Here is a 52,885-nt window from a genome sequence, read left to right on the forward strand (position 1 = left end):
CCGAAACAGCGTCCACAACTCGTCCGGCACCAACCGCTCCACCAGAACCGTCATGTACGACTCAACGAGCGATCACACCATTAGAAACGACGTCTAAATCGCTGGCGGGCGCCCGGTCCTGGTTCTAGGGTCCCCGGGTGACCCCGCACCCCGCTCCGTACCCCGCCATGCCCTCATGAGCCCCACCGGCCCCACGGGCCTCGGCCGTGCCTTCATCGACGTCCGGCCCTTGCGGACCTCGCCCGTCTTCCGGCGGCTGCTGTTCGGGCGGACGGTGTCCACGCTCGGCAGCTTCATGACCATGGTCACCGTCATGTACCAGGTGTGGGACATGACCCACAGCTCGATGTGGACCGGGGCGGTGGGCGTGGCCCAGGCGGTGCCGATGGTCGGGGTCAGCCTGTTCGCGGGGGCCTGGGCCGACCGGACCGACCGGCGCCGGATGTACCTCACGGGAACCGTCGGCTCGGCGGTGTGCTCCGCGCTGCTCACCGTGCAGGCCTTCACCGGGCATGTGCACGTGGTCGTCGTCCTCGTGCTCGTCGCGGTGCAGACGTCGTTCTCCGCGCTCGGCGCTCCCGCGGCGGGCGTGTTCGTGCCGCGGCTGCTGCCCAAGGACCAGGTGGCCGCGGGCCTCGCCCTCCAGCAGGTCACCGGCCTGGCGATGATGCTGGTCGGCCCGGCCGTGGCGGGTGTGGTGCTCGGCTGGTGGGGCATCGGCGCCTGCTACCTGCTGGACACCCTCAGCTTCGGTGCGTCCTTCTACGGCGCCTTCGGCCTGCCCGCGCTCCCGCCCGACGGCGAGAAGTCACGGCCGGGGGTGCACGGCGTCCTGGACGGACTGCGCTTCCTGATCGCCCACCGGGCGGTGCGCGGCGCGCTGCTCACCGACTTCGCCGCGACCGTCCTGTCCTTCCCGGTCAGCCTCTTCCCCCTGGTCAACGCCGAGCGTTTCGGCGACGACCCGCGCACGCTGGGTCTGTTCCTGTCGGCGCTCGCGGTGGGTGGCGTGACCGCGACAGCCCTGTCGGGGCCGGTCACCCGGTTCGCCCGCCCCGGGCTCGTGATGCTGATCGGAGCGGGCGTCTGGGGCGCCGCGCTCGTCGCGTTCGGTCTCTCCACCAGCCCCTGGCTCGGCCTGGGCCTGCTCGTCGTGGCCGGCGCCGGCGACTCCGCCTCCGTGCTCGCCCGCTCCACGATCGTGCGGATCCACACCCCGGACGCGCTGCTCGGCCGGGTCACCGCGGCGGAGATGATCGTCGGCCAGGCGGGCCCCAACCTCGGCAACGTCCGTGGCGGCCTCCTCGCCGGCTGGACCTCCGGCACGGTCTCCCTCGTCACCGGCGGCCTGATGTGCCTGGCGGCGGTGGGAGCGGTGGCCGCGACGACACCGGAACTGCGGACGGAACCACCCCGACCCGCCACGCCCTGAGCAGACTCCCTGCACGGGTACAGACCCCGGCACGTCCCGAGCAGACTCCCTACAGAGGTACCGACCCCGCCACGCCCTGAGCAGACGCCCAACACCGCACCGGTACCCGCACCGACGCCTACCCCCGCACCCCATTCACCCGCCGCCGCGCCACCCGCGCCACCCGCGCCTCCCCCGGCACTCCGGCCACTCCGCCGCCGTCACGGAGTAGATCGCGGAGTCCCGCAACCGCCCGTCCTCCCCCGGCGCCCAGGACCGTGACCAGTTCCTCAGCACGCCCTCGAAGCGGGCGCCGACGCTCTCGATGGCCGCGCGGGAGCGGCTGTTGCGGGCGTCCGTCTTGAGGTCGACGCGGGCCACGCCCCACTCCTCGAAGGCGTGCCGGAAGAGCAGCAGCTTGGCCTCGGAGTTGACGCCCGTGCCCTGCGCGGAGCGCGCCAGCCAGGTGAACCCGACCTCCACCGCGTCGAGCCGGTCCTCCGCCAGCCAGGACCGCGGCTCCCAGTACGAGGTCGCGCCCACCGCCCGCCCGGTGGCGAGGGACACCTGCGCGTACGGCGCGAGCCGTCCCGTCGCCGCGCGGGCGAGCTGCGCGTCGATGTACGCCGCCACCTCGTCCGCCCGCGGCACCCACGTGAACGCGTAGGTGTCCCGGTCCTCCTCGGCCGCCACCGCGAGATCGGCCGCGTGCCGCTGCTCCAGCGGCTCCAGGCGCACCAACTCGCCCGCCAGGACCGGCCCCCGCAACTCGAAGGTCACCCGCGACTCCCCCTCATCACCGCGCCCGCGACTCCGCGAACGCCCCATGGAAACGCGGGAGAGTCTTCCCTACGGGCCTTGGGTCGTCGAACGAGATTCCGGGCGCCCGGAGTCCGGTCACCGCGCGCGGACCCGCCCGCTGCTCGTGTCGTCGGGGGCGCAGAGGGCGTACGCACTCTGCGGGAGCCGTGGTCCAAGGTCACGACCCACCCGTCTCGTTGGACCCTGCGTCACCAACTTCCGGGAATCGACGGGAAGGCGGGAACCCGGGCCGACTACGGTTCGTCCAACCCCCGAGCTGCCGGATGAGTCCCGTGGTGCGGTGTCGGCCCTCGCTGCTGGCTGCGATCGCTGACCTACCCTCTCCGCCGTGCCACGGCCGGCAGATGCCGTCATCGGCGCGCCCCCCTCCAACAGCGCCGATGGCGGCCCCTCTTCACGTACCGTGCGCACTCCCTTGACTGGCAGAAACTTCCCGGATATTGCTGACTCCTCGGAAGTTTCCTTCAAAGGATCACCTCCGGAAGGAGCGCACGTGCCCTCCAGACGCACCGTCCTCACCGCGACCATGGGCGTCACCGCGTCCCTCGCGATCGGTGGCACCGCCCATGCCGACGACAAGAAACTCCGCTCCCTGATCTCCCGTATGACCCTGCCCGAGAAGGTCGGCCAGCTCTTCGTCATGCGGGTCTACGGCCACTCCGCCACCGCCCCCGACCAGGCCGACATCGACGCCAACCTGAGCGAGATCGGCGTACGCACGGCCGCCGAGCTGATCGCCAAGTACCGGGTCGGCGGGATCATCTACTTCACCTGGGCGCACAACACCCGGGACCCGCACCAGATCGCCGGCCTCTCCAACGGCATCCAGAAGGCCTCCCTCAAGCAGCCGCGCGGACTGCCCGTGCTCGTCGCCACCGACCAGGAACACGGCATCGTGTGCCGCGTCGGGGCACCCGCCACCCTCTTCCCCGGCGCGATGGCGATCGGCGCCGGCGGCTCCCGCGCCGACGCCCGCACGCTCGGCCGGATCTCCGGCGCCGAGCTGCGCGCGATGGGCATCAACCAGGACTACTCCCCCGACGCCGACGTGAACGTCAACCCGGCCAACCCGGTCATCGGCGTCCGGTCCTTCGGCGCCGACCCGGATGCGGTGGCGGAGCTGGTCGCCGCCGAGGTGAAGGGATACCGGAGCAGCCGGGTGGCCGCGACCGCCAAGCACTTCCCGGGGCACGGCGACACCGCCGTCGACAGCCACTTCGGCTTCCCGGTCATCACGCACAGCCGCGCGCTGTGGTCGACGCTGGACGCGGTGCCCTTCCGGGCCGCGATCGACGCCCGGATCGACTCGATCATGACCGCCCACATCATGGTCCCGGCGCTCGACGACTCCGGCGACCCGGCCACCCTCTCCCACCCGATCCTCACCGGCATCCTGCGCGGGGAGCTCGGCTACGACGGGGTGGTGATCACCGACTCACTGGGCATGGAGGGCGTACGGCAGAAGTACGGGGACGACCGCGTGCCCGTGCTCGCCCTGAAGGCGGGCGTCGACCAGCTGCTCAACCCGCCCTCCCTCGACATCGCCTGGAACGCGGTGCTGAACGCCGTACGGGACGGGGAGTTGACGGAGGCGCGGCTCGACGAGTCGATCCTGCGGGTGCTGCGGCTGAAGGCGCGGCTGCGGCTGTTCGAGGAGCCGTACGTCCGGCAGGGCGACGTGGACCGGGTGGTCGGCACCCGGTCGCACCTGGCGACGGCCGACCGGATCGCGGAGCGGACGACGACCCTGCTGGTCAACGAGGGCGGGCTGCTGCCGCTGTCCCGCGGGGCGCACAAGAAGGTGCTCGTCGTCGGCGCGGATCCCGCCTCCCCCTCCGGCACCACCGGGCCGCCGACCGGCGTGCTCGCCGCCGCGCTCACCGGGCTCGGCTTCACCGCCACCGCGCTGTCCACCGGCACCGCTCCCTCCGCGGCCACGATCGCCAAGGCGGTCGCGGCGGCCAAGGACGCGGACGCGGTGGTCGTGGGCACGTACAACGTCGCGGCGGCCGACGCCCAGACGAAGCTGGTCGAGCAACTGGTGGCGACCGGGAAGCCGGTGGTCGCGGTCGCGATCAGGAATCCGTACGACGTGGCCCGGCTGCCGTCCGTGCGGGCCTGCTTGGCCGCCTACTCGTGGACCGACGTCGAACTGCGGGCCGCCGCGCGGGTGATCGCCGGCCGGGTGGCACCGCGCGGAAAGCTGCCGGTGGCGGTGCAGCAGGCGGACGATCCCACGAAGGTGCTGTACCCCGTCGGACACGGACTGTCGTACTGAGCCCTGGACGGCGGGCGTAGGGGGTGTACGCCACACAACCGGCGTACACCCACCAATCGGCCCGAAGCACCCCGTTTGTCTGGCGTGTGCCCGCTGTGGCGGGTCACGCTGGGCGGGGGTACCGGGGGGTTCACGATGCGTGAGAGAAGTTCTGTGGGGGTGGTCTGCGCACTGGTGGCACTGCTCGCTGCCCTGGTGTCGGGCTGCGACGTCCTGTCGGCGTCCGGTTCGGAGGGCGGCGACGCGAGCGCGGTGCCCACCGGGACGGTGTCGGCGACCGCGAGCCGACAGTCCGGCTACGGGGCGGTGTTCCTCGGGGTCGACGAGTGCAGCTCGTTCGGGAAGACCAGCTTCACCGAGGTGCCGTGCACCAGTGAGCGGGCGGCGGCGCGGGTGGTGGCGCGGTTCGACGGCACGGTGGGCGAGGGTCCGCTGTGCCCGGCGACCACGGACTTCGTGCTGCACATCAGCGAGCAGAGCCCGTCCTCCGACGAGGACGGCGACGGCTCGGTGCCGCAGGGGTACGCCTGCATGCGCAACCTGGAGCCGCCGCATCCCGGCGACCCGGGCGGCGGAGGCGGTCCGCGCACGATCGTCGGCGACTGCGTCTACGGCTCCGGCGACGGGCAGGTCCGCGAGACGGCGTGCGACGGCAGCGGCCGGAAGAAGCCGCAGTACAAGGTGGTGAAGGCGGTCGCGAAACGGGCACAGTGCCCGGCGGCGACGGCCCTGTACGTGCAGCTGGAGGGCGAGGAACGGGTGGGCTGCGCCCGGCCGGTGTGATCGACGGCCGGGCGCAGCCCGGGAGTTACGGGTGTGACCGGTGCGGTGCTACGGGCGCAGCGCCGGCTCGCGCTCCACGTCCCGTACGTCCAGCTTCTTGTCGAACTTCGCCAGCGGCTTGGCCTGCGCCGTGGTGGCGGCGGGGACGCCGGCCCAGGCGAGGATCCGCGCGGTGGCGAGCGCCTTCTGGTCGGCGACGAGGCCGGCTACGTTGGCGCCGTGGTTCAGGCCGGGCGCGGTGAAGACGTACGAGTCCTTCGCCCCCTTGCCTGCGGCGAACCGCTCCGCGCCCCACGGGTCGTTCTGGCCGTAGACGAAGAGCATGTGGCGGGCGTTGTGCTTGACCCACGAGTCGACGTCACGCATCGCGGACGGCTGGAACTTCATCGGGATCGAGCGCGGCACGAAGTTCCGCGGCGGCTGGTAGCCGTAGCGGATGTACTTCTTCTCGATGTACGGGAAGTGGATCGTGGGCGCGCCCAGCTGGGTGCCCGCCTGGTAGTAGTACGGCGTGTACGGCTCCAGGCCCTGGTCGGTGTAGAAGGAGAAGCCGGAGATCGTGTCGACCGAGGTCCAGATCGCGTCGTCGGTGGCGTTCTTGGCGTCGGCCGGGATGTCGGCGCAGTCGGAGAGCAGGCTGTACTGCCAGAAGCCCCAGACGTAGTCGAGCACGACGGCCTCGTAGGCCTTGTCGAGGCTGCCGACCGTGTTGAAGGTGAAGCCCTCGGCGGCGGCGTAGTCCGCGTACTTCTTCTCCAGCGACTCGCGGCGCACGAGTGCCTCGCGCTGCACGGCGTTGAGGCGGTCGCGGCACTCCTTGGTGCCGACCTTGGTGAAGAAGCGGTCGTAGGCCGAGTCCTCGTTGTTCACCACGTCGTTGGGGGCGACGTACGCGACGACGCCGTCCATGTCCTTGGGGTAGAAGCGCTCGTAGTACGTGGCGGTCATGCCGCCCTTGGAGCCGCCCGTGGAGACCCAGTTCTTGGCGTAGATCTTCTTCAGCGCCTTGAAGATGCGGTGCTGGTCGCTGGCGGCCTGCCAGATGTCCAGCTTGCTCCAGTCGGCCGGGGCCGGCCGGGACGGGGTGAAGTAGCGGTACTCCATGGAGACCTGGTTGCCGTCCACGATCTGGGTCGGCTCGCGGCGGCTGGGCGTCGTGGAGACGTTGTAACCGCCGGTGTAGAAGACCGTCGGGCGGCTGACGTCCTTGTGCAGCACGGTGATCCGCTGCTGGAAGGTGCCCTTGGACGGGTGCCGGTGGTCGACCGGCTGGGTGTAGTTCAGGACGAAGAAGCGGTAGCCGGTGTACGGCTTCTCCTCGATCAGGCTCATCCCCGGTATGGAGAGCAGCCGATCCTTGATGTCGGTCGTGCCGCCGGTCGGCTGGGCGGCGGTGGCCGCCCCGGCCGTGCTCAACGTGCCTATCAGCACGGTGAGCGCCAGCAGCCATCTGAGCGCCTTGCGCATGCACACTCCCCTGTGAGTACAGCTGTCCGCCGGAAGCTAGTCGAGCAACCGGCGTCCGCACCAGGGGAGTTCAAGAAAAGCTTGTAGGAAAGCCGCGAATCAGCAAAGAATCCAGCCCGAACTGACCGAACCCCGGCCCACCGAACCCTTGATCCACACACAGCGGTGCCCGGCGTGCACGGTGACCGGACCGGCGTGGTGGGTGTACTTCCCCTTGTCCACCACGGGCCGGTTGCCGCGCGCCTGCACACTGACCGACATGGTCCGCTTGGCGCCGCTCGCCGTCTCGGGGAAGGTGACGGCACAGACGTATCCGCTGCGCTTGTAGACGTGCACGACGCCGGTGGAGAAGGGCAGGTCCCGCACCTTGTGCCCGCCGCAGTACGCGGCGCCCTGGGCACTGGCGGGCGTGGCGAGCGCGAGCACCCCGGACGCGGTCAGCACAGCCGTGCCGAGCGCGAACCACCTCCGCATCGCACCTGTGTCCACTGTCGTCCCTCCCGTACCGCCGCCGGCCGACCCGTCGATGAGCGTACGGGTGTACGGACGCACGACGTATGTCGGATGGTTGCGCGACCGTCAGCGAACCGCCCCGACCGGCTCCTCCGGCTCGGACTGCCCGACGAAGGTCCGCCACAGCCGGGCGTACCGACCGTCCAGGGCCAGGAGTTCGTCATGCGTGCCGTCCTCGACGACCATCCCGTGGTCCATCACGACCACGCGGTCCGCACGGGCCGCCGTGGTCAGGCGGTGGGCCACGACCAGGGTGGTGCGGCGGCCGGTGAGGCGGTCGGTGGCCTGGTTGACCTGGGCTTCCGTGGCCAGGTCCAGGGCCGCCGTCGCCTCGTCCAGGAGGAGGATGTCGGGGTCGACCAGTTCGGCGCGGGCCAGGGCCATCAGCTGGCGTTGGCCCGCGGAGAGGTTGCGGCCGCGCTCGGCGACCTCGTGGAGGTAGCCGCCGTCGAGGGTCGCGATCATCTCGTGCGCGCCGACCGCGCGGGCCGCCGCCTCGACCTGGGCGTCGGTGGCGTCCGGGCGGCCGTAGGCGATGGCGTCGCGGACGGTGCCCTGGAAGAGGTACGCCTCCTGCGGGACGACGCCCAGGCGATGGCGGTACGCGGTGAGGTCGAGGGTGCGCAGATCGGCGCCGTCGACGGTCACCCGGCCGCCCGTGGGGTCGTAGAAGCGGGCCACCAGCTTCACCAGGGTCGACTTGCCTGCGCCCGTCTCGCCGACGAACGCGACCGTCTGCCCGGCCGGGATGCTCAACTCCACGCCACCGAGCGCCTCTTCGCCCTCCCCGTACGCGAAGTGCACGTCCTCGAAGGCGATCTCGCCGCGGAGCGAGAGGACGTCCAGCGGTTCGGCCGCGGCCTTCGTGGAGGTCGGCTCGCGCAGCAGCTCCTGGATGCGGCCGAGCGAGACCGAGGCCTGCTGGTAGCCGTCGAAGACCTGGGAGAGCTGCTGGACGGGGGCGAAGAACAGGTCGATGTAGAGGAGGTACGCGACCAGCGCGCCGGTGGTGAGCGTGGCGTCGTCGATGCGGCCCGCGCCCGAGATCAGCACCGCGGCGGCCGCCACCGACGACAGCAGCTGGACGAAGGGGAAGTAGATGGAGATCAGCCACTGCCCCCGCGTCCGCGCCGCCCGGTAGCTCGCGCTGCGCTCCGCGAACCGCGCCCCGCCGTCCCGCTCACGCCGGAAGGCCTGCACGATCCTGAGCCCCGACACCGACTCCTGGAGGTCGGCGTTGACCACCGACACCCGCTCACGGGCGAGTTCGTACGCCTTCACGCTCGCCCGGCGGAAGAAGAAGGTGGCAACGATCAGGGGCAGCAGCGTCGCGAAGACGACGAGTGCGAGCTGGACGTCGATCACCAGCAGCGCGCCCATGATGCCGAAGAAGGTGACGACCGAGACGAACGCCGTGACCAGACCGGTCTGCAGGAAGGTCGAGAGGGCGTCGACGTCCGTCGTCATCCTCGTCATGATCCGGCCGGTCAACTCCCGCTCGTAGTAGTCGAGTCCGAGCCGCTGGAGCTGGGCGAAGATCTTCAACCGGAGTGCGTACAGCACCCGTTCGCCGGTACGTCCGGTCATCCGGGTCTCACCGGTCTGCGCCGCCCACTGCACGGCGACGGCGGCCAGCCCGAACAGCGCGGCCGTCCAGACCGCGCCGATCGCCAGCGCGGAGACACCCTGGTCGATGCCGTGCCGGATCAGCACGGGCAGCAGCAGGCTCATCCCCGCGTCCACGGCGACCAGCCCGAGGCTGATCAGCAACGGCCGCCGGAACCCGTGCAGCAGACGCCCGAGACCGTACGACTCCTCCGCCCGCACCGCCCGCGCCTCGTCGATACCCGGCACGTCGGTCGCGGGCGGCAACGCGTCGACCTGGTCGAGGAGTTCGGGCGTGGCGGGCATCCCGGCCAGCGCGGTGTCCTTGGGCGCGCGGTCACCGGTCCACAGCCGCGGGGTCACCCCCCGCTCGGCGTCGAACTCGGCGTCCAACTCGTCGCGTACGGAGGTGTCCTCGGCCGGCACGGCAGGCAGCGCGTGGCCGGGCGAGACGCCGCCGAGTTCGTCGGGGTCGGTCAGCAGGCGGCGGTAGAGGGCCGACCGCTCCTGGAGCTCCTCGTGGGTGCCGACGTCCGCGAGGCGGCCGGCGTCGAGGACGGCGATGCGGTCGGCGAGGCCCAGGGTGGAGCGGCGGTGGGCGATGAGGAGGGTGGTGCGGCCCCGCATGACCTCCTTGAGCGCCTCGTGGATCTCGTGCTCCACGCGCGCGTCCACGGCCGAGGTCGCGTCGTCGAGGACCAGGAGCCGCGGGTCGGCGAGGATCGCGCGGGCGAGGGCGACGCGCTGCCGCTGGCCGCCGGAGAGGGTGAGGCCGTGCTCGCCGACCGTGGTGGCGTAGCCCTCGGGGAGCTCGGCGATGAAGCGGTCCGCCTGGGCGGCGCGCGCGGCGGCCTCGATCTCCTCGTCGGTCGCGTCGGGGCGGCCGTAGGCGATGTTGCTGCGGACCGTGTCGGAGAAGAGGAAGGAGTCCTCGGGAACCAGGCCGATCGCGGCGCGCAGCGAGTCGTGGGTCAGCTCGCGGACGTCGTGGCCGCCGACGAGGACGGCGCCGTGCGTGACGTCGTAGAAGCGCGGCAGGAGCAGGGAGACGGTGGACTTGCCGGAGCCGGACGAGCCGACGACCGCGAGGGTCTCGCCGGCGCGGATCTCGAAGGACAGCCCGTCGAGCACGGGGCGCTCATGGTCGTACCCGAAGGACACGTCGTCGAACTCGACGGTCGCGGGCGCGTCGGCGGGCAGTTCCTTCGTGCCGTCCTTCATGGTCGGCTCGGTGTCGATCAGCTCCAGGACGCGCTCGGTGCCGGCGCGGGCCTGCTGGCCGACGGTGAGCACCACGGCGAGCATCCGGACCGGGCCGACGAGCTGGGCGAGGTAGGTGGAGAAGGCCACGAACGTGCCGAGCGTGATGTGCCCGCGCACCGCCAGCCAGCCGCCGAGCGCCAGCATCGCGACCTGCCCGAGGGCGGGGACGGCCTGGAGGGCCGGGGTGTAGCGGCTGTTCAGCCGGATCGTCCGCAGCCGCCCCGCGAACAGCCGCCGCCCGACCTCCCGCAGCTTCCCGGTCTCCTGCTCCTCCTGCCCGAACCCCTTCACCACGCGTACGCCGCTGACGGCGCCGTCGACCACGCCGGCCACGGCGGCGGCCTGGGCCTGCGCGTACCAGGTGGCGGGGTGCAGCTTCGTCCGGCTGCGGCGGGCGATCCACCACAGGGCGGGGGCCACCGCGAGGGCGACGAGGGTGAGCGGCGGGGACAGCCAGGCCATGATCCCGAGCGAGATCACGAAGAGGAGGAGGTTCCCGATGGTCATCGGGAGCATGAAGAGCAGGCCCTGGATCAGCTGGAGGTCGCTGGTCGCGCGCCCGACGACCTGACCGGTGGACAGCTCGTCCTGCCGGCGGCCGTCGAGCCGGGTGATCGTCTCGAACATCTCCGTCCGTAGGTCGTGCTGGACGTCGAGGGCGAGGCGGCCGCCGTAGTAGCGGCGGATGTAGGTGAGGACGTAGACGACCACGGCGGCGGCGATCAGGGCGCCGGCCCAGGGGGCCATGTCCCGGCTGTGATCGCCGATCACGTCATCGATGATCACCTTGGTGACCAGGGGTACTACGGCCATCACGGCCATGCCGGCCAGTGACGAGCCGAGGGCGAGGACGACGTTCGTCGGATGGCGCCAGGCGTATCCGGCGAGTCGTTTTACCCAGCCCTGCTGTTCCTGCACGCCCTGGCCTCCGTCGGTTCTGCGTTGATCCACCGAAGGGAGACAACGCGGCTGACCGCCGATTTCATCCCGCCGCAACAACGGGTGGGTGCGGTGGGTCGGCGGCCTCGCGTGCGTCGTGGCTGGTCGCGCAGTTCCCCGCGCCCCTAGGGCGTGAGACGGACCCGGAGATAGTAGAACCGGGTCGTCTGGACCGCGTTCTGGTTGTCGTCGCTCACCAGGAGGACCTTGAGGCGGCCCTTCTCCCTGCCCGTGATCGTCATGCCCTCGATGTTGTCGAGGAGCGGGTTGGGCTGGGGCTGCTTCGCCGTGGCGCCCAGGGTGGGGCAGCCGGCGATGTCGGTGAGCAGGGTCTTCTTGATCAGGCGTACGCCGGACTGGCCCGTGAGGTTCTCGATGCCGCTCGTGTCCGTGGCGCGGCGCGGGTCGGCCAGGTAGAGGCGGACGGTGTTGCCGACGCCCGCGGTGAAGCCGCGCTCCAGGACCAGGAGGCGGCCGTCGGGGGTCGCCTGCACCTCGGGAACACCGAGGATGGCCTCGTCGGTGCGGTACGCGTACTGCGCGCCGAGCTTGAAGTGGTCGCCCTTGGTCCGGTTCCAGGTCTGGAAGCGGACGATGCCGGTGGAGTCGCCGGCGAGGGCGTACTCCATGGACGCGAGCAGGGTGTGGCCGCCGGGCAGCAGGGTCAGGCCCTCGAAGGTCTGGTTCGAGGTGGCGCGCCCTGCGGGGGCCACGAGCAGCGAGGCCGGGACCGGGAGGCGGTCGAGGATCCTGCCGTCGCGGGAGTAGCGGCGGATCGACGGCTCGGTCTCCGAGGTGATGAGGCGGGTGCCGTCCCGGTCGATGACCAGGCCCTCGGAGTCGAGCGCCGCGCCGTTCTCGTCGGCGAGCGGGACGGCCTTCTTCGGGGCGAGCGTCTTCGCGTCCAGGTCGAACAGCGAGGAACGGTCGGACAGAGCTGCCAGGGAGCCGTCGCGGTCGACCGCCAGCGCGGAGAAGTTGCCGACGAACGTGCCCTGGTAGGTGGTCTTGTCCAGGGCGTCGGAGAAGCGGTCGAGGGAGACGGCGGGCGAACAGGCGCGGCTCCCGGAGGAGTTGGCACTCCCGTAGGAGCCCGCTGAAGCCGGCCCGGCGGCGGTCAGGCAGGTGGCCGCCGCCAGGGCCGCGGTGACGGTCGTGAGTACGGTTCTCAGGCGCATGGGCGTCACCGTAGGACGGGGACAGTGACGACCGGGAGACCGTTCCGTGAAAAATCAGCTCGCGGCGAGGTCCTTGTGGATGACCTTGGCGACGCCCTGGATGGTCGTGATCCCGTAGTTCATGGTGCTGTTGCCGTGCGTCAGCACCGTGATCATGTAGTCGTGGCCGCCCCCCTTGAACGTGCCGACGCTGTGCACGCGCCAGCCGTGCGTGGCGCGTTGCAGCCAGCCGTTCTTGACGTGCACGGAGACTCCGGAGGGGGCGCCGTACGGGGTGCCCCAGCGCTGGGACGAGATGACCTGGCCCATCAACTTCTGGATGTAGTCACGGGCGTTGTCGCTCAGCACGGTGTTCTTCGCGGTGATCAGCTTGAGCAGCTTCTGCTCGTCGGTGACCGTGATCTGGGTGAGCCCCCAGTAGCCGTTCGCGCCGGGCTTGGTCTGCGTCATCTTGGCCGCGGCCAGGAAGCCCTTGATCTTCGTCATGCCCAACTGCTTCCAGAGTTTGCTGGTCGCGTCGTTGTCGGACTTGGTGATCATGGCCTTGGCGCGGGCGGCCTCGGTGTCGGTCAGATACCGGTTGTGCTTCTTGGCGTCCCACAGGAGCGTGGCGAGAACGGTCACCTTGACGACGCTCGCCGAGTCGAAGGCGCTGGAGGCGCGGAGCGAGCACGTGGTGTTGGTGGTGCGGTCGTAGAGGCCGACCGCGATGGTGCCCTTGCGGTTGGCGAGGGCGGCGGTGATGTCCTTCTTGAGCTTGGTCGCGAGCGCCGCCTTGGACGAGGTGCAGGCGACGGTCGGTGTGGCCGCGGCGGCGGGTGTGGCGACGGTGGCGGCGGCCACGCAGGCGGCCAGTGTGGCGCCGGCGATCCATCTGGCGCGTACGGATATTCGAGCTTCCCCGTTAGTCATGCCCCCTTTGACTCATCAGTTCGCACGAAAGGTTGCACGCATCTCCGTATCCGTTGGGGAAAGGCTGCACAAGGCGTTACCGAGCCCTTGGTCGATTCACAGCCGGGGGCCAGGTTCACCACAGCGCGCGCCCACCCCCCGTCACCACGATGCTCGGGTGACATCTGCCACCGATCCACACCCCCACACCGAGACCGTGTCCGAAGACCGGCCGCCGCCGACCCCGCCCGCGGCGCCCTCGGACAAAGCACCCCGCTGGTCGCTGCCCGCCCTGATCGCCGTCCTGGTACTGGCGGCGGCGCTGTACTCCTGGAATCTGTCCGGGTCCAGCCTCAACAGCTTCTACAGCGCGGCCGTCTACAGCGGCACCAAGAGCTGGGAGGCCTGGTTCTTCGGCTCGCTCGACGCGGGCAACTTCATCACGGTCGACAAACCACCGTTCGCCCTGATGGTCATGGGCCTGTCGTGCCGCATCTTCGGGTTCGGCACCTGGCAGATGATGCTGCCGGAGGTCGCCGCCGCGCTCGGCACGATCTGGATCCTGCACGCGTCCGTGAAGCGGGTCTTCGGGCACGTGGCCGCGGCGATCGCCGCGCTCGTCCTCGCGCTGACCCCGATCACGGTCGCCATCAACCGGGACAACAACCCCGACACCCTGCTCGTCCTGCTGATGGTCGGGGGCGCGGCCCTCGCCCTGCGCTCGGTGCGCACCGAGCGGCTGCTGCCGCTGATCGGCTCCGCCGTCTGCTTCGGACTCGCCTTCAACACCAAGATGCTCCAGGGCTACATCGCCCTGCCGGCCGTCTTCGCCGTGTACGTGTACGCCTCGAAGCTGGGCTGGAAGAAGAAGGTCGTCAACCTGGCCCTGGCCACGGTCGCACTGGCCGTCTCCAGCTTCTGGTGGGCCACGGCCGTGTCCCTCGTACCCGCCGACGACCGCCCCTACATCGGCGGTTCGACCGACGGCAGCGCCTGGAACCTGATCATGGGCTACAACGGCCTGGGCCGCGTCTTCGGCGGCGAGGGCAACGGCGGAGGCGGAGGCGGGGCCGGTGGGGGCGGCGGAGGCGGCACCTTCGCCGGTACCGCGGGCCTGGGCCGGATGTTCAACGACATCCTCGGCGGCCAGATCTCCTGGCTGATCCCCTTCGCGGGCATCGCGCTCGTGGCCGGCCTGGTGCTGTGCGGGCGCGCCCCGCGCACCGACCTCACGCGCGCCGCGCTGGTGCTGTGGGGCGGCTGGCTGGTGCTGCACTACCTGACCTTCGCGATGGCCGAGGGCACCATGCACCCGTACTACACGACCGCGCTCGCCCCGGGCATCGCGGCGCTCACCGGTGGCGGCGGCGTCATGCTGTGGCGCGCCTTCCGCAGCGGTGACGCCCGCTGGTCGTGGGTGCTGCCGGCCGGGCTCGCGGTCACCGGCATCTGGGCGATCGTGCTGCTGCGCCGAGCCACCGACTGGAACACCTGGCTGTGGCCGGCGGTCGGCGTGGTCATGGTCCTCGCGATCATCGGCCTGTTCGTCTTCCGCTCGGGCAACAGGGCCCGGCTGCTCTCCCTCTCCATCGCGGCGGCGATCGTGGCGGCCCTCGCGGGCCCGACGGCGTACGCGGCCTCGCCCGCCCTCTCCTCCGCGAGCGGCGGCATGGGCGGCACCAACCCGACGGCCGGCCCCTCCACCGGCGGCGGCGGTCCCGGCGGAGGCGGTGGCCGGGGCGGCTTCGGCGGCCAGCGCGGCGAACTGCCGGGCGGCACACAGCAGGGCGGCGGCCAAGCGAACGGCGCGTTCCCGGGCGGCGGCCAGGGCCAGATGACGCCGGGCGGCGGCAACGGTGAGCTGCCGCAGGGCGGCGGCGCGCCGAGCGGTGCGCCGAGCGGGGCTCCCAGCGGCGGCGGTACGGCCCAGGGCGGCGGTACGGCTCCGGGCGGCACCGGCGGCACCGGCGGTACGGGCGGTACGGCTCCCGGTGGTACCGGTACCGGCGCCGCACCCGGCGGCACGGGTGGCGCCCGGGGCGGCTTCGGCGGCGGGGGCGGGATGGGCGGGGGCGGCGCCTCCACCGAGCTCGTCTCGTACCTGGAGAAGCACCAGGACGGCGCCAAGTGGCTGCTCGCGGTGGCCAATTCACAGTCCGCGGGCCAGCTGATCCTCAGCACCGGCAAGCCCGTCATCTCCATGTGGGGCTTCACCGGCTCCGACCAGGCGATGACCCTCGCCAAGCTCAAGGAACTGGTGAAGAAGGGCGAGTTGCACTACATCCAGCTCGGTGGCGGCGGCATGGGCGGCAACAGCAGCCTGAACCAGGAGATCACCAGCTGGGTGGAGAAGAACGGGACGGCGGTGAAGGAGAGCGAGTACAGCAAGAGCGGTAGCGGTACGTCGGACTCGTCGTCCTCCAGCTCGTCGACCCAGACGGCCACGTCGACGATCTACCGTCTGGACCCGTCGGACGTGAGCTGAGTGACCGACTGAGCAAAGCGCACCCCAAAGGCCTCCCACAGGCCTCTCAACGGCCCCTGACCTCCCGGTCGGGGGCCGTTTTGGTACGTCAACTCGCGTAGACAAGGGGCAAATTGCCGGATCCGGTCATCTGATCGACATGTCCAAGTCATTTACAGGGCTGCATGCCCATGTCACGCTCCCGTCTGCCGCCTCCATTCAACCCGCGTAGATGGGACCCCCTTTATGCTGGCGACACGCATCCGCCGCTGGAAGACAGTGGCCCTGACGACGGCAGCCGTCCTGGTCGGTTTCAGCGTCCCCGCGCTGACCGCGACCCCGGCCGCGGCCACCACCACGGCGTACGACACGACGTACTACAAGAACGCGGTCGGCAAGACGGGGACGACCCTGAAGTCCTCGCTGCACACGATCATCAGCGCCAACGTCACGAAGATCTCGTACTCCGCGGTCTGGAACGCCCTCATGGCGACCGACCAGGACCCGAACAACAGCAACAACGTGATCCTGCTGTACAGCGGTGTGTCCCGAGCCAAGTCCCTCAACGGCGGTGACGTCGGCGACTGGAACCGCGAGCACACCTGGGCCAAGTCGCACGGAGACTTCGGCGAGGCGATCGGCCCCGGCACGGACCTGCACCACCTTCGTCCGGCCGACGTCCAGGTCAACAGCATCCGCGGCAACCTGGACTTCGACAACGGCGGCAGCGCGGTCACCAACGGCGGCGGCAGCACCGTCGACTCCGACTCCTTCGCGCCGCGCGCGGCGGACCGGGGCGACGTGGCCCGCATGATCCTCTACATGGCCGTGCGCTACGAGGGTGACGACGGCTTCGCCAACCTGGAGCCCAACGAGAAGGTGGGCAACGGCAGCAACCCCTACATGGGCAAGCTCTCCGTCCTCAAGGCGTGGAACGAGGCGGACCCGCCGAGCGCGTTCGAGGAGAAGCGCAACCAGGTCATCTACGACACGTACCAGCACAACCGGAACCCGTTCATCGACCACCCCGAGTGGGTCGAGGCGATCTGGTAGGCGCAACCCGCTGAGCCGCGTACCGCTCGCCTGCGGCATGCCACCAGGCGGGCGGTACGGGGCCGCGCACGAACGAGGCCGACTGCGACTGCGGCTGATCGGGATGAAGCCCGAGCCGCCGCAATGCCCCACCCTCCACCTGCACGGAGAACCACCCGCGCCACCGCCCGCTCACCGGATCCGGCCCACAGGCAAGCCCGAAACAGAGCTCGTCGTCATCGAAGGGCATCCAGTCGATGCCGCGCTCGCGCAGTCAACCGAGCAGTTCCCGCAGGGGGTTGGGCAGTCCGGGCAGACTCTCGACACTCAGAACCTGCACCCACTCAACCTGGTCAGCTGCCGGCTTGAGGCCCTTCTCCGCCTCGTATCTCGCCATCACTCCCCGCCTCCTACCCAAGCCGCACGAACCCGGGCTCGGGCACGTCCGCGAAGGCGAGGGCGAAGACCTCGCCGTCGTCGATCACCCGCGGCACCACCTCGTGGATGTCCGACTCGGCGCCCACGATGGCACTCAGGCGCTCCACGAAACGAGGGAACCGGTCGGCGTCGCCGGGCCGTGCCACTGAATCACCTTCTCTCAACCGGTGTGCCGGACGTCCGACGTGCCCTGGCCCTGCGCAGGCGTTCCACGAGCGGCACCTGTCCCGGTGGCCTCAGGATGAACTTGCGCTTCTGCTGGTCGAAGCATTCCAGGTAGCAGGACACCCGGTCGCCCACCTGGTAGTTGTCGTCATCGTCGATGTAGAGGACGTCGATGAGGCCGACCCACGACAGCCCCAGGTCCACGATGACGCCCCAGGGGAATACGGCGATGGCCTCACCCTCGACAAGGGTCCCCATGCGGCCCGTCTCTGCCTCGCTGAGTTCAACGTTGGTCATGCTTCCTCGCCGTCTTCCAGATACCAACCGTGCCCGGTCATGCGTTCCTTCAGCCGCTCCACCTGTTCAGCGGGCGGTTTCCGATGGGACTGGGCGGCGGCCGCCTGGTTGCGCACCACATGCGGGTCGAGGCCGAAAGCCGTCTCCACCACCACGCCGAGATTCCGCTCGGACAACAGGTCGGCGAGGATCACGAGCAAGGGACCGTAGTCCGCGTCGTCCTCTCGGACACCGGCGGGGAAGACCAGCCGGAGCTGATCGACGACTTCCGCCAGATGCGGTTCGAGGGCCATCAGTCCGCCGTCACCGCGGAGCGAGGCCCGGTCGGGCCGCGTCCTCGTGGCGATGGCACAGCTCCTCGACCCGGATCTCGACGAAGGCGAGTGCCTCATCGAGGTCGAGACCCTCACCATGCCGCCGGTACGGGGTGTGGACCCCGGCCGGCCACTCGCCCGTGTCCCTCTCCAGATCGAGCCGGTACTCGTTCGGCTCGGAGTCCCGGGCGAGGTCCGTCCAGGTGATGCCGTGATGGAGCGTCACCTGCGGGACGACGGTCGCCTCGTCCTCACCGCCGGAATTGCTGCCGAAGTCGTATCCCAGATAGCGGCCAAGCATGCGGTCCCCCGGCGATCGTAGTTGTCCGGAAGGGCAGGAGGAGAGACCTCGCTGCTCCTCGAGCCCGCGCAGGCGGCGTCCGACTGGACCCGTCCGTCAGTCCAGGTGCGTAGCCGCGAACATCCGCAGCACGGCCGGCAGTACGACCACCGACGGCCCCGGCGTCGCCAACGCCTTCGCCAGGTCCGTTTCCAGTGTCTCCGGGCTCGTCCGTACCCCCGGCACCCCGAACGACTCCGCCAACGCCACATAGTCCGGTCGCGTCAGTTCCGTCGCCGTCGGCTCGCCGAACGCGTCCGTCATGTACTCGCGGAGGATGCCGTAGCCCCCGTCGTCGACGATGAGCCACGTGACGTCGAGGTCGTACTGCTTGGCCGTCGCCAGCTCCGCGATGGAGTAGAGCGCACCGCCGTCTCCCGACACCGCCAGCACCGGCCGCGTCGGATCCGCCGCCGCCGCGCCCAGCGCCGCCGGGAAGCCGTAGCCGAGGCCGCCCGCGCCCTGGGCCGAGTGCAGGTGGTTGGGGCCCTTGGCGTCGAACGCGGACCACGCCCAGTACGCCAGGATCGTCATGTCCCAGAAGGACGGGGAGTCGGCCGGGAGCGCCTTGCGGACCGCGGCCAACACCTCTTGCTCCAGGGTGAGTTCCTGGGCGTCGATGCGCTCCCGTACCCGCGCCAGCACGTCCCGTACCCGGTCCCCGACCGTCGGATCCGTCCGTTCCGGCACCGTCTCCACCAGCGCCTGCAACGCGTGCCACGCGTCCGCGTGGATGCCCAACGCCGGGTGGTTCGACTCCAGTTTGCCGAGGTCCGCCTCGATCTGGATGACCCGGCCCCGCGGGGCGAACGTGTGGTAGTTCGACGACAGTTCGCCCAGGCCCGAGCCCACCACCAGCACTACGTCCGCGTCCTCAAGGAAGTCCGTCGTGTGCCGGTCCTCCAGCCAGGACTGGAGGGACAAGGGGTGGGTCCAGGGGAATGCGCCCTTGCCGCCGGGGGTCGTCACCACCGGGGCCTGGAGTTTCTCCGCCAGCTGACGGAGCTTCTTGGAGGCGTCAGCCCGTACCACCCCGCCGCCCGCGATGATCGCCGGGCGAGCCGCGCGCGACAGCAAGTCCGCCGCCACCGCCGTCAGTTCGGGGCGCGGGACCAGGTCCTCCGGCGTCGCGTCCACCGCCGTCACCACCGGGAGCGAAGTCTCGGACAGGAGTACGTCCTGGGGGATCTCCACCCACACCGGGCCGTGCGGAGCCGACAGCGCCGACTTCCAGGCCGCCGCGATCGCCGACGGGATCTGGGACTGGGCGCGGACCGTGTGGACGGACTTCACCACGCCCCTGAACGAGGCTGCCTGGTCCGGGAGTTCGTGGAGGTAGCCGTGGCGGCCGCCGCCCAGACCCGCCGTCGGGATCTGGCTGCTGATCGCGAGGACGGGCGCCGAGGCCGCCGCCGCTTCCTGGAGCGCCGCCAGTGACGTCAGCGCGCCCGGGCCCGTGGACAGGAGCAGGGGTGCCGCCTCGCCGGTGATCCGGCCGTACGCGTCCGCCGCGAACCCGGCGTTGTTCTCCACCCGCAGCCCGATGTACCGCAGGTCGGACCGGCGCAGCGCGTCGAACATGCCCAGCGCGTGCTGGCCGGGCAGGCCGAAGACCGTCGTCGCGCCGAGCCCGGCGAGGGTCTCCACGACCAGGTCGCCGCCGTTGCGCCCGGCGGGCGGGTTCAGCGCGGCGGAGATCTGCGCGGCCGTCGGGCGGAGTTCCAGGTCGTGGTCGTGCGTCACTTCGAGCGAACCTCTGCAATCTGACGGGACATGATCGTGGTCAGTTCGTACGCCGTGTGCGACGCCGCCACCGACGTGATCTCGGCGTGGTCGTACGCCGGTGCCACCTCGACGACGTCCGCCGACACCAGGTTGCAGGATGCCAGGCCGCGCAGGATCTCCAGAAGTTCGCGGGAGGTCATGCCGCCGGCCTCGGGCGTGCCGGTGCCGGGCGCGTGGGCCGGGTCGAGGCAGTCGATGTCGATGGAGATGTAGAGGGGGCGGTTCCCGATGCGCCGGCGCAGTTGGTCGGCGACCTCGTCGACGCCTCGGCGCATCACGTCCGCCGACGTCACGATCCCGAAGCCCATCTTCGCGTCGTCGGTCAGGTCCTGCTTGCCGTACAGCGGCCCACGCGTACCGACGTGCGACAGCGCCTCCGTGTCGAGGATCCCCTCCTCCACCGCCCGCCGGAACGGCGTCCCGTGCGTGTACTCCGCCCCGAAGTACGTGTCCCAGGTGTCGAGATGGGCGTCGAAGTGCAGCAGGGCCACCGGGCCGTGCTTCTTCGCCACCGACCGCAACAACGGCAGCGCGATGGTGTGGTCGCCGCCCAGGGTCATCAACCTCGCGCCCGTTCCCAGCAGTTCGTCGGCCGCCGCCTCGATCGTCTCCACGGCCTCGTTGATGTTGAACGGGTTCACGGCGATGTCACCGCCGTCCGCCACCTGCGCCAGCGCGAACGGCGACGCGTCCTGCGCCGGGTTGTAGGGCCGCAGCAGCCGGGACGCCTCGCGGATCGCGTTGCCGCCGAAGCGGGCGCCCGGCCGGTACGAGACGCCCGAGTCGAACGGCACCCCGACCACGGCGACATCGGCGCGGCCGACCTCGTCCAGGCGCGGCAGCCGGGCGAAGGTCGCGGGCCCGGCGTACCGCGGGACGCGGGAGGAGTCGACGGGACCGCGGGGCGCCTCGTTGCTGGTCATGGGAGCTGCCTTCTTTCCTACGCTTCGTCGCGTGTGTACATCTCCGTGAGGCCTTGTGGGCCTCTGTGGATCTTTGCGCGTCCGGATACGACTTTACTGGTGCGCGGCGACCGGTTCGGACGCGAGTTCGGGAGCACCGCGCCCGGCGAGCCGCTCGCGCCACGCGGCCAGCACCGCCGCGTCGGTCGCCGGTGTCGCCAGTGACACGACGACGTAGACGGCGAGGGACGACAACAGGCCGTAGTAGATGGGCTCGTTGGCGAGGATGCCGTAGCCCGCCATCAGGCCGACGACCGCGAGACCGCCGACGATCACGGCGGCGAGCGCGCCCTGCGCGGTGCCGCGCTTCCACAGCAGGCCGCCGAGGATCGGGACGAGGAGACCGCCGACGAGCAGGTTGTACGCGACCGTCAGCGCCTCGACGACGTTGTTGAGCGCGATCGCCGTGACGATCACCGCGACGCCCATGACGAGGATGAAGGCACGGTTGCCCCGGACCTCGTCGCGCTCCTCGCCGATGTCCGCGCCGTCCCGTCGGACGGCGCCCCGCAGCTTCGACCAGATGTCGTTGTTGGCGACCGTGGCGCAGGCGATCAGCGCGCCGGAGGAGGTGGACATCACCGCGGCCAGGGCGGCGGCGAGCACCAGTCCCCGTACGCCGACCGGGAGTTCGTCCTTGACGATGGTCGCGAAGGCGTCGTCCGGGCTGCCGAGGTTCGGGTACAGGACCTTGGCCGCCGTGCCGATGACGGCGCCGGCGAGGGCGTAGACGAGACAGTAGGTGCCGGCGACCGTGCCGCCCCACTTGGCCGTCCTGTCGCTGCCCGCCGTGAACACCCGCTGCCAGATGTCCTGGCCGATGAGCATGCCGAACGTATAGATCAGGACGTACGTGAAGATCGTCTCGCCGCCGATGCCCAGCGGGTCGAAGTACTCGGTCGGCAGCTTCGCCTTCATCTCGCTGAAGCCGCCCGCCTTGACGACCGCGATGGGCAGCAGGAGCAGGAGCACGCCGATCGTCTTCACCACGAACTGCACCATGTCGGTGAGGGTGATCGACCACATGCCGCCCAGCGTCGAGTACGCGACGACGATCGAGCCGCCGAGGATGATCGCGACCGTGCGGTTCATGTCGAAGAGGACGTCGAAGATCGTGGCGTAGGCGATGGTCGAGGTGACAGCGAGCATGAGGGTGTACGCCCACATGACGACGCCGGAGATCACGCCGGCCCGGCCGCCGTAGCGCAGGTCGAGCATCTCGGAGACCGTGTACACCTTGAGGCGCGCGATCCGGGCCGAGAAGAAGACCGACAGGGCCAGCAGCCCGAGGCCGATGGTGAAGACCATCCAGGCGCCGGAGAGGCCGTACTTGTAGCCCAGGCCCACCCCGCCGATGGTGGACGCGCCGCCGAGGACGATGGCGGCCATGGTGCCGGAGTACATCGCGGGCCCCAGGCGCCGGCCGGCCACAAGGAACTCGCTCTTCGACCTGGCGCGGCGCATGCCCCACCAGCCCATGGCCAGCATGCCGGCCAGATAGACGACGATCACCGCGTAGTCGACAGCCACGGAGGTCCCTCCTTCGCAGGTTCCTGGACCAAAGGTTTTCTCGAGCGAGAGGCCTTCTCGGCCAGAGGTTTCCTCGACCATAGGTGGCCGGAAAGTGGCTGCGAAGTGTACGTTTCATCCATTCGAGGTGGCCTGAGTGGAGGAAGCGCACACCATGCCGGATCCCGCTGTTCCCCCTACTCCCCCGGTGCCCCTCGCGGCACTTCTGGCCCGCGAGGACCTGGCCCTGCGGCAGATCGCGGGGCCCGCCGACCCCGGCATCGTCATCCACTGGGCGCACACCTCGGAGATGGCCGACCCGTACCCGTATCTGCTGGGCGGCGAGCTGCTGTTGACGGCGGGGGTGCACATTCCGGAGGCGGCCGGGTCGGGGACGTATTTCGACGACTACGTGTCGCGGATCGTGGCGGCGGGCGGGGCCGCGCTCGGCTTCGGGGTGGCGCCGGTGCACGACACGGTGCCGCGGGCGCTGGTCGCCGCCTGCGAGGCGTACGACCTGCCGCTCGTCGAGGTGCCGCCGCAGACCACCTTCTCCGGCGTCGCCCGCGCCGTCTGGCAGCTCATGGCCCAGGCCCGGCTCGCCGAACTGCGCCGGATCAGCGAGGCCCAGCAGAGCCTGGCCGCGGCCGCGGCCCGCCAGGACCCGGTACCGGCGGTGCTGCGGCAGCTGGCCCAACGGGTGGGCGGACGGGCGGTGTTGTACGGCCCCGAGGGCGCCGAGATCTCGGCGGCGGGGCGGCAGCCGGGAGCCGAGGTGCGGCTGGCGCTGGCGGAGCTGGCCCAGGTCGTCACCAGCCGTACCTCCACCACCGCGAGCGACACCACCGCCGACACCCACCTCGCCGCCTACGCCCTCGGCGTCGACCGGGGTTTCGTGCTCGGGGTGGCCGCGCCGGGCCGCGAGAGCGGTGACCAGGCCATCGCCTCCGTGGCCGCCGTCCTGCTCTCCCTCCTCACCGGCGAGCACCACAGCGGCACGGGCGCCGCCCGCTCGTCGGCCCTGGTCCGGCTGCTGCTCGGGGCACCGGCGGAGGACGTCGCACCGCTGCTCGGGTCCGGTCCGTGGCTCGTCGTGCACGCGCGGCCGGACACCCACTCCCCCGACCCGGTGGCCGCCTCCGCGCTGGGCACGGCGCTCGGCTCGCCACTGGTCGACGTGGCCCGGGACGTCGTACGCGTCCTGGTGCCCGCCGGCCGCGAACCGGCCCCGCAGCCCGGCTGGACCCTCGGCGTCAGCGCCCCCGCCGCCCCGCCCGCGTGGCCGTCCGCCGACACCCAGGCGGCCCGCGCGCTGGCCCGGGCCCGGGCCACCCGGACGGACCTGGTCCGGCACGGCGAGCGCGCCGGGCTCGGCGACCTGGTCCCGCCCGACGAGGCCGCCGCCCACGCCCGCACGCTCCTCGCCCCGATCGCCGGCACCCCCGCGCTCACCGAGACCCTGCGCACCTGGCTCTCCCTGCACGGCAGTTGGGACCGTACGGCCGTCGCCCTGGCCGTCCACCGCAACACCGTCCGCCAGCGCGTCGCCCGCTGCGCCGCGCTCCTCGAAGCCGACCTGGACGACCCGGACGTACGCATGGAGCTGTGGTTCGCACTGCGGGGTCAATAGGGGTCCGGGCGGCGGAACGCAATGAGTACGAGGCACAACCGGCATGAGTACGTGACGCACGTCCCAGCGTTCGGTACGTCAGGGACGCGCACAGTCGGCTGCCTCACAATGGGAATCATGCCGATACCCGGGACACCTCACCGCGCCGAGCTCGTCGAGCACCTCGTCAGGACCCGCATCGCGGGCGATGTCGCCACCCCGCGCGAGAACAACCTCAGCCATTACCGCAAGCTCGCGAACGGCGACCGCCACTACTGGTTCGGCCTGGAGTTCGGCGACCGCTGGAGCGACGAGCAGGACGTGCTCGCGGTGATGGCGGAGCGGGTGGGTGTCAACGACGATCCGGAGTACCGCTACGGCCAGGACACCATCGACGCCGAGCTGACGGTGGACGCGCTGGAGCGGCTCGCGGCGCGGCTGCGCAAGGCGGCGGACGGCGAGCAGCGGGTGCTGTTCGCGACCGGTCACCCGGGCGGCCTGCTGGACGTGCACCGTGCCACGGCCGCCGCGCTGCGCACCGCCGGCTGCGAGATCGTCGTGATCCCGGACGGGCTGCAGACGGAGGAGGGGTACGTCATGCAGTTCGCGGACGTGGCCGTCCTCGAGCACGGCGCCACCCTGTGGCACACCCACTCGGGCGAACCGATGAAGGCCATCCTCACGGCGCTGGAGCGCGAGGGCCGCCCGCTGCCCGACCTGGTCGTCGCCGACCACGGCTGGGCGGGCTGTGCCGGACAGCACGGCGTGGACTCGGTGGGCTACGCCGACTCCAACGACCCGGCCCTCTTCCTCGCCGAGTCCGAGGGCACCCTCCAGGTGACGGTCCCGCTCGACGACCACGTCGTCAGCCCGCGCTTCTACGACCCGATGACGGCGTTCCTGCTGGCGGCGGCGGAGCTGGGTTAGACGGCGTCAGGAGGCGTCCGCCCGGTTGTGGAGCCACTCCTGTACGGCCACGGTGGCGGGTACCGCGACGAGGAAGCCGATGAGGAAGCCCGCGTCCGAGTCGTCCAGCGCCGAAAAGGTCCGGTTGGCCGCCATGGCCACCAGCACCGTCACCGTTGCCAGTGAGAGGAGGGTGGTGATGGCGGCAAGGAGACGGCGCGGCCCCACGCGATACCGCTCAATCGCGGGACCCATCGCGGCCACCCCCGCCAGGAGGACGAGGGACGAGAAGTCGGGCAGCCACCCGAACGCCCGCCCCACCAGGGCGACAGCCCCGGCGATGGCGAGGCCGACGAGCTCCAGCAGGACGGTGGACACCACCGGGCCCCAACTCCCGTGCCGTATCCACTCGTTCCGGCTGTCCTTCTCCTCGGCCACCTCGGCAGCGTAGCCGTCTCACGGCCACGGGTTCAGCCCCTCGTCCCGGCGCTGCGCGTACCCCGGCGTCGGGTCCAGGTACACCCGCCCGATCCCGGGGAACGCCTCCCGCAGTCGCTCCTCCGCCCGCTCGCAGGCCCACTCGATCTGGGCCGCCGTCGACGCGTCCCGGAAGTCGACCTTGGCGGCGACCAGCGCCTCGCGCGGGCCCTGCACGAGGGTCGTCAGTTCCAGTACGGCCTCGATGTGCTCGTCCGCCAGCAGCTCCGCGCGGATCCGGTCCCGCATGGGCTTGGGCAGCGGGCGCCCGATGAGGAACTCCGCGTTGGAGCGGCCCAGCACCCAGGCGACGACGAGCAGGAGCAGACCGATGAGCAGCGAGGCGAGGCCGTCCCAGACGCCCGAGCCGGTGAGCTGGCCGCCCAGCAGCCCGCCCGCCGCCAGGACCAGGCCGACCAGCGCGGCCGAGTCCTCCAGGACGACCGCCTTCACGGCGGTGTCCGGGGTGCGGCGGAAGTAGACCCGGAAGGGCGCCCGGACCCGGGCAGCCTCACCCTTCGCCTGCTTCAGTCCCGTCCGCAGCGAGTAGCCCTCCAGCACGAAGGCGACCGCCAGGACGATGTACGACACCAGCGGGTCGCCGAGGTCCTCGCCGGCGACCAGGGTGTGGATGCCGTCGTAGAGCGAGAAGACCGCGCCGCCGACGAAGGTGGCGACGGCGGCGAGCATGGCCCAGATGTAGCGCTCGGGGCCGTAGCCGAGCGGGTGCTCCTCGTCGGCCGGCTTCTCGCTGCGCTTGAGCGCGGTGAGCAGCAGGAGTTCGGTGACCGTGTCGGCGACCGAGTGCGCGGCCTCGGAGAGCATCGCGCTGGATCCGCTGATGACGCCGGCGACCGCCTTGGCGAGCGCGATCCCGAGGTTGGCCACGGCGGCGACGATCACCGTGAACGTGCTCTCGCCGCCGCCTTCTTGCTGTTCTTCCGTCTGTTCCGTCTGTTCCGTCTGCCCCATGCCCCACAGTCTCACCGAGGGACGCGGACCACGCCTTCCTGGATCACCGAGATCGCCAGCCGGCCGTCCTGGGTGTAGATCCGGGCCTGGCCCAGACCCCGGCCGCCGTGCGCGGAGGGCGACTCCTGGTCGTAGAGCAGCCACTCGTCCGCGCGGAACGGCCGGTGGAACCACATCGCGTGGTCGAGCGACGCTCCTACGACATCCCCGACCGCCCAGCCGCCGCGGCCGTGCGCGAGCAGGATCGAGTCGAGCAGGGTCATGTCGGAGACGTAGGTGGCGAGGACCACGTGGAGGAGGGGGTCGTCCACCAGCTTGCCGTTGGTGCGGAACCAGACCTGGGAGTGCGGCTCGCGCGGCTCGCCGAAGCGGCCGTACGGCGGGTCGTCGACGTAGCGGAGGTCGATCGCCTCGCGGGCCTCCAGGAATCGTTCAACGATCCGCTGGTCGAGGTGGTCGTAGCCGAGCAGCCGCTCGCGACCCGTGGGGACCGTCTCCGGGTCGGGCGCCGGCGGCATGGGCGCCTGGTGGTCGAGACCTTCCTCGTACGACTGGAAGGACGCCGACAGCGCGAAGATCGGCCGGCCGTGCTGGACGGCGAGCACGCGGCGGGTGGTGAAGGAGCGGCCGTCGCGGATCCGCTCGACGGTGTAGACGATGGGCGCGCCCGGGTCGCCGGTGCGCAGGAAGTACGCGTGCAGGGAGTGGGCGTACCGGTCGGCGGGGACCGTACGCCCGGCGGCGACCAGCGCCTGCGCCGCCACCTGGCCCCCGAAGACACGGGGGACGACGGCGGAGCGGGACTGGCCGCGGAAGATGTTCTCCTCGATCGGCTCGAGGTCGAGCAGATCGAGGAGATCCTGTAGCGCCTGGCTCATGTGATCGTTTCTACCGGCCAGTAATTTCGGGGACTTTACAGACCCATGTTCTTCGCGATGATCGTCTTCATGATCTCGCTGGTGCCGCCGTAGATGCGGTTGACGCGGTTGTCCGCGTACAGGCGGGCGATCGGGTACTCGTTCATGAAGCCGTAGCCGCCGTGCAGCTGGAGGCAGCGGTCGATGACGCGGTGCGCGACCTCGGTGCAGAACAGCTTGGCGCTGGCGGCCTCGGCCGGGGTCAGCTCGCCCGCGTCCAGGGCCTCCAGGGCGCGGTCGGCGACGGCCTCGGCCGCGTCCACCTCGGCCTGGCAGGCGGCCAGTTCGAACTTGGTGTTCTGGAAGGACGCGACCGGCTTGCCGAAGACGGTCCGCTCCTGGACGTACTCCTTGGCGAACCGCACGGCCGCCTTGGCCTGCGCGTAGGCGCCGAAGGCGATGCCCCAGCGCTCGGAGGCGAGGTTGTGGCCGAGGTAGGAGAAGCCCTTGTTCTCCTCGCCCAGCAGGTCCTCGGCGGGCACCTTGACGTCGACGAACGCCAGCTCGGCGGTGTCGGAGGTCTTCAGGCCGAGCTTGTCCAGCTTGCGGCCGATGGAGTAGCCCTCGGACTTGGTGTCCACGGCGAAGAGCGAGATGCCGAAGCGGCGGTCCTCGGCGGTGGACGGCGAGGTGCGGGCGCAGACGATCACGCGGTCGGCGTGCACACCGCCGGTGATGAAGGTCTTGGAGCCGTTGAGGACGTAGTGCGTGCCGTCCTCGGAGAGCTTGGCGGTGGTCTTCATGCCCGCGAGGTCGGAGCCGGTGCCCGGCTCGGTCATCGCCAGCGCCCACATCTCCTCACCGGAGACGAACTTCGGCAGGAAGCGCTTCTTCTGCTCGTCGGTGGCGAGCGACTTGATGTACGGCAGGCCGAGCAGCACGTGCACACCGGAGCCGCCGAACTGGACACCGGCGCGCGCGGTCTCCTCGTACATCACGGCCTCGAACTTGTACGAGTCGATGCCGGCGCCGCCGTACTCCTCGTCCACGCGGATGCCGAAGACGCCGAGTTCGGCGAGCTTGTAGTAGAAGTCGCGCGGCGCCTGGCCGGCGGCGAACCACTCGTCGTAGACGGGGACGACCTCGGCCTCGATGAAGGCGCGCAGGGTCTCCCGGAACGCCTCGTGGTCCTCGTCAAACACCGTACGGCGCACCGCCGCCACCCTTCTTTGCGCCTAAACCGGCGCCGCTCTCGCGGATGTGGTTGCTCGCCGTCGGGGTTCCTCAATTGATGATTGCGGTCCGATGGCTAAGCGCTTGCTCAGCATCGAGCGTACCGGCGGGTAGGCGCGGGCGTCCAGTGGAACGGACACGTAACGCTCGTCACGCCCCCGCCGCCGCGAACGCCCCCCGCGCCATCCGGTGCAGCAACTCCGCCGTCGTCCCGCGCCCCGGGAGCGAGCCGGGACGGCCCAGGTGCGGGGTCGAGTTCAGGAGGCCGAAGACGGAGTGGACCGCGGACCGCGCGGCCGGTTCCGCCAGGCCGGGGTACACCTCGCGGAGCACCTCCACCCACAGTTCGACGTACTGGCGCTGGAGCTGGCGGACCAGCTTGCGGTCGCTGTCGCGGAGGCGGTCCAGCTCGCGGTCGTGGAGGGTGATGAGGGGGCGGTCGTCGAGGGCGAAGTCGATGTGGCCCTCGATGAGGGAGTCCAGGAGGGTCTCGGGGTTCCCGTCGGTCTCCGCGACCCGGCGCTTGCCGCCGGTCAGGAGCTGGCCGCTGATGCCGACGAGGAGTTCGGCGAGCATCGCGTCCTTGCCCGGGAAGTGGCGGTAGAGACCGGGGCCGCTGATGCCGACCGCGGCGCCTATCTCGTCCACCCCGACGCCGTGGAAACCGCGCTCGGCGAAGAGCCGCGCGGCTTCCTTGAGGATCTGCTCGCGGCGGGTGGGGGCGTCGGTTCTGGTGGCCATGGAAGCAATTCTAGACAGGAAGGTTAGCGGTCGTTAACCTGAAGGAAATGGTTAACGCTCATTAACAGTGGATCGCTGGGTGAGGGGACCGCAGGATGCAAGAGGCACCGGAGCTGACGAGCGCGGCGGATCCCGCGTCGGAGGCGTGGCGGGCCAACGAGGCGGCGCACCGGGCGCTCGCCGAGGAGCTGCGCGGCAAGCTGGCTGCGGCCCGGCTCGGCGGCGGCGAGAAGGCGCGGGCGCGGCACACCGCGCGCGGCAAGCTGCTGCCCAGGGACCGGGTGGACACCCTGCTGGATCCGGGGTCGCCGTTCCTGGAGCTGGCCCCGCTGGCGGCCGACGGGATGTACGACGGCCAGGCCCCGGCCGCCGGGGTGGTCGCCGGGATCGGGCGGGTGTCGGGGCGCGAGTGCGTGATCGTCGCCAATGACGCCACCGTCAAGGGCGGCACGTACTACCCGATGACGGTGAAGAAGCACCTGCGCGCCCAGGAGGTGGCTCTCGACAACCGCCTCCCGTGCATCTACCTGGTCGACTCCGGGGGCGCCTTCCTGCCGATGCAGGACGAGGTCTTCCCCGACCGCGACCACTTCGGGCGGATCTTCTACAACCAGGCCCGGATGTCGGGCGCCGGCATCCCGCAGATCGCCGCGGTGCTGGGCTCGTGCACGGCGGGCGGCGCGTACGTCCCGGCCATGAGCGACGAGGCCGTCATCGTCCGCAACCAGGGCACGATCTTCCTGGGCGGCCCGCCCCTGGTGAAGGCAGCGACCGGCGAGGTCGTCACCGCGGAGGAGCTGGGCGGCGGTGACGTCCACGCACGCGTGTCGGGCGTGACGGACCACCTCGCGGAGGACGACGCGCACGCGCTGCGGATCGTCCGGAACATCGCCGCGACGCTCCCCGCGCGCGGGCCGCTGCCCTGGGAGGTCACCGGGGCGGTCGAGCCGAAGGTCGACCCGTACGGGCTCTACGGCGCGGTCCCGGTCGACTCCCGCACCCCTTATGACGTGCGCGAGATCATCGCGCGCGTGGTCGACGGCTCGCGGTTCGCCGAGTTCAAGTCGGAGTTCGGGCAGACCCTGGTCACCGGGTTCGCCCGGATCCACGGCCACCCGGTCGGCATCATCGCCAACAACGGCATCCTGTTCTCCGAGTCCGCCCAGAAGGGCGCCCACTTCATCGAGCTGTGCGACCAGCGCGGGATCCCGCTGGTGTTCCTGCAGAACATCTCGGGGTTCATGGTCGGCAAGGACTACGAGGCCGGCGGCATCGCCAAGCACGGCGCCAAGATGGTCACGGCGGTGGCCTGCACGCGCGTGCCGAAGCTGACGGTCGTGGTCGGCGGCTCCTACGGCGCGGGCAACTACTCGATGTGCGGCCGGGCCTACTCCCCCCGCTTCCTGTGGATGTGGCCCGGCGCCAAGATCTCCGTCATGGGCGGCGAACAGGCCGCGTCGGTCCTCGCGACCGTGAAGCGGGACCAGCTGGAAGGGCGCGGCGAGGAGTGGCCCGCCGAGGACGAGGAGTCCTTCAAGGCCCCGATCCGGCAGCAGTACGAGCGCCAGGGCAACGCCTACTACGCGACCGCCCGCCTCTGGGACGACGGCGTCATCGACCCGCTGGAGACCCGCCAGGTGCTGGGCCTGGCCCTGACCGCCTGTGCCAACGCGCCGCTGGGTGAACCCCGGTTCGGCGTCTTCCGGATGTGATGAGGGTGCCCAAGATGGTCGAGATGTTCGACACGGTCCTGGTGGCCAACCGGGGCGAGATCGCGGTTCGCGTGATCCGTACCCTGCGCGCGCTCGGTGTGCGCTCGGTGGCCGTCTTCTCCGACGCCGACGCGGACGCCCGGCAAGTCCGGGAGGCCGACACGGCGGTACGGATCGGTCCGGCACCGGCGGCCGAGAGCTATCTGTCGGTGGAGCGGATCCTGGAGGCGGCCGCCCGCACCGGCGCCCAGGCCGTGCACCCGGGCTACGGCTTCCTCGCGGAGAACGCGGGCTTCGCGCGCGCGTGCGCCGACGCGGGGCTCGTCTTCATCGGCCCGACCGCGGAGTCCATCGCGTTGATGGGCGACAAGATCCACGCCAAGGAGACGGTGCAGGCGGCCGGCGTGCCGGTCGTCCCCGGGTCCAGTGGCAGCGGCCTGACGGACGCCCAACTCGCCGACGCCGCCCGGGAGATCGGGATGCCGGTGCTGCTGAAGCCGTCGGCCGGCGGGGGCGGCAAGGGCATGCGGCTGGTGCGCGAGACCTCGGCGCTGGCCGAGGAGATCGCCGCCGCCCGCCGCGAGGCCCGCGCCTCCTTCGGCGACGACACGCTCCTGGTGGAGCGCTGGGTGGACCGGCCCCGGCACATCGAGATCCAGGTCCTGGCCGACGGCCACGGGAACGTGGTGCACCTCGGCGAGCGCGAGTGCTCGTTGCAGCGCCGGCACCAGAAGGTCGTCGAGGAGGCGCCGAGCGTGCTCCTCGACGAGGCCACGCGCGCGGCGATGGGCGAGGCGGCGGTACAGGCGGCGCGCTCGTGCGGGTACCGGGGCGCGGGCACGGTGGAGTTCATCGTGCCGGGCGTCGACCCGTCCTCGTACTACTTCATGGAGATGAACACCCGGCTCCAGGTGGAGCACCCGGTCACGGAGTTGGTGACCGGTCTCGACCTGGTGGAGTGGCAGCTGCGGGTGGCGGCGGGCGAGCGACTGCCCTTCGCGCAGGACGACATCACGCTCACCGGGCACGCGGTCGAGGCGCGGATCTGCGCCGAAGACCCCGCGCGCGGGTTCCTCCCCTCCGGCGGCACCGTCCTGAAACTGAACGAACCCTCGGGCGACGGCGTCCGCACCGACTCCGGGCTCTCCGAAGGGACCGAGGTCGGCAGCCTCTACGACCCGATGCTCTCCAAGGTCATCGCCTACGGCCCCGACCGCGCGACCGCGCTCAGGAAGCTCCGGGCGGCCCTCGCGGACACGGTCACGCTGGGCGTGCCGACCAACGCCGGTTTCCTACGGCGACTGCTCGCCCATCCGGCGGTCGTGGCGGGCGAGTTGGACACCGGGCTCGTCGAGCGGGAGGCGGACTCCCTCATCCCGGGCGAGGTGCCCGAGGAGGTGTACGAGGCGGCGGCCGCCGTACGGCTGGAGGCGCTGCGTCCGAAGGGTGCGGGCTGGACCGATCCGTTCTCGGTGCCGAGCGGCTGGCGGCTGGGCGGTGCTCCCAAGCCCGTCGGCTTCCAGCTGCGGGTGACCGAGCCCGTGGAGTACGTTCCGCGCGGCGACCACACCGTCACCGAGGACCAGGTGGCCGTCACCCTCGACGGGGTCCGGCACACCTTCCGCCGGGCCGGTGACTGGCTCGGCCGCGACGGTGACGCCTGGCAGGTACGGGACCACGACCCGGTGGCCGCCTCGCTCGGCGGGGCCGACCGGTCCGGTGCCGGTTCGCTCACCGCGCCCATGCCGGGGACGGTGACCGTGGTGAAGGTCGCCGTGGGGGATCAAGTGGCCGCCGGGCAGAGCCTGTTGGTGGTCGAGGCGATGAAGATGGAGCACGTCGTCTCCGCGCCGCACGCCGGCACCGTCGCCGAACTCGACGTGACGCCCGGCGCGACGGTCGCCATGGATCAGGTGCTGGCGGTCGTCACACCTGTGGAGGAGGACCAGTGACACTCCCGATGGTCGTACCGGCCGCCGACCTGCCCGCCCGGGTGCGCATCCACGAGGTCGGCGCCCGTGACGGACTCCAGAACGAGAAGTCGACCGTGCCGACGGAGGTCAAGGCCGAGTTCATCCGCCGCCTCGCCGACGCGGGGCTGACGACGATCGAGGCGACGAGCTTCGTCCACCCCAAGTGGGTGCCTCAACTGGCGGACGCGGAGGAGCTGTTCCCGCTCGTGCGCGACCTGCCCGGGGTGGACCTCCCCGTCCTCGTGCCGAACGGCCGCGGCCTCGACCGGGCGCTGGCCCTGGACGCGAACCGGGTCGCCGTCTTCGCCAGCGCCACCGAATCCTTCGCGAAGGCCAACCTCAACCGCACGGTGGACGAGTCGCTGGCCGTGTTCGCCCCCGTCGTGGCCCGTGCCAAGGACGAGGGCGCCCATGTGCGCGGCTATCTCTCCATGTGCTTCGGCGACCCGTGGGAGGGCGAGGTCCCCATCGCGCAAGTGGTGCGTGTCTGCCGGGCGTTGGTCGACATGGGCTGCGACGAGCTGAGCCTCGGCGACACCATCGGCGTGGCGACCCCGGGCCACGTACTGGAGTTGCTCTCCGCGCTCAACGAACAGGGCGTGCGGACGAACGTCCTGGGCGTGCACTTCCACGACACCTACGGCCAGGCCCTCTCCAACACCCTGGCCGCGCTTCAGCACGGCGTCACCACCGTCGACGCCTCCGCCGGAGGCCTCGGTGGCTGCCCGTTCGCCAAGTCGGCCACCGGGAACCTCGCGACCGAGGACCTCGTCTGGATGCTCCGGGGTCTCGGCATCGAGACCGGAGTCGACCTCGGCCGCCTCGTCGCCACCAGCGTGTGGATGGCCGAACAACTGGGCCGACCCAGCCCTTCCCGCACCGTCCGGGCCCTCTCCCACAAGGACCAGTGATCACTCATGGACTTCCGGCTCTCCCCCGAACTCGAAGAACTCCGGCGCACCGTCGAGGAGTTCGCGCACGACGTCGTGGCCCCCAAGATCGGTGACTTCTACGAGCGGCACGAGTTCCCGTACGAGATCGTCCGCGAGATGGGCCGCATGGGCCTGTTCGGCCTGCCGTTCCCGGAGGAGTACGGCGGGATGGGCGGCGACTACCTGGCGCTGGGCGTGGCCCTGGAGGAGCTGGCCCGGGTCGACTCGTCGGTCGCCATCACGCTGGAGGCGGGCGTCTCCCTGGGCGCGATGCCGATCCACCTCTTCGGCACGGACGCGCAGAAGCAGGAGTGGCTGCCGCGGCTGTGCTCGGGCGAGATGCTCGGCGCCTTCGGCCTCACCGAGCCGGACGGCGGCTCGGACGCGGGCGCCACCCGCACGACGGCGAAGCTGGACGAGTCGACGAACGAGTGGGTGATCAACGGCACCAAGTGCTTCATCACCAACTCGGGCACGGACATCACGGGTCTGGTCACGGTCACGGCGGTGACGGGCCGCAAGCCCGACGGCCGCCCCCTGATCTCGTCGATCATCGTCCCGTCCGGCACACCGGGCTTCACCGTCGCGGCGCCGTACTCCAAGGTCGGCTGGAACGCCTCGGACACCCGCGAACTGTCCTTCGCGGACGTCCGCGTCCCCGCGGCCAACCTGCTGGGCGAACTGGGCCGTGGCTACGCGCAGTTCCTGCGCATCCTGGACGAGGGCCGCATCGCGATCGCCGCGTTGGCGACCGGCCTGGCCCAGGGCTGCGTCGACGAGTCGGTCAAGTACGCCAAGGAGCGGCACGCCTTCGGCCGCCCGATCGGCGCCAACCAGGCCATCCAGTTCAAGATCGCCGACATGGAGATGAAGTCCCACACCTCCCGCCTCGCCTGGCGCGACGCCGCGGCCCGCCTGGTCTCCGGCGCCCCCTTCAAGAAGGAGGCCGCCCTCGCCAAGCTCTACTCCTCCACGATCGCGGTGGACAACGCCCGCGACGCCACCCAGATCCACGGCGGGTACGGCTTCATGAACGAGTACCCGGTGGCCCGGATGTGGCGGGACTCGAAGATCCTGGAGATCGGGGAGGGCACGAGCGAGGTGCAACGGATGCTCATCGCTCGGGAGTTGGGGCTCGCCGGATAACGCTGAGGGTGGGTCGCCGTGGCGCCGGTCACAGGTATCGCCGCAGGCAGCGGCCCACCCCACCTCCTGGACGCGAGCTGAGGTTAGGCTAACCTACCTTCGAACTTGTCCGGCGGACGCCCCGCCCCGTTCGAAAGCAGCCATACCCATGTCCAATGCCCGTGCCAGCCACTTCACCCGCCGCGGCCTCCTCGCCGCCGGTGGTGCCCTCGGACTCGGGGCCGCGCTCGCGGCCTGCGGTGACGACGACGCGAAAAGCGGCGGCTCCGGCTCGGAGAGCGCGGGTGCCGAGTCCGGCGCCTGGACCTTCAAGGACGACCGCGGTACGACCGTGAAGCTGGACGCCGTCCCGACGAAGATCGTCGCCTTCGTCGGCGTCGCCGCCGCCCTCCACGACTACGGCATCGACGTCAAGGGCGTGTTCGGCCCGACCAGGACCAAGGACGGCAAGGCCGACGTCCAGGCCGGCGACATGGACGTCAGCAAGCTGACGGTCTTCGGCAACGTGTGGGACCAGTTCAACGTGGAGGAGTACGCGGCCTTCGGCCCGCAGCTGCTCATCACCACGATGTTCGACGACGCCGGCACCCTCTGGTACGTCCCCGAGGCCTCCAAGGACAAGATCGCCAAGCTCGCGCCCAGCGTCGGCATCTCGGTCTTCGACCGCCAGATCACCGAGCCGCTCCAGCGCATGTGGTCGCTGGCCGAGTCGCTCGGCGCGGACATGACGGCCGCCCGGGTCAAGGAGTCCAAGACCGCCTTCGAGGCCGCCGCCACCCGGCTGCGCGCCGCCGCGAAGGCCCACCCCGACATCAAGGTGCTGGTCGGCTCCGCGAGCCAGGACCTGTTCTACGTCTCCGGCAGCAACCTCTCCATCGACCTGGAGTACTACAAGGCGCTCGGCGTGAACTTCGTCGAGCCGCCGGCCAAGGTCCTGAAGGCGAGCGGCGGCTGGTACGAGAGCCTGAGCTGGGAGAACGTCGACAAGTACAAGGCCGACGTCATCATGATGGACGACCGCACCTCCGCCATCCAGCCGGCCGACATCACCGAGGCCACCTGGAAGAAGCTGCCCGCCGTCAAGGCCGGCCAGGTCATCCCCCGCTCCACCGAGCCGATCCTGTCCTACGCCAAGGTCACCCCGCAGCTCACCGCCCTCGCCGAGGCGATCGAGAACGCGAAGAAGGTCAGCTGACCCCGCCCTGACAGGAGCCCGGGCCCGCCCCTTGAGGAGTACGCATGTCGACGGCCGTAGCCGCCCCGTTCCGTTTCTTCTCCCTTCGAGTCGTACGGACGAGGCGGCTCGGTCCGTCTCTGGTCCGGGTCGGCTTCGCCGGGGAGGATCTGCGGCACTTCCTCTCCGACGGGCGCGATCAGTCGCTCTCCCTCTTCCTGCCGCATCCCGGGCAGGAACAGCCCGCCGTTCCCTACGAGTTGGGCGACGGGTGGTACGAGGCGTGGCGTGCGCTCCCCGACGACGTGCGGGCCGTGATGCGGTCGTACACGCTCCGGGGGCTGCGTCGCGACGCCCGCGGCGACACCGTCGAGATCGACATCGACTTCGTGCTGCACACCCCGGCCGGGCCCGCGTCGGCCTGGGCCGCCGAAGCCGCCGCCGGTGACCGGGTCGTGCTGCTCGGTCCGGCGATCGCGGACAACCGCGCGATCCGCTTCCGGGCACCCGAGGATGCCGACCTGGTGGTGCTGTGGGGGGACGAGACCGCGCTGCCCGCCGTCTCGGCGATCCTCGAGGACCTCCCCGCCGGGCAGCGGGTCCGGGCCTGGCTGGAGGTGCCCGACGCGGGCGACATCCAGGAGCCGACGACGGAGGCGGACGCCGAGATCACCTGGCTGACCGGCCATCAGACCCGCGGCGAGGGGTCCCCCATGGCCCTCGCCGCGCTCCGGGCCGCCCAACTCCCTTACGCCGAGCGGCCGTACGTGTGGATCGCGGGCGAGTCCGGGTGCGTGAAGGCGCTGCGCCGGCACTTCGTCCACGAGCGCGGGATCGACCGTCGGCGCGTGACGTTCGTCGGGTACTGGCGGTACGGGATGAACGAGGAAGAGCTGCGCGCGGCCGGGTAGGTGCGGCTGGGCCGTTGCAGCTGGGTTGTTGCAGCTGGGACTCACGTGATCACAGTCACGGGAGAGGCAGGGTTTCGTTCGCGTTACTTAGGTTAGGCTAACCTAAGTAACGCCTCGGGCCCCCTTTCCCCGCCCCCACCGGAGGACCACGCACCATGCGCTCGCACCTGCTCAATGACACGACCGCGGAGCAGTACCGCCGCTCCGTGACCGACGGCGTCGAGCGGGTGGCCGCCAAACTCGCCGCCACCGACCGTCCGTTCACCGGCGTCTCGGTCGACGCCCTCGCTCCCCGGATCGAGCGGATCGACCTGGACACCCCGCTGCTCGACACCGCGGCCGTGCTCGACGAACTGGAGGAGGTCTACCTCCGGGACGCGATCTACTTCCACCACCCCCGCTACCTCGCCCACCTCAACTGCCCGGTCGTCATCCCGGCGGTGCTCGGCGAGGCCGTCCTGTCCGCCGTCAACTCCTCCCTGGACACCTGGGACCAGTCGGCCGGCGGCACCCTGATCGAGCGCAAGCTCATCGACTGGACCAACGCCCGCATCGGCCTGGGCGAGAACGCCGACGGTGTGTTCACCTCCGGCGGCACCCAGTCCAACCTCCAGGCCCTGCTGCTGGCGAGGGAGGAGGCCAAGACCGACTCGCTCGCCGAACTGCGTATCTTCGCCTCCGAGGTCAGCCACTTCAGCGTGAAGAAGTCCGCGAAACTGCTGGGCCTCGGCCAGGACTCGGTCGTCTCGATCCCCGTCGGCAACGACAAGCGGATGCAGACGGTCGCCCTCGCCCGGGAGTTGGAGCGCTGCAAGCAGGACGGCCTGGTCCCGATGGCCGTCGTCGCCACCGCGGGGACCACCGACTTCGGCTCCATCGACCCGCTGCCCGAGATCGCCGAGCTGTGCGAGCAGTACGGCGTCTGGATGCACGTCGACGCGGCCTACGGCTGCGGACTGCTCGCCTCGCTCAAGCACCGGCACCGCATCGACGGCATCGAGCGGGCCGACTCGGTCACCGTCGACTACCACAAGTCCTTCTTCCAGCCGGTGAGTTCGTCCGCCGTGCTGGTCAAGGACGCCTCGACCCTGCGCCACGCGACCTATCACGCGGAGTACCTGAACCCGCGCCGGATGGTCTCCGAGCGCATCCCCAACCAGGTCGACAAGTCCCTTCAGACCACCCGCCGTTTCGACGCGCTCAAGCTGTGGATGACGCTGCGCGTGATGGGCGCCGACGGCATCGGCGGACTCTTCGACGAGGTCTGCGACCTGGCCGTCGAGGGCTGGCAGCTGCTCGCCGGCGACCCGCGCTTCGACGTCGTGGTCGAGCCGACGCTCTCCACCCTGGTCTTCCGCTACATACCGGCCGCCGTCACCGACCCGGCCGAGATCGACCGCGCCAACCTGTACGCCCGCAAGGCCCTGTTCGCCTCCGGCGACGCGGTGGTCGCGGGCACCAAGGTGGGCGCCCGCCACTACCTGAAGTTCACCCTGCTCAATCCTGAGACCACGGCGGCCGACATCGCCGCCGTCCTCGACCTGATCGCCGGCCACGCCGAGCAGTACCTGGGAGAGTCCCTTGACCGCGCGTCCTGAAACCCCGTCCACGATCCATGACTTCGTGGGGATCGGGCTCGGTCCCTTCAACCTCGGCCTCGCCTGTCTGACCGAGCCGATCGACGAACTCGACGGCGTCTTCCTGGAGTCGAAGCCCGACTTCGAGTGGCACGCGGGCATGTTCCTGGAGGGCGCCCACCTCCAGACCCCGTTCATGTCGGACCTGGTCACGCTGGCCGACCCGACCTCCCCGTACTCCTTCCTCAACTACCTGAAGGAGCGCGGTCGGCTCTACTCGTTCTACATCCGGGAGAACTTCTACCCGCTGCGCGTCGAGTACGACGACTACTGCCGCTGGGCCGCCAACCAGCTGAGCAGCGTCCGCTTCAGCACCACGGTGACCGAGGTGACGTACCAGGACGAGGACGGGCTGTACCTCGTGACGACCGCGGCCGGCGAGGTGTTCCGCGCCCGCCGGCTGGTCCTGGGGACCGGCACCCCGGCGTACATCCCCGAGGCCTGCGAGGGTCTGGGCGGCGACTTCATCCACAACTCCCGTTATGTGCAGCACCGGGAGGAGCTGGTCAAGAAGGAGTCGATCACGCTGGTGGGCTCCGGGCAGTCCGCCGCCGAGATCTACTACGACCTGCTCGGTGAGATCGACGTGCACGGCTACCGGCTGAACTGGGTCACCCGCTCGCCGCGCTTCTTCCCGCTCGAATACACCAAGCTCACGCTGGAGATGACCTCCCCGGAGTACATCGACTACTTCCGCGAGCTGCCCGAGGCCACCCGCTACCGGCTCACCAGCGAGCAGAAAGGCCTGTTCAAGGGCATCGACGGCGACCTGATCAACGAGATCTTCGACCTGCTCTACCAGAAGAACCTCGGCGGTCCGGTGCCCACGCGCCTGCTCACCAACTCCGCGCTGACCGGCGCGCGGCACGAGAACGGCACGTACACGCTCTCGTTCCGCCAGGAGGAGCAGGGCAAGGAGTACGACCTCGACTCGCAGGGCCTGGTGCTGGCCACCGGCTACCGGTACGCCGAGCCCGAGTTCCTGCGCCCGATCAGGAACCGGCTGTGCTACGACGTGCACGGCAACTTCGACGTGGCCCGCAACTACGCGATCGACACCACGGGCCGGGGCGTCTTCCTGCAGAACGCCGGCGTGCACACCCACAGCATCACCAGCCCCGATCTGGGCATGGGCGCCTACCGCAACAGCTCCATCATCCGTGAGCTGCTCGGCAGCGAGTACTACCCGGTCGAGAAGACGATCGCGTTCCAGGAGTTCGCCGTATGACCTTCACCTTCCGCCCCCTGGACCCGCTCCAGGACGCCGAGTTGCTGCACTCCTGGGTCACCCATCCCAAGGCGGCCTACTGGATGATGCAGGACGCCCGCCTCGAGGACGTCGAGCGCGCGTACATGGAGATCGCGGCCGACCCGCACCACCACGCGCTGCTCGGGCTGCGGGACGGCGTGCCGGTCTTCCTGATGGAGAAGTACGACCCCGCGCACCGCGAACTGGTCGGGCTGTACGAGCCGTTGCCCGGTGACGTCGGCATGCACTTCCTCACCCCGGCGACCGACACGCCCGTCCACGGGTTCACCCGCGCCGTCATCACCGCCGTACTGGCGCACCTCTTCGAGGACCCGGCGACCGAGCGTGTGGTCGTCGAGCCAGACGTGTCCAACACGGCCGTGCACGCCCTGAACGAAGCGGTCGGGTTCGTGCCCGAGCGTGAGATCCAGAAGCCGGAGAAAATGGCGTTGTTGAGCTTCTGCACCCGCGAGCAGTTCCGGCTGGCGACGACGGGGGTGCCCGCATGAGCCTCGCCGACGCCGTGGCCCACCTCTCCCCCGAGCGCTGGGAGCAGGCCAACCGCCAGCTGATCCGCAAGGCCCTCGCCGAGTTCGCGCACGAGCGGCTCATCACCCCTGAAAAAGATGGGGACTTGTACGTCGTCCGCAGTGACGACGGGCTGACCCGCTACCGCTTCACCGCCGCCCGCCACGCCCTCGACCACTGGCAGGTGGACGCCGGTTCGATCACCCGCAGCCGGGACGACGCCGAACTCCCGCTGGCCGCCCTGGACTTCTTCATCGAGCTCCAGCAGACCCTGGGCCTGAGCGAGGAGATCCTTCCGGTCTACCTGGAGGAGATCTCCTCCACCCTCTCCGGCACCTGCTTCAAGCTCACCAAGCCCCAAGTGACCGCTGCCGACCTTGTGAAGAGCGACTTCCAGGCCATCGAGACCGGCATGACCGAGGGCCACCCCTGCTTCGTCGCCAACAACGGCCGGCTCGGCTTCGGCATCCACGAGTACCTCGCGTACGCCCCTGAGACCGCGAGCCCGGTCCGCCTGGTCTGGCTGGCCGCGCACCGCTCGCGCGCCGCGTTCACCGCGGGCGTCGGCATCGAGTACGAGTCGTTCCTGCGCGAGGAGTTGGGCGAGGCGACGGTCGAGCGGTTCCGCGAACTGCTCACCGGGCGGGGCCTGGACCCCGAGGACTATCTGCTGATCCCGGTCCACCCCTGGCAGTGGTGGAACAAGCTCAGCGTCACCTTCGCGGCCGAGATCGCCCGCGGGCTCCTCGTCTGCCTCGGCGAGGGCGACGACGAGTACCTGGCCCAGCAGTCCATCCGGACCTTCTTCAACGACTCGCACCCCGAGAAGCACTATGTGAAGACGGCCCTGTCCGTCCTCAACATGGGCTTCATGCGCGGACTTTCGGCCGCGTACATGGAGGCGACCCCGGCCATCAACGACTGGCTGGCCCAACTCGTCGAGGGCGACCCGGTGTTGAAGTCGACGGGCCTGTCGATCATCCGCGAGCGGGCGGCCGTCGGGTACCGGCACCTGGAGTACGAGAAGGCGACCGACCGCTACTCGCCGTACCGGAAAATGCTCGCGGCGCTGTGGCGCGAGAGTCCCGTCTCCTCCCTCCAGGAGGGCGAGTCGCTGGCCACCATGGCCTCCCTGGTCCATGTCGACCGCGAGGGCGCGTCCTTCGCGGGCGCGCTGATCGAGCGGTCGGGCCTCGCGCCGGCCGAGTGGCTGCGGCACTATCTGCGGGCCTACTTCACCCCGCTGCTGCACAGCTTCTACGCCTACGACCTGGTCTACATGCCGCACGGCGAGAACGTGATCCTGGTCCTGAAGGACGGGGTCGTGCAGCGCGCGATCTACAAGGACATCGCCGAGGAGATCGCCGTCATGGACCCGGACGCGGTGCTGCCGCCCGAGGTCCGGCGGATCCGCGTGGAGGTCCCGGAGGAGAAGAAGCTCCTGTCGATCTTCACGGACGTCTTCGACTGCTTCTTCCGCTTCCTCGCCGCGAACCTCGCGACCGAGGGAGTCCTGACGGAGGACGACTTCTGGCGCACGGTCGCCGACGTCACCCGCGAGTACCAGGCGTCGCTGCCCGAACTCGCCGAGAAGTTCGAGCAGTACGACATGTTCGCGCCCGAGTTCGCGCTGTCCTGCCTCAACCGGCTCCAGCTGCGCAACAACCAGCAGATGGTCGACCTGGCCGACCCGGCGGGCGCGCTTCAGCTGATCGGCACCCTGAAGAACCCGATCGCCGGGTTCTGACCCCAAGACGGCGGGCACCCCGGAGCACGGTCCTCCGGGGTGCCCGTCTTTTTCTCAACTCCTAGTGACTACAAGGCGCTTCAGCCGCTGCTGGGCCAAGGCACCTGCGGGGACCGGTAGTAGGAGATCCCCAGCGCGTCCCACCGCGGAGCCTGCGCCGCGAGCCGCACCTTGTAGGCGTCCCAGTCGTGCGTGGCGGCCGGCGACCAGCCGAGTTCGGCCGTGCCCGCGAGCCGCGGGAAGGCCATGTACTCGAGGTCGGCGCTCGTCACGAGCGTCTCGGTCCACAGCGGGGCCTCCACGCCCTTGACGGACGAACTCGGCGCCCCGGCGAGGTAGGTGCCCGGGTCCCAGTCGTAGGCCCGCCGGACCTCGACCAGTCCGGCCCAGTCCTGGCCGAGCGGGGTGTCGTCGGTGTACTTCATGTCGAGGTAGAGCCGGTCGGCCGGCGACAGGACCAGTCCGGTCCCGTTCCGTGCCGCCGCCACGACCTGTGCCTTCTCCTCGGCACTGGCGTCGTCCAGACCCCAGTACTGGGCGAGGGCCCCCTTGGCCGGGTGCGCGCCGGTCAGCTGGTGCCAACCGACCACCGTCTTCCCGTACTTGGCGACGATCGGCTGCACCCGGTCCATGAACTTCACATAGTCCTCATGGCTGGTGGAGTGCGCCTCGTCGCCGCCGATGTGCAGGTAGCGGCCGGGGGTGAGGGCGGCCAGCTCACGGATCACGTCCTCCGCGAAGTCGTAGGTGACCTCCTTGCCCGCGCACAGCGAGCTGAAGCCGACCTCGGTGCCGGTGTAGAGCGGGGGCGCGACCCCGTCGCAGTTGAGTTCGGCGTACGAGGCGAGGGCCGCGTTGGTGTGGCCGGGCATGTCGATCTCGGGGACGACCTCCAGGAAGCGCGAGGAGGCGTACCGGACGATCTCCTTGTACTCGGCCTTGGTGTAGTAACCGCCCGGGCCGCCGCCGACCTGGGTGGAGCCGCCGTACGTGGCAAGGCGCGGCCAGGAGTCGATCGCCAGGCGCCAGCCCTGGTCGTCGCTGAGGTGCAGATGGAGTTTGTTGATCTTGTAGAGGGCGAGTTCGTCGATGTAGCGCTTGACCTGGTCGACGGTGAAGAAGTGCCGGGAGACGTCGAGCATCGCGCCGCGGTAGGAGTAGCGCGGCCGGTCCTCGACGGTGCCGCCCGCGACGGTCCACGGGCCGTGCCGGACGGACTTCGACTCGATGGCGGCGGGCAGCAGTTGGCGCAGGGTCTGCACACCGTGGAAGAGACCGGCGGGGGCGCCGGCGGTGATGGTGACGCCGCCGCTGCCGCTGTCCAGGCGGTAGCCCTCGGCGCCGTACCGTCCGGGGTCGAGGTGCAGCCGGATGCCGCCGCGGCCCTTGGTGGTCACCGGCAGCGGATAGCCGGTGGACGGGCGCAGCACGGCCGCCAGGTACTCGCCGACCCGGCGGACCTCGCGGTGGTCGCTGATCTTGATGGCGGTGTCACGGGTGATCCGGTAGGGCGCTCCGCCCGGGCTGACCGAGGCGGGCGTGGGGACGATCCGGTCGAGCGGGGTCGCGGCGGGTGTCGTGGGGGTCGGTGCCGCGCCGGCCGTGAACGTGCCGGCCGCGGCGACGAGCAGCAGGGATCCGAGGACCCGGACCATGCGGGGAGTCGTTCTGTGGTGCCGTCTCACATGCGCTCCCTTCTACTGTGACCAGAGTGGAGGGACAGATTGGTCAAGACCACTCTCCCGCAGATCCGGTGAAACAATCCCTCCATGGCGGAAATCCTCCAGAAGGACGGCACGTGGGCGTTCGACGGCGACGCCCTGCGACTGACTCCCGGACGGGACAAGAACGTCAGCCTGTTGCGCAGGACCCTGGGCGAACTCATCGTGCCGCTGGGCTCGTTGGCGGGCGTGTCCTTCGAACAGGGCCGCAAGTCGGGCCGACTCAGACTGCGGCTGCGCGACGGCGCCGACCCGCTGCTGCACGCCACCGGGGGCCGGCTGGCCGAGCCGAACGACCCGTACCAACTGGTGGTGGAGTCCGACCGCTACGGCGTCGCCGAGTACTTCGTGGACGAGGTCCGCAACGCGCTGCTGCTGGACGAGGTACCGGCCGACCCGGTGGACGGCTATCTGCTGCCCGGCCCGTCCGTCCCGCTGTCGGTGTCCGCCGGGGACGGCACGGCGAGCTTCGACGGGGAGCGCGTCCGGCTGGAGTGGAACTGGAAGACCGAGGACGCCAAGGCCGCCGCCGGGGTGCGCAGCCTCGCCGTCGCCGACATCATCGACGTCGAGTGGCAGCCCGCGGTGGGTCTGGAGAACGGGCATCTGCGCTTCACCGTGCGGCACGCGCCGACCAAGGCGCCGCCGAAGTACGACCCCAACTCGGTGGAGCTGTGGGGCTTCAAGAAGGATCCGCTGATGGCCCTGGTCGCGGCGGCCGTCCGGGCCCGTCTCCCGCACCCGGCCGCCGCCCCCGCGGACGTACCGCCGCCGGACGCCCGCCCCCGTCAACTCGCGCCCGCCGCCGACCCAGTTGAGGACGGCCACGACGCGTTGCTGCGCCGGCTGCGGGAGTTGGGCGAGCTGCGGAGCACGGGTGTGCTGACCGACGAGGAGTTCGCCTTGGCCAAACAGGCGATCCTCAAGCGCATGTAGCGCGCGAGGACCGCCTGTCGGTTCAACGTGTTTGCCGCCGCGCCCCGCCTTCCGGGCGCCCGGCGGGTGTTACTTGGCCTTGCGGGCGATCGTGAAGTGGTCGATGCGGTCGCCGGTCTCGGCGATGCCCGACACCTTCAGCTTGGCCAGGTGTCCGCGCGCGGCGGGCTCCACGTCCACGCGCAGGAACGAGTAGTTGAGGTAGCGGACCCGGGACCAGGTGACGGTCTCGTTGACCTTGCCGGACTTGGTGTTGACGAAGGCGGCGACGGACTCGACGTCCTTCACGTGGCCCTCGTAGGAGTCCGGCGCGCTGAACGCGTACAGGCTGCGGCCGGCCGCGCCCGCCGTCACGTAGACGACACCCTCGGTCTCGGGGTACGCGGTCTCGCCGATCGGGAGCTTCTTGACGACCTTGTCGCCCTTGAGGACGTCGGTGCGCTCGTACTGGTGGTTGTGGCCGTTGATGACCAGGTCCACCGTGTACTTCTCGAACAGCGGCACCCACTCCTGGCGCACTCCCCCCTCCGAGGAGTGCGCCGTGGAGGTGCAGTACGCGCAGTGGTGGAAGAACACGACGATGAAGTCGATGTCCTTCGAGGCGCGGTACTTCTTCAGCTGCTTCTCGAACCATTTGGTCTGCGTGCCGCCCGAGATGCCGAGGTTGGCCGGGATCTCGAAGGAGATGTCGTTGGCGTCGAGCGAGATGACCGCCGTGTTGCCGTAGGTGAAGCTGTAGACGCTCGGCAGGTTCTTGGGGTCGGGACCGTTGTCCGGCAGGGTCCAGCGGGCCTCTTCGCCGCCGTAGCCGTTGGGCGAGTACCAGGCCTCCATGTCGTGGTTGCCGTAGGCGGGCATCCACGGCACGGACTTGGCGACCGACTCGGTCTGGGCGAGGAACTGGTCCCAGATGCGCGAGTCGAAGCCGGTGTCGGAGGTCACGCCGCCGCCGGACGGGTCGGCGTACGCGATGTCACCGGCGTGCAGGTGGAAGGCCGGGTTCTGGGCGAGCAGCAGGCTGTCGTTGGCCAGGCCGTGGTAGCCGACGCCCTCGTCGCCGAAGGCGGTGAAGGTGAACGACTTCTTGCGGTCGGGCGCGGTGGTGAAGGTGCCCAGGGTGCCCAGCAGGTGCGGCTCGGCCGGGTCGAAGCCCTGGTGGCCGACGCCGTAGTAGTAGGTCTTGCCCGGGCGCAGGTGGGTCAGCTTGGCGTGTACGTAGTACTGGGTGTGGTCGGCGCTGGCGCCCACGCCGGCCGGCGTGTAGAGCGAGCGGACCTCGGCCTCGATCTTGCGCGAGAGGTCCCAGGGGTGGGCGCCGATGCGGATGAAGGGCTTCTTCACCGGGAGCGGCACCTGCCACGAGACGGTCATCTCGGTGCTCGCGTCGGTGCCGAAGGCGAGGTGGCGGCCGAAGGGGGAGACGAGCGAGCCGTCGACGGTCTCGGTCGCGGGGGCGCTGCGCTGGGTGGGAACCGCGGCCTGCGCGACCGCACCCGGCACGAACGCGCCACCGGCGACGGCGCCGATCGTCACGGCGCCGCCTCTCATCACGTTGCGCCGGGAGAATTTGGCGCGCAGGTACTCGTGCTGCTCGGCCATACTCATGCGCTCGGCCAGCTCTTCGGGTACGCCCATACGAGGAATGTCCATGGCGTCTGAAACTCGTCCCCTCAGACAACGAGGCGCCAGACGCGGAATGGACGGCCTGCGAACAGAGGTCCATGAGAGATTCAACGTTCTCCCAAAGCTTGCCAACAGACCGCTGCCCGATATCGGGCAGGATTCTTGCGAAACGCTCTCCGGTGCCCCAGGATCGACCGGGTGCACGACGAACTCGTTGATCATCTGACGCGCTCCTCACCCCTGAGCCGGGGCGAGGCGCTGCGGGTGATCCAAGAGGTGCTCGCCTACTTCGACGAGACGACCACCGAGTACGTCCGTCGCCGCCACCGCGAGCTCCAGGCCAGGGGCCTGGTGAACGCGGAGATCTTCGACCGGATCGAGGCGGACCTGAAATACCGGGCGGTCGCGCCGCCGGAGCTCACGCTCAGGCAGCTGCGCCGCATCGTCTACGGCTAGGAACACGTATATATGTGCGGAATCGTCGGATACATCGGCAGGCGTGACGTGGCCCCGCTGCTGCTGGAGGGCTTGCAGCGGCTGGAGTACCGCGGCTACGACTCGGCGGGCATCGCCGTCACCTCACCGAAGACGGCAGGCCTGAAGTCGGTCAAGGCCAAGGGCCGGGTGCGCGACCTGGAGGCCAAGGTCCCGGCCCGCTTCAAGGGCACCACCGGCATCGCCCACACCCGCTGGGCCACCCACGGCGCCCCCTCCGACGTGAACGCCCACCCGCACCTGGACGCCGAGAGCAAGGTCGCGGTCGTCCACAACGGCATCATCGACAACGCCTCCGACCTCCGCCGCAAGCTGGAGGCGGACGGTGTCGTCTTCCTCTCCGAGACCGACACCGAGGTCCTGGTCCACCTCATCGCCCGCGCCCAGGCCGAGACCCTGGAGGAGAAGGTCCGCGAGACCCTCCGGGTGATCGAGGGCACGTACGGCATCGCCGTGCTGCACGCCGACTTCCCCGACCGCATCGTGGTGGCGCGAAACGGCTCCCCGGTCGTCCTCGGCATCGGCGAGAAGGAGATGTTCGTCGCCTCGGACATCGCCGCCCTGGTCGCCCACACGCGGCAGATAGTGACGCTGGACGACGGCGAGATGGCCACCCTCAAGGCCGACGACTTCCGCACGTACACCACCGAGGGCACCAGTACGACGTCGGAGCCGACCACCGTGGAGTGGGAGGCGGCCTCCTACGACATGGGCGGCCACGACACGTACATGCACAAGGAGATCCACGAGCAGGCCGAGGCCGTCGACCGCGTCCTGCGCGGCCGCATCGACGACCGCTTCTCCACCGTGCACCTCGGCGGCCTGAACCTGGACGCCCGCGAGGCCCGGCAGATCCGGCGCGTGAAGATCCTCGGCTGCGGCACCTCGTACCACGCGGGCCTGATCGGCGCCCAGATGATCGAGGAGCTGGCCCGCATCCCCGCGGACGCCGAGCCGGCCTCCGAGTTCCGCTACCGCAACGCGGTGGTCGACCCCGACACCCTGTACGTCGCCGTCTCCCAGTCCGGCGAGACCTACGACGTCCTCGCGGCCGTCCAGGAGCTGAAGCGCAAGGGCGCGCGGGTCTTCGGCGTCGTGAACGTGGTCGGCTCGGCGATCGCCCGCGAGGCGGACGCCGGCATCTACGTCCACGCGGGTCCCGAGGTCTGTGTGGTCTCCACGAAGTGCTTCACCAACACCACGGTCGCCTTCGCCCTGCTCGCCCTGCACCTGGGCCGCACCCGCGACCTCTCGGTCCGCGACGGCAAGCGGATCATCGAGGGCCTGCGCAAGCTCCCCGCCCAGATCACCGAGATCCTGGCGAAGGAGGAGAAGGTCAAGAAGCTGGCGGAGCAGTACGCCGACGCCCGCTCGATGCTCTTCATCGGCCGCGTCCGGGGCTACCCGGTGGCCCGCGAGGCCTCCCTGAAGCTCAAGGAGGTCTCCTACATCCACGCCGAGGCCTACCCCGCCTCGGAGTTGAAGCACGGCCCCCTCGCGCTGATCGAGCCCGCGCTCCCGACGGTCGCGATCGTCCCCGACGACGACCTCCTGGAGAAGAACCGCGCCGCCCTGGAGGAGATCAAGGCCCGCAGCGGCCGCATCCTGGCGGTCGCCCACCAGCCCCAGGAAAAGGCCGACGAGACGATCGTGGTCCCCAGGAACGAGCCCGAACTCGACCCGATCCTCCTGGGCATCCCCCTCCAACTCCTCGCCTACCACACGGCATTGGCCCTGGGCCGCGACATCGACAAGCCGAGGAACCTCGCGAAGTCGGTGACGGTGGAGTAGAGGCTTTTGGCTTTTAGGGGCGCGGGGAACTGCGCGAGCAACCCCCACCCGCCCGCGGAGGCCACTCAACAGAACAATCCCCCACGTGTGCCTCTTACACGTGGGGGATCACTCCGCTGCAACTCAGCCGGCGGCCGTCACACCCCGACCCGCAGCCCGCCGCGGAAGCACTGTCGGCCAGTGGGCCAACGAGGCCGTCGCCGCGTACCAGGCCACCGCTCCCGCCGCAACGGCGAACCAGCCCCCGACCTTCGCCAGGGAACCGTTGTCCGCGAACAGCGCGATCGCGAGCAGCACGAGGGAGACGAAGAACAACCCGTAGGTACCCTGCGTCAGTTGATCCCCACCCGCGAGGGTCACGGACAGGGCCACGAGAGCGAACAGGACCAGGAACAACCCGGCCGCGTTGTCCGACACGGAGTCACCGGCGGTGACGGCCCAGGTGAACCAGAGCGCGCCGAAGGCCGAGAAGGCCGTACCGGTCAGGGCGTCGCCGTCGCGGAAGGCGAACAGTCCGGCGACGAAGAGGGCAACTCCGCCCACGTAGTGGGCCAGTGACACGGCGTCAGCCGCCGACACCCCGTCGATCACGTCGGCATACCCGAGGCCGAACGCCAACAGAGTGATTCCCAGGGCCAGTCGGCCGACGATCGAGGTGGTACTTCCCGCAGAGACGTCATTGTCCACGGCGGGCTCCCTTCATGCATGTGCGTTTGTGCGGTGTGACCGATATATGCCCTTCACAAGGACACAAACACCTCTGCACAGCAGGGAATTCGGAGCCGACCGGCGAGTTGGACCTACGAGTTACGGGATGACGGCCTACGGGTCACGGGATGACGACGACGGGCCGCTGCGCCCGCTTGGCGAGCCGCCCCGCGACGGAGCCGAAGATGCGTCCGACGATGCCGTGGGTCGAGCCGACGACGATCGCGTCCGCCTCGTACTCCCGCCCCACCTCTTCGAGTTCGTGGCAGATGTCGCCACCGCGCTCGACGAGGATCCAGGGCACCTCCGCCAAGTACTCGGCGCACGCCAGCTCCAGACCGAGCACCTCGGTGCGGTGGTCCGGCACGTCGACGAAGACCGGTGGCTCGCAGCCGGCCCACACCGTGGTGGGCAGCCGGTTGGCGACGTGGACGATGATCAGGCCCGAGCCGGAGCGGTGGGCCATGCCGATGGCGTACGCCAGGGCGCGCTCGCTGGAGGTGGAGCCGTCGAAGCCGACGACGACGCCGTGCTTGAAGGCTGGATCGCAGGAATGGCGTGGTTCTTCCGCCGCCTGGGGCTCGGCCGCCGTGGGGTCGGCGACGGGCCGCTTGCGGTCCGCGGGTTCGAAGTATTCGTGACCGGCCATGGCTGTCTCGGCGTTTTGATCCTTTTTGGGAGGGACGACAGAGTGCGGCGGAGCTGTGTCCGGGAATTATCTTCCCAACCCCATACCCCCAAGGGTACGGCGGCACGCCTCCTTAGCGCAGATCCCGCCCCCCGTGCGTGGGGGTTCCAGGGAGCATGCACGAGGGGGCGCCCGTAACGCAATGGTTGCTGCGCTGTACAGGCGGTTTGCACAGGATTCACTTACCGTGCGGCCGGTAAGAGGGGGGCGTACAGTGACCGACCGCTCGAACAGGCGTTGAACCGCGTGAGCCGCCGCCCCAGGGAGCACGCATGTCCGGACCGCACGCCACCCCCGAGACCACCCCGCCCCAGGACTCCGTGACCGACGTCGTCCGCTGGGCCGCCTTCAGCTGTGTCCTGGTCCCCGTGGTTCTCCTCTGGTACGGCGGCTCGCTCGCCGGCGCCGCAGGTACGGCCCTCGGACTGGCCGCCGTCACCGCCGTGTGCCGGCTGCTGCTGCGGCAGTCCGAACGCGGTGCCGCGCAGCTGCGGGCGGAGGAGCGGACACCGGCTCGCGGACACCGGCACCGGGCCGGCACGGGGGCCCGCAGGAGCGGGCGGCACACTGGGGGAAGTACACCGGTCGGCTGACCGGTTTCCGCGCACACGCACAGCGCTTTTCAGCCAACTTCCGGCCAGGGCGCGTTCCTTACCCCCGGTACCCCCCAACCCCCGTTCCACCTGCACGGAAAGGGTCCCGGAGACCCTGCGCACCCTACGTGGATTGGCCACTGCGACAAGGCGCACTTCCCTGCACGGCCCACGAGTGCAACGCTTCGTGATCGAATGCTTCACGCCAAGTTGCCATGTCGACAATGTGCCGGTTCCCGAACTGGGTCACCCCGGCACCACGCGACACAGTAGATTCGATCTTGACGTCTTACGGCGGGGGACTCGTGCAGGACCGAGGGGAAACGTGCAGGAGCGACACAACCGAGGAGCCGCGACCACCGAGGGGGGCTTAGCAGTATGAGCCACGACTCCGCTGCCGCGCCGGAAGCCGCGGCCCGGAAGCTTTCCGGGCGACGCCGCAAGGAGATCGTCGCGGTGCTGCTGTTCAGCGGCGGCCCCATCTTCGAGAGTTCCATACCGCTGTCGGTGTTCGGGATCGACCGCCAGGACGCCGGCGTGCCGCGCTACCGATTGCTGGTGTGCGGCGGCGAAGAAGGCCCACTGCGGACCACAGGGGGCCTGGAACTCACCGCGCCACATGGCCTGGAAGCGATCTCACGCGCGGGCACGGTCGTCGTACCGGCCTGGCGTTCGATCACTTCACCACCGCCCGAGGACGCGCTCGACGCACTGCGCCGGGCCCATGAGGAAGGCGCCCGCATCGTCGGACTGTGCACCGGCGCCTTCGTCCTCGCCGCGGCGGGCCTGCTGGACGGCCGTCCCGCGACCACACACTGGATGTACGCACCGACGCTGGCCAAGCGTTATCCGTCGGTGCACGTGGATCCGAGAGAACTGTTCGTGGACGACGGAGACGTGCTGACGTCCGCCGGTACGGCCGCGGGCATCGACCTCTGTCTCCACATCGTGCGGACCGACCACGGCAACGAGGCGGCCGGCGCGCTGGCCCGTCGCCTGGTCGTCCCGCCGCGCCGGACGGGAGGTCAGGAGCGATACCTGGACCGCTCTTTACCAGAGGAGATCGGCGCCGACCCGCTGGCCGAGGTCGTCGCCTGGGCGCTGGAGCACCTTCACGAGCAGTTCGACGTGGAGACGCTGGCGGCACGCGCGTACATGAGCCGTCGTACGTTCGACCGCCGCTTCCGCTCCCTCACGGGCAGTGCCCCGCTGCAATGGCTGATCACGCAGCGGGTGCTCCAGGCACAGCGTCTGCTGGAGACGTCGGACTACTCGGTGGACGAGGTGGCGGGCCGCTGCGGCTTCCGCTCCCCCGTCGCCCTGCGCGGGCACTTCCGCCGCCAGCTCGGTTCGTCGCCGGCGGCGTACCGTGCCGCGTACCGCGCCCGTCGCCCGCAGAGCGAGCGCCCGACCGATCCCGAAGGCACGTCGGGCCCCACCGGCCCGTCCATCCCTTCGGGCCCGCTGACCGCGCTCCCGCCCGAGGGCCCGGTCCCGATGCAGACCCGCCGCACGGCGGCCAGCGCGATCGGCACGGCGTCGTCACTGTCGGCGAGCGTGCCGGGCCCACGCACGGGTAGCTGACGTCGCACCTCGAACGCCGGACCGGCTGTCTCACACAGCCGGTCCGGCGTTCGAGTTCGTCCCGACGGTCGAGGAGGCGCGGGACCTTGCTGAAAAAGCCCGCACGTCTCGATGCCGGCCCGGCCAATTTCAGCCCGTCCGGCGTTCGAGGCCGAGGCCGAGGCCCAAGGAGGTCGGCACTTCTCATCGCCGGTGCAGGCATTTTCAGCCCGTCCGGCGTTCGAGGCCGAGGCCGCCACCCCTGGCTCCCACCCACCCGCTGGGGCTTCACCTGGGGCGGGCCCTTGCCGAGGAGGCGCAGGCCCTTACCGAGGAGGTCGGCACTTCTCATGGCCGGTGCAGGCATTTTCAGCCCGTCCGGCGTTTGAGGACGAGGCCGCCACCCCTGGCCCCCACCCACCCGCTGGGGCTTCACCTGGGGCGGGCCCTTGCCGAGGAGGCGCAGGCCCTTACCCAGGAGGTCGGCACTTCTCATCGCCGGTGCAG

General features: G+C 70.4%; 45 protein-coding genes. 22 read left to right on the forward strand and 23 right to left on the reverse strand.

Annotated elements, in window-relative coordinates; translation table 11 throughout:
* The first annotated feature begins 175 nt into the window (after positions 1-175).
* A complete protein-coding gene (locus tag ACIP6U_RS36250; RefSeq protein WP_401726769.1) occupies positions 176-1,432 on the forward strand; it encodes an MFS transporter in 1,257 nt (418 codons plus the stop codon).
* Between the two features lie 135 nt (positions 1,433-1,567).
* On the opposite strand, the gene ACIP6U_RS36255 is transcribed toward ACIP6U_RS36250, so the two are convergent.
* Positions 1,568-2,191 carry a GNAT family N-acetyltransferase gene (locus tag ACIP6U_RS36255; RefSeq protein WP_401726771.1) on the reverse strand — a complete coding sequence of 208 codons (624 nt, stop codon included), beginning with the start codon at positions 2,189-2,191 and terminating at the stop codon, positions 1,568-1,570.
* Between the two features lie 535 nt (positions 2,192-2,726).
* Here ACIP6U_RS36255 and ACIP6U_RS36260 point away from each other — a divergent pair.
* Positions 2,727-4,511: a glycoside hydrolase family 3 protein gene (locus ACIP6U_RS36260; RefSeq protein WP_401726772.1), complete on the forward strand. Its 1,785-nt coding sequence runs from the start codon at positions 2,727-2,729 to the stop codon at positions 4,509-4,511.
* Positions 4,512-4,646: 135 nt separating this feature from the next.
* Positions 4,647-5,294, forward strand: a complete 648-nt coding sequence (locus tag ACIP6U_RS36265; RefSeq protein WP_401726774.1) for a hypothetical protein — start codon at positions 4,647-4,649, stop codon at positions 5,292-5,294.
* 48 nt (positions 5,295-5,342) lie between these two features.
* Here ACIP6U_RS36265 and ACIP6U_RS36270 read toward each other — a convergent pair whose 3' ends face one another.
* The 5 genes from ACIP6U_RS36270 to ACIP6U_RS36290 all read right to left on the reverse strand — a co-directional run bounded on the left by ACIP6U_RS36270 (position 5,343) and on the right by ACIP6U_RS36290 (position 13,171).
* Positions 5,343-6,761, reverse strand: coding sequence for a S28 family serine protease (locus ACIP6U_RS36270; RefSeq protein WP_401726776.1), 1,419 nt, complete (start codon positions 6,759-6,761; stop codon positions 5,343-5,345).
* Between the two features lie 99 nt (positions 6,762-6,860).
* Positions 6,861-7,250: a hypothetical protein gene (locus tag ACIP6U_RS36275; protein ID WP_401726777.1), complete on the reverse strand. Its 390-nt coding sequence runs from the start codon at positions 7,248-7,250 to the stop codon at positions 6,861-6,863.
* Between the two features lie 90 nt (positions 7,251-7,340).
* Positions 7,341-11,060 carry an ABC transporter ATP-binding protein gene (locus ACIP6U_RS36280; RefSeq protein ID WP_401727184.1) on the reverse strand — a complete coding sequence of 1,240 codons (3,720 nt, stop codon included), beginning with the start codon at positions 11,058-11,060 and terminating at the stop codon, positions 7,341-7,343.
* Positions 11,061-11,206: 146 nt separating this feature from the next.
* Entirely contained in the window at positions 11,207-12,259 is a 1,053-nt protein-coding gene (locus ACIP6U_RS36285) for an esterase-like activity of phytase family protein (protein ID WP_401726779.1), read from the reverse strand.
* A gap of 54 nt (positions 12,260-12,313) precedes the next feature.
* Positions 12,314-13,171, reverse strand: coding sequence for a serine hydrolase (locus ACIP6U_RS36290; RefSeq protein ID WP_401726781.1), 858 nt, complete (start codon positions 13,169-13,171; stop codon positions 12,314-12,316).
* Positions 13,172-13,328: 157 nt separating this feature from the next.
* On the opposite strand from ACIP6U_RS36290, the gene ACIP6U_RS36295 reads away from it, so the two are divergent.
* Together ACIP6U_RS36295 and ACIP6U_RS36300 are read left to right on the forward strand one after the other, a co-directional pair.
* Positions 13,329-15,635 carry a glycosyltransferase family 39 protein gene (locus ACIP6U_RS36295; RefSeq protein ID WP_401726783.1) on the forward strand — a complete coding sequence of 769 codons (2,307 nt, stop codon included), beginning with the start codon at positions 13,329-13,331 and terminating at the stop codon, positions 15,633-15,635.
* A 225-nt stretch (positions 15,636-15,860) separates the two neighbouring features.
* Positions 15,861-16,667 (forward strand): endonuclease I family protein, encoded by an 807-nt coding sequence (locus ACIP6U_RS36300; protein ID WP_401726785.1) that lies wholly within the window; start codon positions 15,861-15,863, stop codon positions 16,665-16,667.
* A gap of 253 nt (positions 16,668-16,920) precedes the next feature.
* On the opposite strand, the gene ACIP6U_RS36305 is transcribed toward ACIP6U_RS36300, so the two are convergent.
* The 8 genes from ACIP6U_RS36305 to ACIP6U_RS36340 form a co-directional block, all read right to left on the reverse strand.
* Positions 16,921-17,043 carry a hypothetical protein gene (locus tag ACIP6U_RS36305; RefSeq protein ID WP_401726787.1) on the reverse strand — a complete coding sequence of 41 codons (123 nt, stop codon included), beginning with the start codon at positions 17,041-17,043 and terminating at the stop codon, positions 16,921-16,923.
* 13 nt (positions 17,044-17,056) lie between these two features.
* Positions 17,057-17,230 (reverse strand): hypothetical protein, encoded by a 174-nt coding sequence (locus ACIP6U_RS36310; protein WP_401726789.1) that lies wholly within the window; start codon positions 17,228-17,230, stop codon positions 17,057-17,059.
* A 4-nt stretch (positions 17,231-17,234) separates the two neighbouring features.
* Complete coding sequence (locus tag ACIP6U_RS36315; RefSeq protein ID WP_401726790.1) at positions 17,235-17,546, reverse strand: hypothetical protein; 312 nt, start codon at positions 17,544-17,546, stop codon at positions 17,235-17,237.
* Positions 17,543-17,839, reverse strand: coding sequence for a DUF3349 domain-containing protein (locus ACIP6U_RS36320; protein WP_401726792.1), 297 nt, complete (start codon positions 17,837-17,839; stop codon positions 17,543-17,545). Before ACIP6U_RS36320 ends, ACIP6U_RS36315 begins: the two co-directional genes overlap by 4 nt.
* Before the next feature lie 10 nt (positions 17,840-17,849).
* A complete protein-coding gene (locus tag ACIP6U_RS36325; RefSeq protein WP_401726794.1) occupies positions 17,850-18,161 on the reverse strand; it encodes a hypothetical protein in 312 nt (103 codons plus the stop codon).
* Between the two features lie 96 nt (positions 18,162-18,257).
* Positions 18,258-19,943 carry a thiamine pyrophosphate-binding protein gene (locus ACIP6U_RS36330; protein ID WP_401726796.1) on the reverse strand — a complete coding sequence of 562 codons (1,686 nt, stop codon included), beginning with the start codon at positions 19,941-19,943 and terminating at the stop codon, positions 18,258-18,260.
* The gene (gene speB, locus ACIP6U_RS36335) at positions 19,940-20,908 is read right to left on the reverse strand and encodes an agmatinase (protein WP_401726798.1); all 969 of its coding nucleotides are present in this window, start codon (positions 20,906-20,908) and stop codon (positions 19,940-19,942) included. The genes ACIP6U_RS36330 and speB overlap by 4 nt, the downstream gene beginning before the upstream one ends.
* 93 nt (positions 20,909-21,001) lie before the next feature.
* Positions 21,002-22,477: a sodium:solute symporter gene (locus ACIP6U_RS36340; protein ID WP_401726800.1), complete on the reverse strand. Its 1,476-nt coding sequence runs from the start codon at positions 22,475-22,477 to the stop codon at positions 21,002-21,004.
* A gap of 154 nt (positions 22,478-22,631) precedes the next feature.
* Between ACIP6U_RS36340 and ACIP6U_RS36345 the strand changes: the two genes are divergently transcribed.
* Together ACIP6U_RS36345 and ACIP6U_RS36350 are read left to right on the forward strand one after the other, a co-directional pair.
* The gene (locus ACIP6U_RS36345; RefSeq protein ID WP_401726801.1) at positions 22,632-24,086 is read left to right on the forward strand and encodes a PucR family transcriptional regulator ligand-binding domain-containing protein; all 1,455 of its coding nucleotides are present in this window, start codon (positions 22,632-22,634) and stop codon (positions 24,084-24,086) included.
* Positions 24,087-24,203: 117 nt separating this feature from the next.
* Positions 24,204-24,992: a phosphatase gene (locus ACIP6U_RS36350; RefSeq protein ID WP_401726803.1), complete on the forward strand. Its 789-nt coding sequence runs from the start codon at positions 24,204-24,206 to the stop codon at positions 24,990-24,992.
* Positions 24,993-24,998: 6 nt separating this feature from the next.
* Here the strand turns inward: ACIP6U_RS36350 and ACIP6U_RS36355 are convergent, their stop codons facing one another.
* The 5 genes from ACIP6U_RS36355 to ACIP6U_RS36375 all read right to left on the reverse strand — a co-directional run bounded on the left by ACIP6U_RS36355 (position 24,999) and on the right by ACIP6U_RS36375 (position 29,251).
* A complete protein-coding gene (locus tag ACIP6U_RS36355; RefSeq protein WP_401726805.1) occupies positions 24,999-25,409 on the reverse strand; it encodes a hypothetical protein in 411 nt (136 codons plus the stop codon).
* A gap of 18 nt (positions 25,410-25,427) precedes the next feature.
* Positions 25,428-26,420, reverse strand: coding sequence for a cation diffusion facilitator family transporter (locus tag ACIP6U_RS36360; protein ID WP_401726807.1), 993 nt, complete (start codon positions 26,418-26,420; stop codon positions 25,428-25,430).
* A gap of 11 nt (positions 26,421-26,431) precedes the next feature.
* Positions 26,432-27,298 carry an acyl-CoA thioesterase gene (locus ACIP6U_RS36365; RefSeq protein WP_401726808.1) on the reverse strand — a complete coding sequence of 289 codons (867 nt, stop codon included), beginning with the start codon at positions 27,296-27,298 and terminating at the stop codon, positions 26,432-26,434.
* A gap of 35 nt (positions 27,299-27,333) precedes the next feature.
* Positions 27,334-28,491: an acyl-CoA dehydrogenase family protein gene (locus ACIP6U_RS36370; protein WP_124000459.1), complete on the reverse strand. Its 1,158-nt coding sequence runs from the start codon at positions 28,489-28,491 to the stop codon at positions 27,334-27,336.
* Between the two features lie 169 nt (positions 28,492-28,660).
* Positions 28,661-29,251 (reverse strand): TetR/AcrR family transcriptional regulator, encoded by a 591-nt coding sequence (locus ACIP6U_RS36375; RefSeq protein ID WP_401726810.1) that lies wholly within the window; start codon positions 29,249-29,251, stop codon positions 28,661-28,663.
* A 95-nt stretch (positions 29,252-29,346) separates the two neighbouring features.
* On the opposite strand from ACIP6U_RS36375, the gene ACIP6U_RS36380 reads away from it, so the two are divergent.
* The 10 genes from ACIP6U_RS36380 (at position 29,347) to ACIP6U_RS36425 (ending at position 42,260) form a co-directional block, all read left to right on the forward strand.
* Positions 29,347-30,963, forward strand: a complete 1,617-nt coding sequence (locus ACIP6U_RS36380) for a carboxyl transferase domain-containing protein (RefSeq protein WP_401726812.1) — start codon at positions 29,347-29,349, stop codon at positions 30,961-30,963.
* Positions 30,964-30,986: 23 nt separating this feature from the next.
* The gene (locus tag ACIP6U_RS36385) at positions 30,987-32,915 is read left to right on the forward strand and encodes an acetyl/propionyl/methylcrotonyl-CoA carboxylase subunit alpha (protein ID WP_401727186.1); all 1,929 of its coding nucleotides are present in this window, start codon (positions 30,987-30,989) and stop codon (positions 32,913-32,915) included.
* A gap of 8 nt (positions 32,916-32,923) precedes the next feature.
* Positions 32,924-33,847: a hydroxymethylglutaryl-CoA lyase gene (locus tag ACIP6U_RS36390; protein ID WP_401727187.1), complete on the forward strand. Its 924-nt coding sequence runs from the start codon at positions 32,924-32,926 to the stop codon at positions 33,845-33,847.
* A gap of 6 nt (positions 33,848-33,853) precedes the next feature.
* Positions 33,854-35,014, forward strand: a complete 1,161-nt coding sequence (locus tag ACIP6U_RS36395; RefSeq protein WP_401726814.1) for an acyl-CoA dehydrogenase family protein — start codon at positions 33,854-33,856, stop codon at positions 35,012-35,014.
* 148 nt (positions 35,015-35,162) lie between these two features.
* A complete protein-coding gene (locus ACIP6U_RS36400; RefSeq protein ID WP_401726816.1) occupies positions 35,163-36,209 on the forward strand; it encodes an ABC transporter substrate-binding protein in 1,047 nt (348 codons plus the stop codon).
* Positions 36,210-36,253: 44 nt separating this feature from the next.
* Entirely contained in the window at positions 36,254-37,099 is an 846-nt protein-coding gene (locus tag ACIP6U_RS36405) for a siderophore-interacting protein (protein ID WP_401726818.1), read from the forward strand.
* A gap of 155 nt (positions 37,100-37,254) precedes the next feature.
* Complete coding sequence (desA, locus tag ACIP6U_RS36410; protein ID WP_401726819.1) at positions 37,255-38,697, forward strand: lysine decarboxylase DesA; 1,443 nt, start codon at positions 37,255-37,257, stop codon at positions 38,695-38,697.
* Entirely contained in the window at positions 38,681-39,964 is a 1,284-nt protein-coding gene (locus tag ACIP6U_RS36415) for a lysine N(6)-hydroxylase/L-ornithine N(5)-oxygenase family protein (RefSeq protein ID WP_401726821.1), read from the forward strand. The genes desA and ACIP6U_RS36415 overlap by 17 nt, the downstream gene beginning before the upstream one ends.
* Positions 39,961-40,494: a GNAT family N-acetyltransferase gene (locus tag ACIP6U_RS36420; protein WP_401726823.1), complete on the forward strand. Its 534-nt coding sequence runs from the start codon at positions 39,961-39,963 to the stop codon at positions 40,492-40,494. Before ACIP6U_RS36415 ends, ACIP6U_RS36420 begins: the two co-directional genes overlap by 4 nt.
* Entirely contained in the window at positions 40,491-42,260 is a 1,770-nt protein-coding gene (locus ACIP6U_RS36425) for an IucA/IucC family protein (RefSeq protein WP_401726825.1), read from the forward strand. Before ACIP6U_RS36420 ends, ACIP6U_RS36425 begins: the two co-directional genes overlap by 4 nt.
* Positions 42,261-42,340: 80 nt before the next feature.
* Here ACIP6U_RS36425 and ACIP6U_RS36430 read toward each other — a convergent pair whose 3' ends face one another.
* A complete protein-coding gene (locus ACIP6U_RS36430) occupies positions 42,341-43,945 on the reverse strand; it encodes a beta-N-acetylhexosaminidase (protein ID WP_401726827.1) in 1,605 nt (534 codons plus the stop codon).
* A gap of 84 nt (positions 43,946-44,029) precedes the next feature.
* On the opposite strand from ACIP6U_RS36430, the gene ACIP6U_RS36435 reads away from it, so the two are divergent.
* The gene (locus ACIP6U_RS36435) at positions 44,030-44,917 is read left to right on the forward strand and encodes a DUF4429 domain-containing protein (protein WP_401726829.1); all 888 of its coding nucleotides are present in this window, start codon (positions 44,030-44,032) and stop codon (positions 44,915-44,917) included.
* A gap of 69 nt (positions 44,918-44,986) precedes the next feature.
* Here the strand turns inward: ACIP6U_RS36435 and ACIP6U_RS36440 are convergent, their stop codons facing one another.
* Positions 44,987-46,552 carry a purple acid phosphatase family protein gene (locus ACIP6U_RS36440; RefSeq protein WP_401726831.1) on the reverse strand — a complete coding sequence of 522 codons (1,566 nt, stop codon included), beginning with the start codon at positions 46,550-46,552 and terminating at the stop codon, positions 44,987-44,989.
* Positions 46,553-46,738: 186 nt separating this feature from the next.
* Here ACIP6U_RS36440 and ACIP6U_RS36445 point away from each other — a divergent pair, with 186 nt between their 5' ends.
* On the forward strand, positions 46,739-46,996 hold the full coding sequence (locus tag ACIP6U_RS36445; protein ID WP_401726833.1) for a hypothetical protein: 258 nt from the start codon (positions 46,739-46,741) through the stop codon (positions 46,994-46,996).
* 12 nt (positions 46,997-47,008) lie between these two features.
* Entirely contained in the window at positions 47,009-48,826 is a 1,818-nt protein-coding gene (gene glmS / locus ACIP6U_RS36450) for a glutamine--fructose-6-phosphate transaminase (isomerizing) (protein WP_401726835.1), read from the forward strand.
* A 123-nt stretch (positions 48,827-48,949) separates the two neighbouring features.
* Here glmS and ACIP6U_RS36455 read toward each other — a convergent pair whose 3' ends face one another.
* Together ACIP6U_RS36455 and ACIP6U_RS36460 are read right to left on the reverse strand one after the other, a co-directional pair.
* On the reverse strand, positions 48,950-49,513 hold the full coding sequence (locus ACIP6U_RS36455; protein ID WP_401726837.1) for a GPR1/FUN34/YaaH family transporter: 564 nt from the start codon (positions 49,511-49,513) through the stop codon (positions 48,950-48,952).
* 142 nt (positions 49,514-49,655) lie between these two features.
* On the reverse strand, positions 49,656-50,183 hold the full coding sequence (locus ACIP6U_RS36460) for a universal stress protein (RefSeq protein WP_401726839.1): 528 nt from the start codon (positions 50,181-50,183) through the stop codon (positions 49,656-49,658).
* A gap of 311 nt (positions 50,184-50,494) precedes the next feature.
* Between ACIP6U_RS36460 and ACIP6U_RS36465 the strand changes: the two genes are divergently transcribed.
* A complete protein-coding gene (locus ACIP6U_RS36465) occupies positions 50,495-50,815 on the forward strand; it encodes a hypothetical protein (protein WP_401726841.1) in 321 nt (106 codons plus the stop codon).
* Between the two features lie 378 nt (positions 50,816-51,193).
* The gene (locus tag ACIP6U_RS36470) at positions 51,194-52,399 is read left to right on the forward strand and encodes a helix-turn-helix domain-containing protein (RefSeq protein WP_401726843.1); all 1,206 of its coding nucleotides are present in this window, start codon (positions 51,194-51,196) and stop codon (positions 52,397-52,399) included.
* The last annotated feature ends 486 nt before the right edge of the window (positions 52,400-52,885 follow it).

Source organism: Streptomyces sp. NPDC088794, assembly GCF_044750545.1.
Taxonomy (GTDB): domain Bacteria; phylum Actinomycetota; class Actinomycetes; order Streptomycetales; family Streptomycetaceae; genus Streptomyces.

What these genes read in the sequence shown, in the direction of transcription:
- ACIP6U_RS36250 (WP_401726769.1), top strand. Translation starts at nt 176, where the DNA reads ATGAGCCCCACCGGCCCCACGGGCCTCGGCCGTGCCTTCATCGACGTC.
- ACIP6U_RS36265 (WP_401726774.1), top strand. Translation starts at nt 4,647, where the DNA reads ATGCGTGAGAGAAGTTCTGTGGGGGTGGTCTGCGCACTGGTGGCACTG.
- ACIP6U_RS36270 (WP_401726776.1), bottom strand. Translation starts at nt 6,761, where the DNA reads ATGCGCAAGGCGCTCAGATGGCTGCTGGCGCTCACCGTGCTGATAGGC.
- ACIP6U_RS36285 (WP_401726779.1), bottom strand. Translation starts at nt 12,259, where the DNA reads ATGCGCCTGAGAACCGTACTCACGACCGTCACCGCGGCCCTGGCGGCG.
- ACIP6U_RS36290 (WP_401726781.1), bottom strand. Translation starts at nt 13,171, where the DNA reads ATGACTAACGGGGAAGCTCGAATATCCGTACGCGCCAGATGGATCGCC.
- ACIP6U_RS36300 (WP_401726785.1), top strand. Translation starts at nt 15,861, where the DNA reads ATGCTGGCGACACGCATCCGCCGCTGGAAGACAGTGGCCCTGACGACG.
- ACIP6U_RS36305 (WP_401726787.1), bottom strand. Translation starts at nt 17,043, where the DNA reads ATGGCGAGATACGAGGCGGAGAAGGGCCTCAAGCCGGCAGCTGACCAG.
- ACIP6U_RS36315 (WP_401726790.1), bottom strand. Translation starts at nt 17,546, where the DNA reads ATGACCAACGTTGAACTCAGCGAGGCAGAGACGGGCCGCATGGGGACC.
- ACIP6U_RS36320 (WP_401726792.1), bottom strand. Translation starts at nt 17,839, where the DNA reads ATGGCCCTCGAACCGCATCTGGCGGAAGTCGTCGATCAGCTCCGGCTG.
- ACIP6U_RS36325 (WP_401726794.1), bottom strand. Translation starts at nt 18,161, where the DNA reads ATGCTTGGCCGCTATCTGGGATACGACTTCGGCAGCAATTCCGGCGGT.
- speB (WP_401726798.1), bottom strand. Translation starts at nt 20,908, where the DNA reads ATGACCAGCAACGAGGCGCCCCGCGGTCCCGTCGACTCCTCCCGCGTC.
- ACIP6U_RS36345 (WP_401726801.1), top strand. Translation starts at nt 22,632, where the DNA reads ATGCCGGATCCCGCTGTTCCCCCTACTCCCCCGGTGCCCCTCGCGGCA.
- ACIP6U_RS36350 (WP_401726803.1), top strand. Translation starts at nt 24,204, where the DNA reads ATGCCGATACCCGGGACACCTCACCGCGCCGAGCTCGTCGAGCACCTC.
- ACIP6U_RS36360 (WP_401726807.1), bottom strand. Translation starts at nt 26,420, where the DNA reads ATGGGGCAGACGGAACAGACGGAACAGACGGAAGAACAGCAAGAAGGC.
- ACIP6U_RS36365 (WP_401726808.1), bottom strand. Translation starts at nt 27,298, where the DNA reads ATGAGCCAGGCGCTACAGGATCTCCTCGATCTGCTCGACCTCGAGCCG.
- ACIP6U_RS36375 (WP_401726810.1), bottom strand. Translation starts at nt 29,251, where the DNA reads ATGGCCACCAGAACCGACGCCCCCACCCGCCGCGAGCAGATCCTCAAG.
- ACIP6U_RS36380 (WP_401726812.1), top strand. Translation starts at nt 29,347, where the DNA reads ATGCAAGAGGCACCGGAGCTGACGAGCGCGGCGGATCCCGCGTCGGAG.
- ACIP6U_RS36385 (WP_401727186.1), top strand. Translation starts at nt 30,987, where the DNA reads ATGTTCGACACGGTCCTGGTGGCCAACCGGGGCGAGATCGCGGTTCGC.
- ACIP6U_RS36390 (WP_401727187.1), top strand. Translation starts at nt 32,924, where the DNA reads ATGGTCGTACCGGCCGCCGACCTGCCCGCCCGGGTGCGCATCCACGAG.
- ACIP6U_RS36395 (WP_401726814.1), top strand. Translation starts at nt 33,854, where the DNA reads ATGGACTTCCGGCTCTCCCCCGAACTCGAAGAACTCCGGCGCACCGTC.
- ACIP6U_RS36400 (WP_401726816.1), top strand. Translation starts at nt 35,163, where the DNA reads ATGTCCAATGCCCGTGCCAGCCACTTCACCCGCCGCGGCCTCCTCGCC.
- ACIP6U_RS36405 (WP_401726818.1), top strand. Translation starts at nt 36,254, where the DNA reads ATGTCGACGGCCGTAGCCGCCCCGTTCCGTTTCTTCTCCCTTCGAGTC.
- desA (WP_401726819.1), top strand. Translation starts at nt 37,255, where the DNA reads ATGCGCTCGCACCTGCTCAATGACACGACCGCGGAGCAGTACCGCCGC.
- ACIP6U_RS36420 (WP_401726823.1), top strand. Translation starts at nt 39,961, where the DNA reads ATGACCTTCACCTTCCGCCCCCTGGACCCGCTCCAGGACGCCGAGTTG.
- ACIP6U_RS36425 (WP_401726825.1), top strand. Translation starts at nt 40,491, where the DNA reads ATGAGCCTCGCCGACGCCGTGGCCCACCTCTCCCCCGAGCGCTGGGAG.
- ACIP6U_RS36435 (WP_401726829.1), top strand. Translation starts at nt 44,030, where the DNA reads ATGGCGGAAATCCTCCAGAAGGACGGCACGTGGGCGTTCGACGGCGAC.
- ACIP6U_RS36440 (WP_401726831.1), bottom strand. Translation starts at nt 46,552, where the DNA reads ATGGGCGTACCCGAAGAGCTGGCCGAGCGCATGAGTATGGCCGAGCAG.
- glmS (WP_401726835.1), top strand. Translation starts at nt 47,009, where the DNA reads ATGTGCGGAATCGTCGGATACATCGGCAGGCGTGACGTGGCCCCGCTG.
- ACIP6U_RS36460 (WP_401726839.1), bottom strand. Translation starts at nt 50,183, where the DNA reads ATGGCCGGTCACGAATACTTCGAACCCGCGGACCGCAAGCGGCCCGTC.
- ACIP6U_RS36465 (WP_401726841.1), top strand. Translation starts at nt 50,495, where the DNA reads ATGTCCGGACCGCACGCCACCCCCGAGACCACCCCGCCCCAGGACTCC.
- ACIP6U_RS36470 (WP_401726843.1), top strand. Translation starts at nt 51,194, where the DNA reads ATGAGCCACGACTCCGCTGCCGCGCCGGAAGCCGCGGCCCGGAAGCTT.